This is a genomic window from Ferdinandcohnia sp. QZ13 (genome assembly GCF_031324165.1).
Classification (GTDB): domain Bacteria; phylum Bacillota; class Bacilli; order Bacillales; family Bacillaceae_L; genus Ferdinandcohnia.
In genome coordinates this window covers 402,278-459,948 of record NZ_JAVIVW010000015.1, presented here as the reverse complement: position 1 = coordinate 459,948, position 57,671 = coordinate 402,278, and the positions used below count along the sequence as shown (strand labels likewise).

The window sequence follows — 57,671 nt, the reverse complement described above, 5'->3', positions numbered from 1 at the left end:
AAATGATAATATGATTAAACAAATTAGTGACGCGCTTGAAGCGCGTGAGTTATTAAAAATCAGTGTCCTACAAAACTGTGAGGACGACCGTGATACGGTAGCCGAAGAGCTAAGTAAGGGTGCAAAAGCTGAACTCGTTCAGATCATTGGAAATACAATTGTGCTTTACAAAGAATCAAAAGAAAACAAGAAATTAGAGCTTCCAAAATCAAAATAGGTATTCAAAAAGGAGGATGAAAAGGACTGTGTCGAAAGTTCAAGGAGGTGCTGCTTTGTGTACCGGAGCGTATGCAGTTAATACGTGAGGAACTCCAAAAGCAAGCCAACGCGCTTCCACAGGATGTGGTGGCTTCGACGTTTTACACGGGACATGTCAGTACTTAGTCGAAGTTCTGCTGTTCGATGCGTCATTTTCATCAGACTCGGAGGGAAATAAATGAACCATATTGGAATCATCGGTGGTACATTTGATCCACCTCATATTGGTCATCTATTCATAGCATCGGAGGTATTAACAAGATTAAATCTTTCTGAAGTATGGTTCATGCCTAATCATATCCCTCCACATAAAGAACGTAAAAGTTATGTGACCGATGAGGAGCGGGTTGAAATGCTTTCTCTTGCCATTTCCGATCAGCCAAAATTTAAATTGCAATTGATTGAACTGGAAAGAGAAGGACCCTCTTATACATACGACACCATTAAATTATTACGTGAAAAATATGAAGAAACAAAGTTTTATTTTATCATTGGGGGAGATATGGTCGAATATCTGCCACATTGGCATAAAATTGATGAACTTGTTGATATGGTTACATTTGTTGGAGTCAAAAGACCAGGTTATTCATTTCCGACAGAATATCCCATTACAGAAGTGGATATCCCCCAATTCGATATCTCGTCTTCGATGATTCGAAAAAGGTTATCAGAAAAGGGAAATACAATGTATTTACTTCCTAAAAAAGTACGAAACTATATAGAGGAGAAGCATTTATATGGAACGTGAAAAGGCTTTAGAGATAGTCAAAGAACAGTTAACAGAGCACCGTTATCAGCATACACTTGGTGTGATGGAGACGGCAATCGAACTATCAAAACACTATCATGCAGATGTAAAAAAAGCCGAAATTGCTGCCATTTTTCATGATTATGCAAAGTTTAGACCTAAAGATGAAATGAAACAAATCATCATCAACCAACACATGCCTTCCGATTTATTGATTCATAATACAGAGCTTTGGCATGCACCCGTTGGAGCCTATCTTGTAAAGACCGAAGTAGGAATTGAGGATGAGGAAATTTTAGATGCAATTCGTTTCCATACATCTGGACGTGAAAAAATGACCCTCCTTGAAAAGGTTATTTTTGTAGCCGATTATATAGAGCCAGGAAGACATTTTCCAGGTGTAGAAGAAGGTCGAGAACTTGCAAAACAGGATTTAGACAATGCGCTAATTTATGCATTAAGCAATACAATCATGTTTTTAGCCAAAAAAAATCAAGCAATCTACCCAGATACATTGAGAACATATAATTCATTAATTTTATCCAGCCGAAATTCACAACGTTTATAGATGGATGTTTGCAATCTGAATAACCAATTAAGTTGTGGGTTAAATTATGCTGAATAAAATTAAGCCTCCGGCAGATGCCACGATTTTTCAAAGGAAATTTTCGAGCAAGCTCGAAAAAAATCGGGCGCAAATACGCCAAGGCGCATTTGATTAATTAAGAAAAAGGGGGAATTCTAGGTGAATGAACGAGATATTTTAACATTTGCAGTTCAAGCAGCTGACGATAAACGCGCAGAAAATATCATTGCTTTAAATATGAAGGGGTTATCATTGGTAGCCGATTATTTTCTTATTTGCCACGGAAATTCTGAAAAACAGGTGCAAGCTATTGCTCGTGAGATAAAAGATAAAGCTGATGAAAATGGTATTCATATTAAGCGTCTTGAGGGATTTGATGAAGCAAGATGGGTTCTTGTCGACCTCGGAGATGTCATTGTCCATGTTTTCCATAAAGACGAACGTAGCTATTATAATTTAGAACGTCTTTGGGGAGATGCGCCTACGGAAACAGTTGAAGATGTGCTAAGTTTATGAGTTATGGTGAATTTGCCTATATCTATGATGAACTGATGCGTGATGTAGATTATGAGCAATGGGTTTCATTTGTAAAGGAAAAAGTAACACAACTTCCTAAAAAGAGTGGCCTGCGTGTTCTTGATATTGGCTGTGGAACGGGAGAAATTGCAATTAGACTTGCCCAAGAAGGTTTTGAGGTTGTCGGGGTCGATCTTTCAGAAGATATGCTGACGGTTGCTAATCACAAGGCAATGGAAGCCGGTGTAAAAGTTGAATTTTACCAGCAAAACATGCTGGATATCTCAGGGTTCGAGCCGTTTGATCTGATTGTGATTTTCTGTGATTCCCTAAACTATCTACAGACCGAAATAGAAGTTCAGAAAACTTTTGCAAATACATTTCAGCTTCTAAAAGAAGATGGTTTATTTCTATTCGATGTCCATTCCGTATATAAAATAGATTCCATTTTTATGAACGGACCGTTTGTGAGTGTTGAAGATAAGGTCAGTTTTATTTGGAATTGTTTTAGTGGGGAGAATCCTCATAGTGTCGAGCATGAACTTTCCTTTTTTGTGAAAAATGAACATAATGAAGATTATACAAGGTTTGACGAGTTTCACGAACAGCGTACCTTTCCTATTGAAACATATCGAAATTGGCTAGGACAAACAGGTTTTCGTGTACAAGATATTTGTGCTGATTTTACAGAGAATGTTCAGGAGACCTCAGAACGAATTTTAATAACTGCAAAGAAATAAGGGCCAGAAGATGAAATCTCTGCCCTTTTTTGACTTGAATTTACAGATGTCAAACATAGGAAGCATTAGCTCGAGGTTACAAGCCAAACGCTTTGGAAGGCAAAAAACGCCTTCTGTCAGGGTTTGGCTTGTGCTTTTATAATCGTAGTGGTATATTTAGCGAGATGGAGTCTCGTTAAATTGTCTAGCTACCTCCGAAATATCCTCATCATATTTTCTATGAGTGCTCCTAAACAATTCTTCAAATAATTCACCAATATGTTCTTCCATTGCATTAATTCCTTCTCCAGTAACACCACCTTTGACACATACCTTTGACTGGAGTGTGGGTAATGTGTACATTTCCTTTTCAAGTAGTTTACCCATACCGATAATCATCTCACTTGCTAATTTTGTTGCTTGCTCCTCAGTGATTTTCGTTTCCCTTACTGCCGCATCTACAAACCTTCTCAGCAAATAAGTAAAAAACGCCGGACCGCAACTAACAATATCCGATGCAACTCTTGTGATCTCATGATTTATGTGAACCGGAGTGGAAATTTGTTCGAAAAGGAATTCTAAATACTCCTTAAACCGGCTGCTAATGCTCCTGCCAAAAGTAAATAAGGAAACACCCGTTAGTGCACGGTTGGTAATACTCGGAATGATCCTAGCGACCTGACAGTTCACAAGTGATTCAAGCTGTTCAACAGAAATAGGACTTGTAATTGAAACAATACATTTATTACTTGTTAAGGAAGAAGATAATTGGTGTAAAAGGGGGTGAATCTCTAAAGGCTTCACACAAATAAATATTAAATCAGAGCCTTTTACAACTTCTTCATTTGTAGCTGCTACCGTAATATCTGGTAAGGAGTTCTTAATAGCTATTGCTTTTTCAATTGTACGATTTGTAATGGTTAACCTTGAAGGCGGAACAGCAAGAGATTCTACAAAGGACTCTATTAAAATTTTCCCCATATTTCCTGTACCAATAAACCCAATATTCAAGTTCGTCCCTCCTTTACAGACTATTCTCCTAACACCATATGTGATTCCAACCCAAAATATGAATGCATTTTTCCTATTCTAAAAAGAAGGAAGGTAAATCATGAATTTTAAAAATCAAAAAATAAAATTAATGTTTATGGTTTGTGGAATTTGTCTTGTTATTTTTATTGCGTTCTATCGCATTTTTGGACATGAAACAAAAGCAAAGCCAAGCATTGAAGAAGAGGAGTTATTACTTGAGCCAGTTGTTGAAGATAAAAATGTTGTAGAAGAGAAAGTTACGGTCATTCTAGTAGATATTAAAGGTGCTGTGTTAAATGAGGGAGTTTTTGAGGCGCAAGAGGGAATGAGGATCAAAGATGTTGTTGACATGGCTGGAGGGTTTACGGAAGATGCAAACAAAACGCAAGTAAATTTAGCCGAACGAGTGGAGGATGAAATGGTCATATATGTTCCGCGTATAGGTGAGAACACCGATTTGGAGATAAGCAGTCAATCACAAAAAAATGATGGCAAGGTGTCACTAAATGGAGGAACTCAGGCAGAACTTGAAACATTAACTGGCATCGGGCCATCGAAAGCAGCAGCCATTATAGCATTTCGGGAAGAAAATGGACCATTTAAGCAACTTGAGGATCTACTTCAAGTGAGTGGGATTGGTGAAAAATCCTTTGAGAAGATTAAAGACGAACTTAAATTAAATTGACGACTTATGGGAGATACCGATAAAATAATTGTAAGATTTTGTTGAAGGGATGGGGAAGATTTGAATCGAATTAAATGGGATCAGTATTTTATGGCGCAAAGCCATTTACTTGCTTTAAGAAGTACATGTACACGATTAACGGTTGGAGCAACCATTGTTCGTGATAAGCGAATTATTGCAGGGGGTTATAACGGGTCTGTATCAGGCGGAACGCATTGCATTGATGAGGGCTGCTATGTGGTAGACAATCATTGCATAAGAACTGTACATGCTGAAATGAATGCGTTATTGCAATGTTCAAAGTTTGGAGTTCCAACAGAAAATGCTGAAATCTACGTAACGCATTTTCCTTGTCTCCAATGCACAAAAGCAATTATTCAGGCAGGAATTAAAGTAGTATATTATGCAGAGGATTATAAGAACCATCCATATGCAATTGAACTGTTGGAGAAATCAAATGTACAAGTAAAAAAGGTTCCACTTCAAGAAATGGTGATTGACCTACATTCAAAAGAAAAATTAGAGTTTGTTAATCAATTAATTGAGAAAATAACGGAATCTGGTGCGGATGATAAAGAAATAAGGGCATTGCATGAGCAGGCTGCCACACTTTTTTCAAAGATTGGGTAATGTAATCAGGAACTATGGGGATTATGTACAAGGAAGGCTTGTCTATCTTGCTTTCTTTTCAGTTTTGGGTATACTAGTCCCCTATACTTCTTTTTCTTGGTTTAGTATCCTCCTCACACTCCTCTTATTAGGTTTTATCATTTTCCGCCACCATTTCTCGCTCATTGTCCTCAGTTTGTTCACTTTATTTCTCTTCATGTGCTTGTTCATTCTCATTGACTCTACTAATCAAACAACATTAGCCCCTACTACAAAAACAATCAAAGCAGAAATAGTTGATTCCCCTGATTTCAATGGAGATAAGTTTTCCGTCATTGTAAACACTTCACAGAATGAAAAGCTACTTATGGTTTACTACATCCAAACAGAGGTAGAAAAAATTCAACTTAGCAAATCATTAAAAATGGGGTTAGTATGTCGCTTTAACGGAACTCTCAAAAAACCACAGGTGTCTAGAAATCCATATTCATTTGATTATCAGAAGTATTTATATGCTCAAAAAATCCATTGGATTTTTGAGGCAAACACGCTAACTCCTGAAAAGTGTTTTTTACAGGAAAAATGGTCGTTGGGTCGCTGGCTACTAAAAATCCGTGAAGCTGGAATTCATCAGATCGATTCTCATTTTGATGGGTCGACTGCAGGGATTATCCAAGCTTTAATTTATGGAGAAAGAACGAATATAAAGAATGAAATTGTAAATTCATATCAATCTTTAGGTTTGATCCACCTTTTAGCCATATCAGGGCTTCATGTAAGCCTTATGACAGGGATGTTTTATTTTTTATGTATTCGATTTGGAGTCACACGCGAGTCTACCTCGATTCTCCTCTTATGTTTATTGCCAGCTTATATCATGATTGCTGGAGGTTCCCCTTCTGTTATTCGCTCAGTGCTAATGTGTATGCTTTTATTTGCGTCAATTTTATGGTGGAAAAAGGGTAGTATGCTGGATGTGATTAGTTTTGTGTTCATTTTTATGCTTGCAATTAACCCGTACTTTTTATTTAACATCGGTTTTCAATTATCCTTCATTGTGAGCGCATCCTTGATTCTGTCCTCAAAAGCAATATTTAAACACTATTCCAATACGCTTGCTTCCTTATTCGCTGTCTCCTTCTTATCACAAATAGCCTCGTTGCCCATTTTACTCTATCACTTTTTTGAGTTTTCATTGTTAAGCTTGCCATTAAATATGCTGTATGTACCCTTATATTCAATGATAATTTTGCCTTTCGCATTATTCACAGTGGTTTTACTAGGAGTATTTGAACCAATCGGTGAAATGTTTGCTACTATTCTTACGTGGCTTCTGGAATTATTAAATCAAGTCACTGTTTGGTTCTCGCAATTTTCTTTCTCCGTATTAACATTAGGGAAGCCAGGTCTCATCCTTATGATTTTGTATTGTGGTGCATGTTTTTATTTTTTAATTAGTTGGGAGAAGAAGAAGGTACTACTACAACGGGCACTTCTTGCGCCAATAGGGGTTTTATTGCTCCATGTTATCTCACCATACTTAAATCCATACGGAGAAGTCACCATGATTGATGTCGGGCAAGGAGACAGCATCTATATTGAACTTCCGTTTAGAAAAGGGGTTTATTTAATTGATACTGGAGGAACGATTCCATTCGAACAAGAACAATGGAAAATTAGAAGAAACGAATTTTCAACTGCACAAAACATCATCATTCCTTTTTTAAAATCAGAAGGGATAAGAAGTATAGATAAGCTAATCGTTACACATGGTGACCAAGATCATATTGGGGGTGCGCAAGGTCTTCTGGAAGGTATAAGGATTAAGGAAATCGTTATAGGAAAAAACAAAGACGATGCTATTCAAGAAAAGGAGTTGAAGAAAATAGCTGCGAATAAAGGGATTCCCGTTCATATTGTTGAACGTGGCCAAAGGTGGAACGAAGGCGATAGTACATTTTATATCCTTGCCCCAAAAGGAAATGAATTGAAGGAAAATAACAATTCTGTTGTCATCTATACAAAACTTGGTGGGCTAAACTGGTTATTTACAGGGGATATTGAAAAAGATGTGGAGCTAGACCTCATTAAAACATATAAAAATTTACGGGTAGATGTGCTAAAGGTGGGTCATCACGGAAGCAAAACATCTTCAACGAAGGAGTTTATTCAATTCATAAATCCTAAAATTGCTTTAATCCCAGTCGGAGTAAATAATCGATTTAACCACCCGCATCCGGACGTCATTGATCTTTTGAAAAACGAGAAAATAAAGGTTTATCGAACCGATAAAGATGGTGCAATTGAATTTCGTTATTTTAAAAAATCCGGAACCTTTATGCAAACAATTCCATAAGATGCAGTAGAGAAAGAAACGAAAAAGAGACTGCCAACAAAAAGGGCAGTCTCTATTTGACAGTATGTATTCTGTCGGTATTAAGCTCCGATAACCTTAATTAAAGTTGCGATAATGAAAATTGTAGCGAAGAAGCCAAAGGATACAACGAATGCTACTCCAGCATCTACAACGTCATTTCGTGTGTTTTTAATATTCTTTTCAAATTCGTTCACGCCTAACCCCTCCTAAACAGTTATAGTATAGCCTAACTATCCAAAAAAATCTAGATTTCCTTGAAAAATTGGTTTCGTTTTACAAAAACAAAACTTAAGAAAATGAAAACCCTTTTTCCCCTATTATCCGATACTCTTCCTTTATTAACAACACTTGTCACAAATAGTTCAAAAAAGAACGCGTAACCTAATAATACATAAGCAAACGTCTCTGTAACGATTCTAAAAAAGATTATCATTACTCGACAAGTTTCCCGGGGCTTGTTTGGTAATGTTTCATATAGATTGGGAATTGGCAAAGACCAATTCCCTTTACTTTATTCAGCTGGAGCTGAATAAAGTAAAGACCTCCGGCGGATGCCACAGATTTTTAAAGGAAAGTTTTCGAGCGTGCTCGAAAAAAATCTGGGCGCAAATACGCCAAGCGTATTTGATTTTCATATTGATAATTTTGTGATTTCCCGATACGATTAAATAGATAGTTGAAGGCTTACAGTGGAGAGGAATACGAATGAATTTAGAGCTTTGGAAAAAAATTAAGAAAAAACAATTTTCACCAATTTATCTATTGCATGGATCTGAAAACTTTTTAATCCAGGAGACAAAGGAATTACTTATTAAATATAGTATTGAAGAGGAAGAAAAGGATTTTAATTTATCAGTGTTTGATTTAGAGGAAACACCAGTTGAAATTGCTTTAGCTGATGCGGAAACACTTCCGTTTATGGGAGAGAGACGGCTTGTTATTTTACAAAATCCTTCATTCTTAACGTCCGAGAAAAATAAGGACAAAGTTGAACATAATGTTTCAGTCCTTGAGCATTATTTAAAAAGCCCTGCACCATTTACAATTCTAGTGTTCACGGCACCTTACGAAAAGTTGGATGAACGGAAAAAAATCGTTAAGCTACTAAAAACGAATGCGGAAGTCTTAACTGTTAATACTTTATCTGAAAAGGATTTACATACTTGGATTGCCGATCGCACAAACCAGCATGAGGTCACCATCCGACCTTCAGCGATACAAGAGCTTCTGCAGGTCGCCGGGACGAATCTCATGAACATTACACAGGAAATAGATAAAATGTGTTTATATCTTGGGAAGAATGGTGAGATTACGGAGGAAACGGTTCAATTGCTTGTACCACGTTCCTTGGAGCAAAATATTTTTTCGCTTATTGATAAGGTAGTGAATCGTAAACTTGATGAGGCGCTACGTATCTTTTATGATCTCTTGCAAAATAATGAAGAGCCAATCAAAATTTTATCTTTACTGGCTACGCAATTTAGATTGATTTTTCAGGTGAAGGAGCTTTCTAGACAAGGGTATGGTCAGCAGCAAATTGCAGGGAATTTAAAGGTCCATCCATTTCGTGTCAAGCTTGCGGGTGGACAATCCAATTTATTCACACAAGAAGAGCTTCTTCATATTATGAACCAGCTTGCTGAAGCAGATTATGAAATGAAAAACGGTAAAATGGATAAAAAATTAATATTGGAATTATTTATTATGAAATTGGCCAAATAAAAGGGAAAAGCGCAAGGTGCGCAGCCTTAGGCGACAAGCATAAGACGAGCGCTGACAGAAGGCGCTTTTTGCCTTCCAAATCGATTGGCTTTGACCAGAGAGCCAATGGCGCATGGAGCTAGAAAATCCTAATAAAAAAAACGACTCAATTCGAGTCGTTTATTTATTATGCGTTAACTTCGTTAAGTTTTTTAGCTAGACGAGATTTTTGACGGTCAGCAACATTCTTATGGATAAGACCTTTACGAGCCGCTTTGTCAAGTTTGCTTGAAGCAGTAAGGAATGCTGCTTTTGCATTTTCTGCGTCGTTGTTAGCAACTGAAGCTTCAAAGTTTTTTACAGCAGTACGCATTGCAGACTTAATAGTTGCGTTATGAGCACGGCTTTCATCATTTGTTTTTACACGTTTGATAGCTGATTTAATATTTGGCATACTTTCACCTCCTGCGAATATCAAGATGATCTACACGTTCAACCATTTGCGATACTGGAAATCCTCTTTCCCTCGCTAAATGAACAGAATACAGTCTTTGATACTCTGATGTTACAACAAAAGTTATTCTATCAAATTGACTGTGATAATGCAATACCAATCTAATTTCCACTTGATAAAAATTGCATGAACCTCATTTTTGCGGGTAAAGCTATACATACTATGTAAAAAATGGAGGTAATAGGATTGGGAGAACAACTAGATTTAACAAAATATTCAGTTCGAACTGATTTAGCTATTGAAGCAAGTGCAATGGCTGTTGAGGAACGCAATAAATCTTTAACAGATAATCAACCTGAAGTTTCAGAAATTGAGGGTGTCATTATAAAGGAAAGACAGGAGGATGGCATTACCATTTCAACTGTTGAAATTACCGATGAAGGTGCAAATGCAATAGGAAAGAAAAAAGGAAACTACCTAACATTAGAAGTTCAGGGAATCCGTCAAAAAGATTCAGAGCTCCAACAAAAGGTACAAGCAGTATTTGCAAAAGAGTTTAGTCATTTCCTCTCAAATCTAAATATCGGGAAGGAAGCTAGCTGCCTTGTTGTTGGCTTAGGGAATTGGAATGTTACACCAGATGCACTTGGGCCAATGGCGGTTGAAAATTTAGTTATTACAAGACATCTCTTTCAACTTCAGCCGGAAAATGTTCAGGATGGATTTCGTTCTGTAAGTGCAATTGCCCCTGGAGTGATGGGATTAACTGGAATTGAAACAAGCGACATTATATTTGGTGTGATAGAAAAATCAAAACCTGATTTTGTTATCGCGATAGATGCACTGGCAGCTCGTTCGGTAGAGCGTGTGAACTCAACCATTCAAATATCAGACACAGGGATCCATCCAGGCTCTGGTGTTGGAAATAAACGAAAGGAATTGAGTAAAGAGACTCTTGGTATTCCTGTTATCGCCATTGGAATACCAACTGTAGTGGACGCTGTTTCGATTACAAGTGATGCGATTGACTTTATTTTAAAGCATTTTGGTAGAGAGCTGAAGGAAGGAGATAAGCCTTCACGTGCTCTAATTCCTGCTGGAATGAGCTTTGGTGAAAAAAAGGTATTAACAGATGATGACCTTCCAGGAGAACAAGAACGAAATACATTCTTAGGAATTGTCGGAACTCTACCAGATGATGAAAAAAGAAAACTAATACATGAAGTGTTGGCGCCGCTTGGCCATAATTTGATGGTCACCCCAAAAGAAGTCGATGTCTTTATTGAGGATATGGCAAATGTAATTGCGGGGGGACTAAACACAGCATTACACGGTGAAATCGAACAGGATAACTCAGGGGCTTATACACATTAAAAAAAGATAGTGAAATCTATCAAATAAGTTCTACTAACTCAATTTTGTACATATCAATATGATAGACAAACATTGAGGAGGTAGAATATGAAAAGTTTTCGGACCCAAGGAATGATGATCTCCATTCAAGGAACTAGCATAGTAAAAGGGATTCTATTCCTCATTTTTAGTTTTATTTTATTATTTACAATTACGGGAGCAATTGTCTCTCTTAAACCAGAGTATAGAATCAGTTCTTCTTCTATCAATAATGTAGCAACAAATCTTTCTGGAGAAGCTCTCGTTCACTTATTAGGGTATGAAAATCATTATTTCGTCCAAGGTCTACCTGAATCTACAACGAAGCCAGATTACCTGGGCGCCGTATTTAAAGCAGCCACCAATTTAACTTTGGATGATCCCCGAAGTTTTTTAGGTAGAGAACTTCCGGGGTTCTCTATATTTGATGGCAAGATACTAGTAGCGGGTGAGGGAACGAACTATACCAATATGCCAATAGAATCTCCACCGCCTTTAGATGTTTTATTAGATGAAAGGCAAATAGCCACTCAAAATGTTGAGCAAGCTGAAAAGCCTACTGAACCAGTGCCGCCGCCAACGATGACGACTGGTGATAAAAAAGTAGCCTTTATCTATCACACACACTCTTCGGAAAGCTATTTTCCACATCTAAAAGGAGTCGATACATCTAATGCAGATAATGCCCGACATCCGACAGTAAATGTTACAAAGGTCGGTGAAATGCTGAGTCAAGAGTTAGAGGCAAGAGGAATTGGTACAGATGTTGATCAAACGAATATGGACCAATATATAAAACAAAAGGGGTACAATTGGTACCAATCATATAAAGCATCTGGAGAATTGGTAACAAGCGCAATGGCAAGCAATCAGGATTTAACATATTTAATTGATATACATCGGGACGCACATCGAAAGGATACAACAACTGTCACAATCAATGGAGAATCTTATGCAAAAATAGCCTTTATTGTAGGGACTGAAAATAAAAAACTACAACAAAATATTAAAATTGCTTCAGACTTACATGAAATGTTGAAGAAAAAATACCCTGGTCTAAGCCGCGGGGTTATACAGCAAGGTGGTCCTGGCAATAATGGGGTATATAACCAAGACAAATCAGGAAATGCCATGCTAATTGAATTTGGTGGAGTCGATAATAATTTCGAAGAATTGCGCCGAACTGCGGCAGCCATAGCAGATGTCCTCGCAGAATATTACTGGCAGGCTGAAAAAGTAAATGCAAATGAAACAAATAAAGAATAGGTAAGAGGGAGCAATTCCAATGGTTAAATTCATGATGAAATGTTTCTTGATTGTGACTGTTCTTCTTCTAGGTGTTTTGATCGGCATGCAGCAAGCAAATGAAGGGATGAAGAAAATGAGGGGGTATAATGACCCCTCTCTTCAAGGTGCCTTTCATATTACTGATGATAACGGGGAAGTAGAAGCATCTGTTTTAGGGCGAAAGGTAACCAGTCATGATATAGAACAAAAACAAAAACAATTAGAGGACGTAGAAGCCTTTAACCTTTTTTCAAGCATAGGTGAAAAGTTAGGAAACGGAATAAGTGCTCTTTTTGAAAAAATCATGATTGCCATTGGAAACGGAATCGGAAGTTTACTCGATAAAATTTAGGGGGAGCTTGCTAGGAATATATAAAGCAAGCTCTTTTTTCTATATATGGTCGTTTTTTCTTAATTGAATGTGACAAAAGAGTTCTGTATAATCTAATCTAGTGAATTCTATAAATTTATAGTAAGATAACATATACGATTAAGTTATATTGTTCAGCTCCAGCGCCTAGGCCCTCGAGGTCGCTTCACCCCTCCTGTGGCGGCACAGCCTCCTCGTTAGGGTTCCAGGGCTAGTCGGACTTGCACAGGAAGGGCTGACGTCTACGTTTGCCACAGGACGTGGCAGCACTTAGTAGACGATCGCTAATTAGGCGCTTGAGCTTTTCGTATCAGGAGGATTTTGAATGAACCAAGAAGAGAGACGTAACAGACAATCTAGAATCCGGAATTTTTCAATCATTGCTCACATAGACCACGGTAAATCAACATTGGCTGACCGCATCCTTGAAAAAACAAATGCGTTAACCCATCGTGAAATGAAAGAGCAATTGCTAGACTCCATGGACCTAGAAAGAGAACGTGGTATAACAATTAAACTAAATGCTGTGCAATTAAAATTTAAAGCGAAAGATGGGGAGGAATATATATTCCACCTAATTGATACCCCAGGGCATGTTGACTTTACATACGAAGTTTCTCGTAGTTTAGCGGCATGTGAAGGTGCAGTACTTGTAGTCGACGCTGCACAGGGAATTGAAGCACAAACTTTAGCAAACGTGTACCTAGCTTTAGATAATGACCTGGAAATTTTACCGGTTATTAATAAAATCGACTTGCCAAGTGCGGACCCAGAGCGAGTAAGGCAAGAAATTGAAGATGTAATTGGACTTGATGCCTCAGAAGCAGTTCTTGCATCTGCCAAAGCAGGAATTGGGATAGAAGATATATTGGAACAGGTAGTTGATAAGGTACCTGCACCGCAGGGTGACCCAGAAGCGCCATTACAGGCACTCATTTTTGACTCTGTATATGACCCATACCGTGGCGTAGTTGCTTATATTCGTATCGTCGAAGGTACTGTTAAGCCTGGAGACAAAATTAAAATGATGGCAACGGGTAAGGAATTTGAAGTAATTGAAGTAGGTGTGTTCACACCACGTGCAACTTTACAAGATGAACTAACAGTTGGTGATGTTGGATTTTTAACAGCATCGATCAAGCATGTTGGTGATACACGTGTCGGTGATACCATTACTAATGCTAAAAATGGTGTAACAACACCATTACCAGGTTATCGTCGTCTAAATCCGATGGTTTACTGTGGACTATATCCAATCGATACAGCAAAATATAATGATTTACGTGAAGCGTTGGAAAAACTTGAATTGAATGATGCTGCCCTGCAATTCGAACCGGAAACTTCCCAGGCGCTCGGCTTTGGTTTCCGATGTGGATTTTTAGGCCTATTGCATATGGAAATTATTCAAGAAAGAATCGAAAGAGAATTTAAAATCGATTTAATTACAACGGCACCAAGCGTTATTTATGATGTTTTTCTAACGGATGGAACAGATTTGAAAATTGATAACCCGTCTGATATGCCTGATCCACAAAAAATTGATAGAATTGAAGAGCCTTACGTGAAAGCGACCATGATGGTGCCAAACGATTATGTTGGAGCTGTTATGGAGCTATGCCAAGGTAAACGTGGTATTTTTATCGATATGCAGTACCTTGATGAAAAGCGCGTTAGCATCGTTTATGAAATTCCGCTTGCGGAAATTGTATATGATTTCTTTGACCAATTAAAATCAAGTACAAAGGGCTATGCTTCATTTGACTACGAGTTAATTGGCTATAAGCCATCTAAGCTTGTAAAAATGGATATCCTATTAAATGCTGAAAAAGTAGACGCACTTTCCTTCATCGTTCATAAGGATACAGCATATGAACGTGGAAAAATAATTGTTGAGAAACTAAAGGAACTTATTCCAAGACAGCAATTTGAGGTACCTGTTCAGGCAGCGATTGGGCAAAAGATTATAGCACGTTCAACTATTAAAGCAATTCGTAAAAATGTGTTAGCCAAATGTTATGGTGGGGACATTTCCCGTAAGCGTAAGCTTCTTGAAAAACAAAAAGAAGGTAAGAAACGAATGAAGCAAGTAGGCTCAGTCGAAGTACCTCAAGAAGCATTCATGGCAGTATTAAAAATGGACGACAAATAAATTAAAGATACCGCAGATCTTTCTGCGGTTTTCTCTATTTCGAAAGAAGTGATTTTTTGGTACAAGCAGCATACCTTCACATCCCTTTTTGTGAACAGATTTGTCACTATTGTGACTTCAATAAAGTATTTCTAAAAGGACAACCAGTTGATGAATATCTTCAATACATGGATACTGAACTGAAACATACAATTGGAGCGTTTCCACCTTCATCTCTTAAATCCATATTTGTTGGTGGGGGAACGCCAACCGTTCTTACTGTTAACCAACTAGAACTATTCCTATCTAGTATTAACAATTATTTAACACCTCGAAGCAAGACATTCGAATTTACATTTGAAGCGAATCCGGGTGATCTTACAGAGGATAAATTAAAACTAATGTTAGACTCGGGTGTCAATCGAATTAGTTTTGGTGTTCAAACCTTTGATGATGAGCTCCTTAAAGCAATTGGTAGAACCCATCGCCGTGAAGATGTATTTCATACGATCGAATTGGCAAAACAGGTAGGTTTTAAAAACATAAGCATTGATCTAATGTATGCTCTCCCGCATCAAACAATCGAAAGTTTTCAGGAATCACTCGATATGGCTTTCTCCCTGGATGTAGAGCATGTTTCCGCATACTCACTCATTATTGAACCTAAAACGGTGTTCTATAACTTGATGAGAAAGGGTAAACTCCATTTACCTAGCCAAGAAAACGAGGCAAAAATGTATGAAATTTTAATGGAAGAAATGGAAAAACACGGGTTCCACCAATATGAAATCAGTAATTTTTCAAAAGTAGGTTTCGAAAGTCGCCATAATTTAACCTATTGGAATAATGAAGAATATTATGGGATTGGTGCTGGTGCACATAGCTATGTTTCAGGAAAAAGAATATCAAATGCCGGTCCAATAAAAAAATATATGTCAGCAATTGACGAACATGGTTTTCCTTATGTCGAAACACATTCAGTAACTTTACAAGAAAAAATGGAAGAAGAACTATTTTTAGGTCTGCGCAAAACAAAAGGAGTTTCGATCTCCCATTTTCAAGAAAAGTTTTCTGTAAGTATTTATGATGTTTTTGCAAGCCAAATTAAGGAACAAAAGGAAAAAGCGCTGCTTGAGGAAAAAGATGATTTTATTCGACTAACACATAAAGGGAAATTTCTTGGAAATGAAGTGTTTCAAGCATTTTTGATTTAAAATGAATATGTTTAAATCATTGACAATGACACATGTATTTGGTAATTTAATTATAGAATTAGCACTCGTTAAATCAGAGTGCTAACAGAGGTGATGTTCCTTGCTAACAGATCGTCAACTATTGATTCTTCAAGTAATAATTGATGACTTTATTAGATCTGCACAGCCAGTAGGGTCAAGAACATTGTCGAAAAAGGATGGGATTGTGTTTAGCTCAGCAACTATTCGCAATGAGATGGCAGATCTAGAAGAACTAGGATTTATTGAGAAAACCCACAGCTCATCTGGTAGAGTTCCATCCGAACAAGGTTATCGATACTATGTGGATCATTTGTTATCTCCAAGCCAGTTAACCTTTAAGGAAAAGCAAGAATTAAAGTCAATTTTTGCAGAGAGGATTTATGAGCTCGAAAAAATTGTACAAAAATCTGCACAGATTTTATCGGATCTAACCAACTATACTGCAATCGTATTAGGTCCAGCCTTTAAAGAAAATAAAGTGAAAAGGCTGCAAATTGTTCCGATTAATAATGAAACAGCTGTTGCTATTATCGTTACGGATAATGGATATGTGGAAAATCGAACAATTTCATTTCCTGATTCAATCGACCCAAGCGATATCGAAAAAATGGTCAACATTTTAAACGAGCGACTTATAGGTGTTCCGCTAACCGACCTAAAAAACAAAATTTATAAAGAGGTTGCAACCCTTTTAAAAACCAATATTCGAAACTATGATGCAGTCTTAAATGTTTTGGACAAAACACTTACCCTTAAAACGGAAGAAAAAATGTATATTGGTGGAAAAACAAATATGTTAAGTCAACCCGAGTTCCATGACATTGACAAAGTTCGATCATTATTAACAATGATTGAAAGTGAGCATGAATTTTCGAGGTTGTTACGTTCGGATAAAGCAGGAATAAATATTAAGATTGGTCACGAAAACAACAATATTGCGATGAATGATTGTAGCTTAATAACTGCAACTTATTCCATAGGTAATGAACATCTTGGGTCTATTGCTATTTTAGGACCTACAAGAATGGAGTATTCACGTGTTATCACTTTGTTGCAGCATATAAGTCAAGATTTTTCAAAGGTCCTGACGAAACTGTATCAAATTGAATAGCAGTGGTCATATTTAGTAGGGGGAGATATCTTCCCTCTAATACATATACTAAGCTAAGTATTATACGAAGTGAGATTTCACTTTAAGGGAGGTGAGTGTATTGGCTAACGAGAATGAAGTAGTGAAAGAAGAAATTGAAGTAGAAGAAGCAAACGTAGATAATGATGTGGTAGAAACGATTGAACAGGCTGAAGCAGAGTTAGTAGAAGAACAAGAAAATGATGTGAATGCCGAACTTTCGAAAGCCAATGAAAAAATCGCAGAACTTGAGGCTAAGCTAGAAGAGGCAGAAAATCGCATTTTGCGTCAGGTTGCCGACTTTGAAAACTTTAAGAGACGTGCTCGCTTAGATCAAGAAACAGCTGCTACATATAGAGCTCAAAGTCTTGTAAATGATTTGTTGCCGGCTCTTGATAATTTTGAAAGAGCACTTCAAGTAGAAGCAACAAATGAACAAGCAAAATCCATTATGCAAGGCGTAGAAATGGTATACCGTAGCATTATTGATGCCCTGAAAAAAGAAGGCGTTGAAGCGATTGAAGCAGTTGGAAAACCATTTGACCCAAATGTGCATCAAGCAGTAATGCAGGTGAGTGACCCGGATGCAGAATCAAATGTGGTTCTTGAAGAGTTCCAAAAAGGATATAAACTTAAAGATAGAGTTTTACGTCCTTCAATGGTTAAAGTAAACGAGTAATTTCAAAGTTTTGTACAAATTAAGGAGGAATTTCCATGAGTAAAATCATTGGTATAGATTTAGGTACAACAAACTCATGTGTTGCTGTTATGGAGGGTGGAGAAGCAAAAGTTATTCCAAACCCAGAAGGTAACCGCACAACTCCATCAGTTGTTTCATTTAAAAATGGAGAAAGACAAATTGGAGAGGTAGCAAAGCGTCAAGCAATTACAAACCCAAACACAATCATGTCTATCAAACGCCACATGGGAACAGATTATAAGGTTGAAATCGAAGGAAAGCCGTATACTCCTCAAGAAGTATCTGCTATTCTTCTACAATACTTCAAATCCTATGCGGAAGAATATCTTGGCGAAAAAGTAACGAAAGCTGTTATCACTGTTCCAGCATACTTTAATGATGCTGAACGTCAAGCAACAAAAGATGCTGGCCGAATTGCTGGTCTTGAAGTTGAACGTATTATCAACGAACCAACTGCAGCTGCTCTTGCATATGGTTTGGATAAAACGGATGAAGATCAAACAATCCTTGTATATGACCTTGGTGGAGGAACATTCGACGTTTCCATTCTAGAACTTGGCGACGGAGTATTCGAAGTTAAGTCAACTGCTGGTGATAACCGTCTTGGTGGGGATGACTTTGACCAAGTAATTATCGATTACTTAGTAGACCAATTCAAAAAAGAAAATGGCATTGATCTATCTAAAGATAAAATGGCATTACAACGATTAAAAGATGCTGCTGAAAAAGCGAAGAAAGATTTATCAGGTGTTACTTCAACACAAATTTCACTTCCATTTATCACAGCAGGAGAAGCAGGACCACTTCACTTAGAAGTAAACTTAACTCGTGCAAAATTTGAAGAGCTTTCAGCAGAACTTGTTGAGCGTACAATGGGACCAACTCGTCGTGCCCTTCAAGATGCTGGCCTTTCAGCAAGTGAAATCGATAAGGTAATCCTTGTTGGTGGATCAACTCGTATCCCAGCTGTTCAAGAAGCAATCAAGAAAGAAACAGGTAAGGAACCACACAAAGGGGTAAACCCTGACGAAGTTGTTGCACTAGGTGCAGCTATTCAAGGTGGAGTATTGACTGGTGATGTTAAAGACGTAGTTCTTCTAGACGTAACACCATTATCACTTGGAATCGAAACAATGGGTGGCGTATTTACTCGATTAATCGACCGTAATACAACGATTCCAACAAGTAAGTCTCAAGTATTCTCTACTGCTGCGGATAATCAAACAGCTGTTGATATCCACGTACTTCAAGGGGAACGTCAAATGGCAGCTGACAACAAAACATTAGGTCGCTTCCAATTAACGGATATTCCACCAGCTCCACGTGGAGTACCACAAATCGAAGTTACATTCGATATCGATAAAAATGGTATTGTAAATGTTCGTGCAAAAGATCTTGGTACTAACAAAGAACAAGCTATTACAATTCAATCATCTTCAGGCTTATCTGACGAAGAAGTTGATCGCATGGTTCGCGAGGCTGAAGAAAATGCAGAAGCCGACAAGAAGCGTAAAGAAGAAGTTGAACTTCGTAATGAAGCAGATCAATTAGTGTTCACAACTGAAAAAACACTAAAAGATTTAGAAGGTAAAGTAGATGCTGCTGAAGTTGAAAAAGCAAATGAAGCTAAAGAGGCATTAAAACAAGCGATCGAGAAGAATGATCTTGAAGAAATCAAAGCGAAGAAAGATGCTCTACAAGAAATCGTTCAACAGCTTTCTGTGAAACTATATGAGCAAGCTCAGCAACAAGCACAGGGCGCTCAAGGTGCACAAGGAACAGATGGCGCAAACCAAGGTAAAGACGATAATGTAGTAGACGCTGAATACGAAGAAGTAAACGACGATAAATAGAAAGGCGTAAGTGCCTTGCACAGAAATGAGAAAACTGGAGACTCCGACAAAGAGGCGTAGTTTGCCTCTGTAGGAGGAGTTGAAGTTTCTCGAGTTTCTAGGCACTGGAGCCAGACACCAATAAAAGAAATAAATGTGTGGAAAAGTCGAAGTCAGGCCTGTCTTGGCTTTGGCTTTTTTACTTTATTCAGCAGAAGTCCACTACTTCTATTTGTGGAGAAGAATGTTTTAAGAGTTATTAACTCAGCCGGGGTTCAAACCTCGGCTGAATAAAGGTAAAGCCTCCGGCGTAGACATGCGATTTTCAAAGGTAACTTTTTTAGCATAAGATCAAAGACTAAGTTCGCCACTTCCTGTGGCAACTTCTTTGTGACCCACCTCGTGTGGGCCTAAAAAATCTGAGCGCAAATACGCCAAGGCGCATTTGATTTGATAACATGTATTATTGCCATTTTATAAAAGGAAATGATACAATATTCTTTATGTGAATGATGCGGGAGTGGATTTAATGAGTAAAAGAGATTATTATGAGGTACTCGGGGTTTCGAAAAGTGCAGGCAAAGATGAAATAAAAAAGGCATATCGAAAATTATCTAAAAAATATCACCCCGATATCAATAAAGAAGCAGATGCTGCTGATAAGTTTAAAGAAATTACAGAAGCTTATGATACGTTAACAGATGATAACAAACGTGCCCATTATGACCAATTCGGACATACAGATCCAAACCAAGGCTTTGGTGGTTTTGGAGGCGGTGCTGATTTTGGCGGTGGTTTTGGTTTCGAAGACATCTTCAGTTCTATTTTTGGTGGTGGAACAAGAAGAAGAGACCCAAATGCACCTCGCCAAGGAGCAGATTTACAATACACGATGACATTACAGTTTGAAGAGGCTGTTTTTGGTAAAGTAACAGACATTGAAATCCCAAGAGAAGAAGAATGTTCAACGTGTCATGGTTCAGGTGCAAAACCTGGAACAAAACCAGAAACTTGTTCACACTGTGGCGGTTCAGGTCAAATCAATGTTGAACAGAACACCGCATTTGGGCGAATTGTAAATAGACGTGTCTGCCATCATTGTAGTGGAACAGGTAAATTTATTAAGGATAAATGTTCAACTTGTAGTGGCTCTGGAAAAGTCAAAAAACGCAAAAAAATCCATGTTAAGATTCCAGCAGGCATTGATGATGGTCAACAACTTCGTGTTGCTGGTCAGGGTGAGCCAGGTGTAAATGGTGGACCTCCAGGGGATTTATATGTTGTGTTCCATGTGCGTTCACATGAATTTTTCGAGCGTGATGGTGACGATATTTACTGTGAAATGCCTTTAACCTTTGCACAAGCTGCATTAGGTGATGAAATTGAAGTACCTACTTTGCACGGAAAGGTAAAATTAAAAATACCTGCGGGTACTCAAACTGGAACGAACTTCCGTCTGCGCGGCAAGGGTGTACCGAATGTACGAGGGTATGGTCAAGGGGACCAACATATTCGCGTTCGTGTCATTACCCCAACAAAGCTTACAGAAAAGCAAAAACAATTGCTTCGTGAGTTTACAGAAATAAGCGGTAATGAAGCTCCGGATGAACAGCATGATAATTTTTTTTCGAAAGTAAAACGAGCATTTAAAGGCGAGTAGGTCGAAATGAGGAAGCGCCTTGCCCAGAAACGGGTAATCTGGCCGACTTAAACCGCCAAATTCTATGGTGATGTCGGCATTAGCACATCCTGTGCGTTGATACTCCTATAAAGAATCGTTTTTTGATTCTATAGGAAGAATTGAAGATTCTCGAGTTTCTAGGCACTGCAACTGGACATATAGAAATAGGATTGGAGTTGGTAGAATTGAAATGGTCTGAAATTAGCATTCACACAACACAGGAGGCGGTTGAGCCGATATCAAATATTCTTCATGAAGCAGGTGCCAGTGGAGTTGTGATTGAAGATCCATTTGACCTAACAAAGGAACGTGAAAATGTGTTTGGTGAGATCTACCAACTTAATCCAGATGATTATCCTGAAGAAGGTGTTATCGTCAAAGCGTACCTTCCTATCAATAGCTTCTTAGGTGAAACAGTGGAAGAAATTAAAGAAGCCATTAACAATCTTTTGCTTTTTGATATTGATTTGGGTCATAATAAAATCACTATTAGTGAAGTTCATGAGGAAGAATGGGCTACAGCATGGAAAAAATATTATCACCCTGTAAAAATCTCGGAGAAATTCACGATTGTACCTACATGGGAAATGTATGAGCCTGTTCATAGCGATGAATTAATTATCGAGCTAGACCCTGGAATGGCTTTTGGAACAGGTACACATCCTACAACTGTTATGAGTATTCAAGCCCTAGAACGTACTGTGAAAAAAGGAGATACCATTGTCGATGTTGGGACTGGTTCAGGTGTTTTAAGCATTGCTGCTGCCATGCTTGGTGCAGGATCAATCAGGGCGCTAGATTTAGATACGGTAGCCGTTGAGAGTGCAAAACTCAACATAAAATTAAACAAAGTACATGAAGTAGTTACGGTATCACAAAACAATCTGCTTGATGATATAGAAGGACCAGTGGATCTCATTGTGGCAAATATTCTTGCTGAAATCATTGTTCGTTTTACTGACGACGCAGCAAAAATCCTAAAGCCAAATGGTGCTTTCATTGTATCTGGAATTATTAATACGAAAAAACAAGAAGTGAAGGATCGTCTTTTAGCATCTGGATTCATTATTGAGGAAGTTCTTGTAATGGAAGACTGGGTATCCATGATCGCTAGAAAGAAAAGTGAATAAAGGATTCTTGCAGGTGGTGGGAAAACGATGCAACGATATTTTGTCGATCAAATGAGTGAAACGCAGGCTGAAATTTTGGGTGAGGATGTTCACCATATAACGCGAGTCATGAGAATGTCAGTTGGAGACACCATTTTTTGTTGCTATAATGGAAGAGTAGCACTTTGTGCAATTACTGAAATTACCAATGATATGGTTTTAGCCAATGTTGTAGAATGGGTAGAGAACTCGAATGAGCTCCCCATTAAGGTTTGTATTGCAAGCGGTTTGCCGAAGGGGGACAAGCTTGAATATGTAATCCAAAAAGGGACGGAGCTTGGAGCATCTGAGTTTGTCCCTTTTGTTGCGGCTCGTTCAATTGTTAAATGGGATGAAAAGAAGGGACAAAAAAAGGTAGAACGCTGGGAGAAAATTGCAAAGGAAGCAGCAGAGCAATCACATCGTGCAATGGTTCCTAACGTGAGTAAACCTTTGTCCTATAAAGAATTATTGTCTTTTAGCAAGTCCTATACTTATAAAGTAGTAGCTTATGAAGAGGATGCAAAGCGCGGTGAAAACTCAAATCTAGCACGAGTGTTATCACAATTAAATCATGGTGAATCCCTTTTAGTTGTGATTGGACCCGAAGGTGGTCTGACTGAAAAAGAGGTAGATGCATTATTAGAAAATGATTTTATTTCCTGTAGCTTTGGTCCTCGGATTTTACGAACTGAGACAGCACCATTATACGTTTTATCAGCTGTATCATATTATTTTGAATTAGCGAGGTGACAATAATGTCATTAGTTGCATTCCATACATTAGGATGTAAAGTAAATCATTATGAAACAGAAGCCATTTGGCAACTTTTTAAAGAAAACGGCTATGAGCGTACTGAGTTTGAAAGTACTGCTGATGTGTATGTGATTAATACTTGTACTGTTACAAATACAGGAGATAAAAAGAGTAGACAGGTTATACGTAGAGCAATACGTAAAAATCCTGATGCTGTTATTTGTGTTACAGGCTGTTATGCGCAAACATCACCAGCAGAAATCATGGCAATCCCTGGCGTTGATATTGTTGTAGGCACACAGGATCGAAAGAAAATGCTTGAGTATATTGAGCAGTACAAGCAAGAGCGTACTCCGATAAATGGAGTAGGTAATATCATGAAAACACGTGTATATGAAGAACTTGATGTACCTTCTTTTACAGACCGTACCCGTGCTTCATTGAAAATCCAAGAAGGCTGTAACAATTTCTGTACCTTCTGTATTATTCCATGGGCTCGTGGTCTAATGCGTTCTCGTGATCCAGAGGAAGTAATTAAACAAGCACAACAGCTTGTAAATGCAGGGTATAAAGAGATTGTCTTAACTGGAATCCATACTGGTGGATATGGCGAGGATATGAAGGATTATAATCTAGCTGCTCTTTTACGTGACCTAGAATCTAAAGTGATTGGTCTTAAGAGAATTCGAATTTCCTCCATCGAGGCTAGCCAAATTACTGATGAAATTATAGAGGTACTTGATCAATCAACAAAAGTAGTAAGACATCTACACGTCCCATTGCAATCTGGTTCAAATACTGTGTTAAAACGTATGAGACGTAAATATACAATGGAATTCTTTGCAGAGCGTTTAACAAAACTTCGTCAGGCATTACCAGGCTTAGCGTTAACATCTGATGTTATTGTTGGATTCCCTGGTGAAACGGAAGAAGAGTTTATGGAAACTTATAATTTTGTTAAGGAACACAAATTCTCAGAATTACACGTTTTCCCATACTCTAAACGTACAGGTACTCCAGCGGCGAGAATGGAAGACCAAATTGATGAGGAAGTAAAAAATGAGCGTGTACACCGTCTTATTTCACTATCCGACCAATTGGCCAAGGAATATGCATCTAATTACGAAGGGGAAGTTTTAGAAGTTATTCCGGAGGAACTAGACAAGGACGATCCAACAAGTGGTTTATATGTTGGTTTTACGGACAATTATCTAAAAGTGAAATTCGATGCAACTGAAGATATGATTGGTAAAATCGTGAAAGTAAAAATTACGAAGGCTGGTTACCCATATAATGAGGGGCAATTTGTAAAAGTTGAAGACGATCTTCCAATTAAATCAGAAGAAGCAAGAACGACAGCGTAATAAAAATAGGATGAAAAGAAGTAATCATTTGATTAGCTTCTTTTTTTTATCGCATAATAAAACTGTTTAGGTGCTAGTCACCCACTAAAACAAATGTTATGATGTTAGAGGTACGTACAACTAAAAAAGTAAAAGGAGACATACATAATGACGAACATTGCTAAACTGATTGATCATACAGCATTAAAAGCCGATACAACGAAAGCTCAAATTGAAAAACTTTGTGCAGAGGCAAAGGAATATGGGTTCATGTCTGTTTGTGTAAACCCAACATGGGTTGAAACAGCGGCTAACCTGTTAAAAGATTCCGAAGTGAAGGTTTGTACGGTTATCGGATTTCCATTAGGCGCTAGTACACCAGAAACAAAAGCATTTGAAACAAAGGATGCTATTGAAAAAGGTGCAACAGAAGTGGATATGGTTATCAATATCGGTGCCCTTAAGGATAAAAATGACGAATTAGTTGAAAAAGACATCCGAGCAGTTGTGGAAGCGGCAAAAGGCAAAGCACTTACAAAAGTTATCATTGAAACATGTTTGCTAACAGATGAGGAGAAAGTAAGGGCGTGTGAGCTTGCCGTTAAAGCCGGTGCTGATTTTGTGAAAACATCAACAGGTTTTTCGACCGGTGGAGCAACAGTGGAAGACATTCGTTTAATGCGTAAAACTGTCGGACCAGAAATCGGAGTTAAAGCATCTGGCGGAGTTCGTGACGCTAAAGGCACTCAAGATATGATTGATGCAGGAGCTACAAGAATTGGTGCAAGTTCAGGCGTAGCAATTGTTAATGGACTAACAGGATCTTCTGATTATTAATACAGTTAAAGCTGGCTTAAAAGGCCAGCTTTTCTTTTATACAGCTCGGTGTATCTTCATAATAAATTTCGTCAAGACCCCGGCAAAAGGTAAAAACAGTAGGGAGGTAAGAACATTAAAAATTAAGCTAACATGGGCAATTTGAACATCAGGGTGCGATGTGAGCAGCATTGCAACTTGACCAAGTACATTTATGAATGGAAAAAATAAAATGACACCGAGCACATTGACCCAAATATGGGCATAGGCCGCTAACTTTGCTTCATGCCTACTCCCAAGACTCGCAATATAAGCTGTAATACATGTTCCAATATTCGCTCCAAGTAAAACGGCAATCCCCGCATTTAAAGTAAGTAACTGCTCGTTCATAAAACCCATAATGATTCCAGTTGTCGCGGTACTAGATTGGATGATAGACGTTAATATAGTCCCTACACCAACCCCAAAAATACTGCTTTCATTTGTATGTTGAAAAAAAGTATGGATAGACGGGAATTGTGAGATGGGCCTCGCAAGCTGCTCAAATCCATTCATCGCCACAAACATGCATCCTAACCCGAATAAAAAAGCACCAAAGCTAAATACCTGTTGATTACTGATAAGTAAACATAAAAAGCCTAAAATTAAAATTGGAACAATCCATTCAAAAATATCAAAGGTTATCATTTCCGCGGTAAAGGTTGTTCCGATATTGGTCCCAAGAATGATTCCAATGGATTGTCTAAAAGTTAAATAACCTGTAGCAATTAACCCTACTACAAGCACCATAACAGCAGAACTACTGTGGATAATGGCTGTAATAATCATCCCAGTTAATAATCCCTTTATTGGATTATCAGTAAAACGAATCAGCCAAACTTTTAGCTTATCTCCGGTTAGATTATAAAGGCCTGTCCTCATCACGGTCATACCGAATAGAAAGATCGCAATAAATACAGCAAATAACGATATAAGTTCAATCATGCATTTCTCACCCCTATCACATTGTATGGACAAGGATATGTGAAAATGACAACTTCAATTTTTTTAACTTAGCACGATCAGAATAAATGAAAATGTTAATTAGTTAACAAAAAAGAGGATTTAACAGGAATAACAGCAAAAAAAATTATTAAAACTAGTAGTGAAGACATGATTTCTAGTGATACGATTGTGAATTACAGTTGACCAAAAATCGTGCATATATTATAATTGCAAAGTACATGTTTATTTTTTCGACGATTTTTTTCGATCGACACTTAGAGAATGAAATAGAACATGTGTCTTAATTAGAGTTAGTGGTTGTTTTCGGAGGGAGGGAATTAGAATGTCAAAAACGGTCGTTCGTAAAAACGAATCGCTTGAAGATGCTCTTCGCCGCTTCAAAAGAACTGTATCTAAATCAGGTACGATTCAAGAAGCTAGAAAGCGCGAATTCTATGAGAAGCCTAGCGTAAAGCGTAAGAAGAAATCTGAAGCTGCTAGAAAGCGCAAATACTAAAAGAGGGTGTAGTTTTATGAGTCTTCTCGAGCGTTTAAATAATGATATGAAAACAGCGATGAAGAATAAAGAAAAAGATAGGCTATCTGTTATTCGAATGGTAAAGGCTGCTCTTCAAAATGAAGGCATTAAGCTGGGTACCAGTGAACTATCAGAGGAAGCAGAGTTAACAGTTCTTACTCGTGAACTAAAACAACGAAAAGATTCCCTCCGCGAATTTAGTAACGCTGGTCGTGAAGATCTTGTTAATAAAATTCAGACTGAAATTGAGATATTAGAGGTATACCTTCCAGAACAATTATCTGAAGAGGATCTTGTTGAGATTGTCAAAGAAACAGTACAAGAGGTCAATGCTTCTTCAAAGGCTGACATGGGCAAAGTGATGGCTGCTATCATGCCAAAGGTAAAAGGCAAGGCTGACGGTGGTCTCGTCAACAAACTTGTTCAACAGCAATTATCTTAACAAAAGCACCTTACATCGCGTAAGGTGTTTTTTCTTTGGCTCTATAATATTTGTTGGGGTTTAGAAAAAATTTGTGTGCATAAAAAAACACGCAAACTCTTCATTCTTTTATACTTGAATTGACTAGAAACAAGTGTAAAGAATGGAGTTGCGTGCAATATGGATTTTACCATGATTATTCCTGGATTAAAAGGGTCTATCCTAACCAATGTTGAAGAAGTCGGTGAAGTAGTGCGACTGTATGTTGAAATGGAACGAAAAGTAAACCGGTGCCCCAAATGTAATCAAAGAACGAATAAGGTTCATGACTATCGTGTACAAAAAATTCAACACTTAAAGTGGTTTGAAAGAAAAACTCAAATCTTTTATAAGCGTAGACGTTATGTCTGTGAGTGTGGAAAACGTTTTTCGGAGAAAAACCCTTTTGTCATGCGTTATCAGCGTACTTCAATAGAGTGGAATCAAGCAATATCGATAAAAGCGATTAAAGGAAAAACGTTCAAGGAAACGGCCGAGATCTATGGATGTTCTCCTTCAACCATCATACGTAGATTCGATCAAATATCCCGAAGCGAAATTCGTCCTGTGGAAGAGCTACCAAATGTTATAGCCATTGATGAATACAAAGGTGATACCCGGGAAGGGAAATATCAGTTAATCATTGCGGATGGGATTACAAAAGAACCGATTGATATTTTACCAAATCGCTATAAACGTACGATTAAGGACTACTTGAGAAAGCATGGATCTGGGGTTCAAATAGTCATAATGGATATGAATCATTCCTTTAAAGCAGCCGTTCAAGAGGCATTGGGTAAACCCGTTATTGTAGCTGATAGGTTTCATTTTTGTCGTTACATTTATTGGGGGCTTGATGGAGTAAGACGCCGAATACAAAATGAGTTTCATGGATACGACCGAAAAAAGTGTAAACGTATGAAACATGTATTTCATAAAGATAGCCAGCGCTTAACTAGGGATGAACGTTGGCATTTAGAGCGATACTTGGAAATGTCTAATGAACTCAGAAGAGCATATGAAATCAAAGAGGCTTATCGTTCTTGGTTTTTACGGGCCAAAGTAAATGGAAAAAGCCAGATTAGTTTGGTTAAAAAAGAATTAGAAGAATTATATAAGTTTATTGAGGATTCAAAGATACCTGAGATGATTAAAGCCATAAAGACCATACAAAATTGGCAAGTTGAAGTATTAAATAGCTTTGCCTATGAATATTCAAATGGATTTCTAGAGGGAATTAATAATTCCACCAAAGTTTTAAAGCGAAATGCTTATGGATTTAGAGTGTTTGAACGCTTTAGGGCTAAAATTTTATTAACACACAAGTATAAAAGAATAGGGGTACATATTGGTTAACCAAGTTGGGGGCATTCTCCTCAATAAAAAATGATGAATGGTACCATCCATCATTTTTTATTGAGGCCACCAAGCGAAGCGCGGTAGCCTAAAACCCCAACATTTGACTTAGAACCTTTTCTTTACGAGGAAATGATAAGCACAATGGTAAAGTGTACCCCATAACCGTCTCCTCACTAAATACATACACGCATATAGGTAACTATTACCAACAAAAAGTTTACATAAAAACATGAAATATATGAAACCTGGTGCACATGTCAAACGTATTACATACTATCATGACGAAAAATGAATAGAGAGGGGGGAATGCCTTGAAAAAGTGGAGAGTCCTTTTATATCTTTCCATTATTCTCTTGCCGTTCATTCTCACACTAATGCCAATTAAGAGCTCCAGTGCTGCAGACCAAGTGGTGTACATCATACCATTAGAAGAAACAGTCGAAAAAGGATTAAGTGCTTTTATCGACCGATCTATTACAGACGCTGAGAATAAAGGAGCAGACGTTATCATTTTTGAAATCAATACCCCTGGTGGGGCAGTTGATGCAGCAACAAAAATCGGTAAACGAATCCAAGAATCAACTATTCCTACAGTAGCATATGTCAATAACGATGCTATCTCAGCGGGTGCTTTTATTGCGTTAAATGCTGATAAAATCTATATGTCTGATAATGGTAGAATGGGAGCAGCTGGGATTATTGACCAAGCAGGGAATACGGCAGATGAAAAAGCTGTTTCCTACTGGTTGTCAGCCATGAAAGGTGCTGCTGAAAACAATGGTCGTGATCCAATATATGCTTTAGCGATGGCAGACAAAGAGATTGATCTCCCAGAGCTAGGTGCAGAAAAAGGGAAATTCCTTACCTTAACAGCCAAACAGGCACTTCAAGTAGGTTATGCTGAAGGGGTTGTAAAGGATAGAGCGGATTTATTAAAGACACTAGGCTTCGAAAAAGCTGCTGTTGAACAAGCTGAACTTAGCCTTGCTGAAAAAATCGCACGCTTTATTACAAATCCAATTGTTGTTTCGATTCTTTTAACGATTGGAAGTTTAGGATTAGTTGTTGAACTATACTCTCCTGGTTTTGGTATTCCTGGTATAATGGGGATATCAGCGCTGTTACTCTTTTTCTATGGGCATTTAGTAGCAGGACTAGCAGGTCTGGAGTCCATTATTCTTTTTGTAGTAGGAATTGTTTTAATTTTACTGGAGTTTGTTTTACCTGGGGGGATAATAGGCTTGATTGGATTAGGAGCAATTTTAACGAGCTTTTTCTTAGCAGGGAGCAGTATGATGGTAATTAGCATTTCACTATTAGTAGCCTTAGTAGCTACAATTGTAGTATCGATTATTTTAGTGAAAATATTTGGGAAGAAACTTCATGTATTTAAAAAGATTATCCTTTTTGATTCTACCAATTCTGAGAGTGGGTATGTTTCAAATAAAAACCGTGATGATTTAATTGGAAAACAAGGTATTGCCTTAACAACATTGAGACCTTCTGGTACTGCCATCATCAATGATGAAAGACTAGATGTTGTCACACAGGGTAACTACATTGAAAGAAATACCAGAGTAGAAGTTATTAAAACAGAAGGTTCTCGAATCGTTGTTCGGGAAGTTCCTGATATTAATAAATAAAAACAAGTAGGAGGAAAAAGAATGCCAACAGGTATGATCACCATTTTAATCTTAGTTGCACTTGCTATTATCTTACTAGCTGTACTATTTACATTTGTGCCAGTTGCACTATGGATTTCAGCACTGGCTGCTGGTGTCCGTGTAAGTATCTTTACACTAATCGGGATGAGGTTACGTCGGGTTATCCCGAACCGTGTCATTATTCCGTTAATTAAGGCTCAAAAAGCAGGATTACAACTTCATACAAACCAGCTGGAAAGTCATTATTTAGCAGGTGGTAATGTTGACCGAGTTGTAAATGCGTTAATCGCAGCACAACGTGCAAACATTGATTTAACATTTGAAAGAGCAGCTGCAATCGACTTAGCAGGGCGTGACGTGTTAGAAGCTGTGCAAATGAGTGTTAACCCTAAGGTTATCGAAACGCCGTTTATTTCAGGTGTTGCGATGGATGGAATTGAAGTAAAAGCAAAAACGCGTATCACCGTTCGTGCCAATATTGATCGTTTAGTCGGGGGTGCAGGGGAAGAAACTGTTATTGCCCGTGTAGGTGAGGGTATTGTAAGTACAATCGGTTCTCAAACGGACCATAAAAAGGTTCTTGAAAATCCTGATATGATATCTCAAACCGTTTTAGCAAAAGGGCTAGATGCAGGTACTGCATTTGAAATCCTATCTATTGATATTGCAGATATTGATATCGGTAGAAATATAGGTGCCGTGCTTCAAACAGACCAAGCTGAAGCTGACAAGAAAATTGCCCAAGCGAAGGCTGAAGAACGCCGTGCAATGGCGGTTGCTAGTGAACAAGAAATGCGCGCTCGTGTAGAAGAAATGAAAGCGAAGGTTGTGGAAGCCGAGGCTGAAGTACCTTTAGCAATGGCAGAAGCATTACGTTCTGGTAACCTTGGTGTACTTGATTATACAAATCTAAAAAATATCATGGCTGACACTGATATGAGAAATTCTATTGGTAAAAGCACACTTACCGATGATGAAGATCAAAAATAATAATCATGCATAAACCTCAAAACTTGAAAGGAGGTTTACACGTTGGATTCACCTATAAAAGCCTTTATTGACTTTATTATGTCAAATCCCTTGATTTTGATTGTCATATTTGGATTTTTTATTAATGCGTTTAAACGTTTTGCGAGTGGTAATAAAGAGCCTACGACTCAAATACCACTGCCGAAGCAGTTTAATCCATTTGACCAAGAACCAAAACCTGAAAAAGAAGATTATCAGGCTGAGACAAAGTATGATTATATAGAACCTGCTCCTGAGATGGTTTCTGATTCACATGTTCCAAATACGTTTTATGAACGTTTTCAAGAGCTCCAAGAAAAGGGAACTTACAAAGAAACATCACAGGACGAAGAACGAATTCAAACGGTTATTAAACCATTAGCAGCTACTTCAGAACATAAGTCTGTCAGAAGCTTTTCGAAAAATAAGGTCGTTGAAGGGATTATTTGGTCCGAAATTCTTGGCCCTCCAAGAGCAAAAAGACCGTACCAAACCCGTCGTTAATATTTGTTTACGGAGATAGTACTCCTAGATAAAATATGTTCTATGAACCCCCTTTTACTCATAAACATGAGTTGAAAGGGGGTTCTTTGTTATGCCTAAAAACCTAGGACAGCGCATGAAAAGATGGATCACAAACAAGATGGAACTTCCTGCTGACGTCATGATGGATCTTCCAAGAATAACTATGATTGGCCAATTACATATTTACATAGAAAATCATCGTGGATTATTAACCTTTTCAGATAAAGAAGTACGGTTATTACTGAAACAGGGACAACTTCTAATTAGAGGTAAAGCATTTGTCATTAAAACCATTTTACCTGAGGAGATAATGCTCGAGGGAAAGATTGAACATGTCCAATATATCGAGAAATGAAACATGAAACACTAGGGGGATAAGCATGAAAAACCATTGGATGCACTTTTTTAGTGGGAGTGTTAAGGCTGTTATTACAGGAAAAGGGACAGAACGTTTTGTAAATGAATGTGTAAGACAAGGGATTGTAGTATGGGAAGTGAAGAAGCCGGGTACCCATAGCCTGAGCTTCTCTATGTATTTAAAAGATATAAAAAAAATAAGAAGAGTTGTTCGTAAAAATGATTGTAAACTACGATTCATTGGAAAAAAAGGCTTACCATTTCTCGTTCAAAAAGCTCTATACAATAGTGGATTTTTAATTGGAGCAATTTCCTTTTTCATCATTGTGACAATTTTATCAAATATGGTTTGGGGTATAGAGGTGAAAGGGGCTAAACCTGAAACCGAGCACCGCATTATTCAAGAATTAAAAAAACTTGGAGTGGAAAGAGGTAAACTGCAATTTTTCATTGAAGATAATGAATCGTTGCAACGTCATTTAGAAGATGCCATTAATGATATTACTTGGATAGGTGTGGAATTAAATGGGACGACCTATCATTTTGAGGTTGTTGAAAAAAATCAGCCAGAACCTCCAGAACAGTATAGTCCAAGGAATCTTGTGGCCAATAAAAAAGCGATTATTAAGAAACTGATTGTGGAAGAAGGTAGGCCTGTTGTAGCTGAAAATGATTTTGTTAAAAAAGGGGATCTGCTAGTTAGTGGTAAAATTGGGAAAGAAGGCGAAGAAGTATATGTACCTGCACGCGGAAAAATTTTTGGTGAAACTTGGTACAAGTCTGAGGTTACGGTAGATATTACAACGAAACTTGATGTACTAACTGGGCATAATAAAATAAAACATTATATCTCTTTAGGAAATTTACGTATTCCGATTTGGGGATTTGGAAAGATTGAATATAAGGAATTTCAATCAGAGTTGGATGAAAGGCATATCAAATTCTTTAATTGGGAACTTCCAGTTGCATATGAAAAAGAGACAATTAGAGAAAGTGAAAAAATCACTAGAACATACACAGACAATGAGGCTATTGAGGTCGCAAAGGATATCGGGAGAAACACATTAGAGCAGCAATTAGACAGTGATGCTGAAATTAAAGAAGAAAAAGTTTTGCGTCAAACCATTAACAATGGTAAAGTAAAATTGGAAATAAAATATAATGTAATTGAGAATATCGTCACTACGATACCATTAGTTCAAGGAGACTAAAGGATGTCAGAAGATTTAGTAATGAGTAAACATCAACTAGAAAATCCAAACGAGGCCATTGTTTTATTTGGAAACAATGATCTCCATCTTAAAAGAATTGAAGAAGAATTAAATGTTTCAATCATCACAAGAGGTGAGACGCTTCATGTCTCAGGCGACCCAACAAATGTCCAGCTTGTTGAGGAAATTATTGAAAAGCTTCTTGGAGTGATTCGAAAAGGCATACGTGTAAGTGAACGGGATGTTATTTACTGTATTCAAATGGCAAAAAGCGGGAAATTAGATTCGTTTGAAGAATTATATGATGAAGAGATTACAAAAACGGCAAAAGGAAAATCCATTCGTGTGAAAACACACGGACAACGTCAATACGTGGCTGCCATTAAGCAGCATGATTTAGTATTTGGCATTGGTCCTGCAGGTACTGGTAAGACTTATTTGGCAGTTGTTATGGCTGTTAACGCCCTGAAAAATGGGCAGGTTAAACGAATTATTTTAACCCGTCCAGCCGTTGAAGCCGGTGAAAGCCTAGGATTTTTACCCGGAGACTTAAAAGAAAAGGTTGATCCATATTTACGACCTCTATATGATGGACTACACGATGTGCTTGGTGCTGAGCATACCGAACGTTTAATGGAACGAGGAATAATTGAAATTGCCCCATTAGCCTATATGAGAGGGCGTACACTTGACGATGCTTTCGTCATCTTGGATGAAGCGCAAAATACCACATTGGCCCAAATGAAGATGTTTTTGACGCGTTTAGGTTTTGGCTCTAAAATGGTCATAACAGGCGATATTTCGCAAATCGACTTACCTAAAGGAGTCAAATCAGGCTTACATGAAGTAATGAATATCCTGAAGGATGTATATGGTTCTGCCTTTATCTTTTTGGAACAGTCTGATGTTGTACGTCACCCTCTTGTAGCACGTATTATTGAAGCGTATGAAAAAGCTGAGGCTGATCAGAAGTAAAAGACCCACATGGAATGGGTCTTTTTTATCATTAAAGGAACTGGTAAAATAAGCCTTAGAAAAGGAGGTTCAAGAAATGGGGAAAACAGCAAAATTAAAAAATAGATTGAGCGCTATTAAAAACATTCAATACCTACATATTTTGATTTATATCCTCCTTGCAGGAATCATGTTTTTGGTTATGTATAGTAATGTTAAACCGGAAGTTTTACATTTAGAGATTCTACATCCATCTGAACAGACAATTCGTTCTCCATTAACAATTGAAGATAAAATTGCCACAAAGGCAAAACAGGATGCAGCAGTAAAGGAAGTAGAGGATGTTTTCACACTCAAATCCGAATACGCAGATAATCAAGTGGATCTGGCCATTTCCATTTTTGACTCCATTGAAGAAACGAATAATGAAGCATCAGATGTGTTTAATTCTAAATTGAAAGAATGGGAAAGTCTCACAGAAGAAGATCGAGGGGAAGAACCTAAACCATTGACAGCTTCAGAAAAGTTACAGATGTTAAAAACAAAGCTGCCACAGGATTTAACAAATCGAATCCCGGACGATGTTTTTACCGCTTTATTAACGGCTTCTCCTGAGCAATTATCCCGTGCAAAAGATGCGGTTATTACAGCTGTTAATAATGTAATGAACACTCGTATTCCTTCATCCGAAGTGGAAAATGCAAAAAATAAAGTGGTGGAGGAATTACGTTATTCTAGTGTCGATGCTGCGCTACGAGAGCCGATGCGTGAAATGGCTCGTTTTGCAGTCGTTCAAAACGTTTATTATGATGTAGAGGCTACAGAAGAAAAACGCCAACAAGCAATAGAAGCAGTAGAGCCAGTAAAAATTCTTCAAGGTCAAATTATCGTAGAGGAAGGACAATTAATTACCAGGGATATTTATCGACAACTAGAGCTTTTAGGTATGACGAACACGAATAACCCAATTCAGCCATTTATTGGATTGGCATTAATTATTGTATTAGTTATTGGTGTACTCGTCTATCATTTTTATAATGAAATACCGACTGATCGCCATCGTAATATTTATTTATTAATCTTTGCGATTGTCTTTACTATAACCATTCTATTAATGAAGGGCATAAGTATATTCCAACAAATTGATTACTCTGATATAGGTTATATTGTTCCAGTGGCTATGGGGGCAATGTTAATAAAATTATTGATTAATGAAAAAGTCGCGATCCTTTCAAGCATGATTTTTGCCGTTTGTGGAAGTATTATCTTTAACCAGGGTGTGACAGGTACACTTAATTTCACAGCCGGGATTTACTTTTTATTTGGGTGCTTAGCTGGCGTGTTGTTTTTAAGTAAGCATAATCGTAGAGGGAAGATACTCCAAGCAGGGCTATTTGTTGCTTTGATTAATATTATTGTCATCTTTTCGATCATGCTTTTACAAAATGGTAGTTATTCAAGCTTGGATTATGGTTCATCCATCATTATGGCAGTTTTATCTGGTATTATAGCTGCTGTTTTAACAATAGGGCTACTGCCGTTCTTTGAAGCTGGATTTAACATTCTTTCAACAATGAAATTAATCGAATTATCTAACCCAAATCATCCGTTATTACGAAAAATTTTAACGGAAGCACCAGGTACTTATCATCATAGTGTCATGGTGGCTAATTTGTCAGAGTCTGCTTGTGAAGCAATTGGAGCGAACGGTTTATTAGCAAGAGTTGCATCGTATTATCATGATATTGGAAAAACAAAACGACCACATTTTTTTATTGAAAATCAGATGAATATTGAAAACCCACATGATAAAATTGCACCTCAGCTTAGTAAAACAATTATTACAGCACATGCCACAGATGGCGCAGAGACATTAAGAAAATTTAAAATGCCGAAAGAAATTGTCGATATAGCTGAGCAACATCATGGGACAACATTGCTAAAATATTTTTATCATAAAGCTAAGCAACAAAGTGATCGAGAAATTCTTGAATCTGATTTTAGATATGAGGGACCTAAAGCACAAACAAAAGAGGCTTCCGTTATTGGAATTGCAGATAGTGTTGAAGCAGCGGTACGTTCACTATCAAATCCAACTCCACAAAAAATTGAGTCGTTGGTAAATAATATTATTGCCGATCGATTACAGGACGGGCAATTTGATGAATGTGACATCACGCTTAAAGAGCTTGATATCGTTGCGAAAACATTATGTGAATCACTCAAGGGAATCTTCCACTCAAGGATAGAATACCCTGCGGAGGCTACAAAACAGAAGGTGAAAGAAGCATGAGATTAGAAATTGATTTTAATGATGAAATTGGAGAAGTAAAAGAAGAAGAATGTAAATTAGTGAGAGAACTACTTTTTTTAACTGCTGAAAAAGAAGGCGTAAAAGAAGGAACAGAGGTTTCGATTACATTTGTTGACAATGATAGGATTCAAGAAATTAATCGGGAATACCGTGACAAAGATCAGCCTACAGATGTTATATCCTTTGCCATGGAAGAGATGGGTGAAGGAGAAATTGCGATTATCGGTGAAGACATACCTAAGCTTTTAGGAGATATCATCATTTCAATCCCAAGGGCAAGGGAGCAGGCCGAGGATTATGGGCATTCTTTTGCGAGGGAATTAGGTTTCCTTGCCGTCCATGGTTTCTTGCATTTACTTGGCTATGACCATATGACAAAAGAGGATGAGAGTAAAATGTTTTCAAGACAAAAGGAAATCCTAGAGGCGTATGGACTTGAACGGTAAAAGTAGATGGACTCGCTTTATCAAAAGCTTTTCGTTTGCTTTTCAAGGCTTGCGTGAAGCATTTTTTTCGGAACGCAATTTACAAATACATTTATTGTGTTCAATCATTGTCGTGATTTGTGGCTTTCTTTTCCAAATCACAAGGGTGGAATGGATGGTTATTCTTCTTTTAATTGGTGGAATGTTTTCAATTGAATTGATGAATACAGCAGTTGAAAAAGTGGTGGATTTAGTTACAATTGAATTCCACCCCTTGGCCAAGAAGGCAAAAGATATTGCAGCTGGATCTGTTCTCATTTATGCGATCATTTCTGTTATTATTGGATTAATCATATTCCTACCTTATGTAAAAAGATTAATTTAAAGAAAATTCTTACAATTATGTAACAAATAATTTAAACCCATGCATAAATCAAGATTTTTATGTAAAATAAAAATACACTTCCGTACCAAGATACGTAGAAAGGAAGATAGAAGTGAAGACAGAAGAACTAATCAACGAAGCAAAAAAAGCAAGAGAACTAGCATATGTTCCATATTCCAAGTTTAAGGTGGGGGCTGCCCTACTAACGAAGGATGGCAAAGTGTACCATGGCTGTAATATTGAAAATGCTGCATATAGTGTAACCAATTGTGCAGAGCGAACAGCCCTATTTAAGGCAGTGTCTGAAGGTGATAAGAAGTTTGCAGCAATAGCTGTAGTTGCAGATACAGACCGACCAGTGCCTCCATGTGGCGCCTGTCGTCAAGTTATTTCAGAGCTATGTCAGCCTGATACAAAGGTATATTTATCGAATCTAAAAGGTGATATACAAGAGATTACAATTAATGAATTACTACCAGGAGCTTTTACACCGGAGGATTTAAATGGAAAATAAGAATGGCTATAAATCAGGTTTTGTTTCGATAATTGGAAGGCCAAATGTTGGAAAGTCCACTTTTTTAAATCACGTTATCGGACAAAAAATTGCTATCATGAGTGATAAACCTCAAACAACACGTAACAAGGTGCAAGGGGTTTATACAGAAGAAGACTCTCAAATTATTTTTATTGACACGCCCGGTATCCATAAACCGAAGCATAAATTGGGCGATTTTATGATGAAGGTAGCCCAGAATACACTTAAGGAAGTCGATCTAGTCTTATTTATGATAAATGCAGAAGAGGGCTATGGTCGAGGTGATGAGTTCATCATTGAACGTCTAAAAAATATTCAGACACCAGTTTTTCTTGTTGTTAATAAGATAGACCAAATACACCCTGATCAATTATTAGAATTAATCGAGCAGTATAAGGGGCTCTATCCATTTAAAGAAATTGTTCCGATCTCAGCACTACAGGGTACGAATACCCCGAGACTAGTTGAACAAATTAAAAATTATTTACCAGAGGGACCCCAATACTATCCTGCTGATCAGGTAACAGACCATCCGGAACGATTTATTATTACTGAATTAATACGCGAAAAAGTGCTACACCTTACACGAGAGGAAGTACCACATTCAATTGCCGTTGTCATGGATTCACTCGAAAGAAGAGAAGGTGGCAATACCGTCTATGTTGGTGCTACTATCATTGTCGAACGCAATTCGCAAAAAGGAATTGTGATTGGAAAACAAGGTAGTATGCTAAAAGAGGTTGGAAAGCGAGCAAGGGCAGATATTGAAGCATTGCTTGGGTCGAAGGTGTTTTTAGAGCTTTGGGTAAAGGTTCAAAAGGACTGGCGTAACAAAATGTCCCAACTACGCGATTATGGGTTTAGAGAAGATGAATATTAAAGCATAAACGTTACAGTATTTGCATTTCTGAAAAAAATACACGGATTAGCAAAATTTATGTAACATGTTTTTTAGGATATTCGGTCAAGATATTCTTACAAGTAATTGTTCAAGAGGACTGCGTCGTAGATAAACTATTTACAACGTACGTTTGAACATCTACTAAAAGTGAATGAAATTGGAGCAGTCTTTGCTAGTCTTAATAACTGAAAGGTGGGGTTACTATGTTAGATTTTACCTGGAAGGTGTTTAGTCAAACAGGTAATGTTGATACGTATCTTCTTTTTAAGGAATTGGAACAAGAGAAGACTGAGAGACCCGAAGCACAAAATGAGGAGCTAGCAGAAATAGATTTTCCAATTACTTGACCATCCTATAAAGCGTCTTTGACTTATTAAAGGGCGCGCTATTATAGTAACAATGGTAATTGGTTGCCTTGTTGCCAATGGATGGTGACAGAAGTGCTACAAAAATGTGAAGGTATAATCATAAGAACAAATGATTATGGTGAAACAAATAAAATTGTAACTTTGTATACCCGTGAATGGGGGAAAATTGGGGTAATGGCAAGAGGCGCAAAAAAACCGAGTAGTCGCCTAGCTGCTATTACCCAGGTTTTTACATATGGGCAGTTTTTAATTCAAAAAACGTCAGGTTTAGGTGTTTTACAGCAAGGTGAAACCATAGCAACGTTTCGTTCTGTTAAGGAAGATATTTTCTTAACCGCATATGCATCTTATGTAGTTGAATTAACCGATAAGTGTACAGAAGATAAGAAATCAAACCCTTTTCTTTTTGAAATGCTATATCAAACCATTAATTACTTAAATGAAGGATACGACCCTGATATTCTTCTGTATATTTATGAGCTTAAAATGCTGCCTTTACTTGGTTTGTATCCTCGACTTAACGAATGTACAATATGTAAAAGTACGGAAGGCGAATTTGCTTTTTCAATTAAAGAAGGTGGACTTCTTTGTCATCGTTGCTATGAAAAAGAACCATATCATCTAAAAGTATCACAAGCAACCATTCGCTTACTTCGTTTATTTTATTATTTTGATTTAAATCGGTTAGGGAGTATAGCCGTAAAGGATGTGACGAAGAAAGAAATAAAAAGAGTTATTGACATGTATTACGATGAATATTCAGGCTTGTATCTAAAATCAAAACGATTCTTAGATCAACTTGAAAATTTTCGACTTCCGTAAAGTAGCCTACTTGACATGGCTGTCAATTTGGAATATAGTTCAATTAAAAATATCGCACGTTGAAGGAAAGTAGTACTTATTACAGTGTATGTTCAAAAAGGAAGATAAAAAGGACCAAGAAGTTCGAGGCGGCGCGGCTTTGAGTAGCGGAACGTATGATGTTAATACGTGAGCAACGGAAAAGCAAGCCAACGAAGAAATTCGATGTGTCATTTTTACCGGACTTTTTGAACAACCTCTAAGTTCATAAAAGCGAACCTAGGACGGTGGAAGCTAGGGTATGAACAAATAAGGAAGGCGTTCCAGAGTGTATCGTTGAAAGAGGCAATAACTTTTTTATGTTGTTGCAAATAGGGTGGAACCGCGGGTAAACTCTCGTCCCTATGTCTACAATTAGGCATAGAGGAGGGGAGTTTTTTATTTTTAAATAAGTTTTCTAAATCCAGCTGCAGCGCCTAGAAACTCGAGAAACTTCAACTCCTCCTTCAGAGGCAAAAATCGCCTCATTGTTGGAGGAGTCTCCGACGCACAGGATGTGCTAGTGCCGACTTCGCCACAGGACGTGGCGTATTAGTCGGCCAGTTTTCTCGTTTCTGAGAAAGGCGCTTCCGCTTTATAATTCCGGAGGTGCAAGTATGAACATACAAGAAATGATATTAACGTTACAAAAGCATTGGTCAGATCAAGGCTGTATTCTCATGCAAGCCTATGACGTAGAAAAGGGTGCAGGAACAATGAGCCCCTATACATTCCTAAGAAGTCTAGGTCCAGAGCCATGGAATGTTGCATATGTTGAACCGTCAAGACGTCCAGTCGATGGTCGTTACGGTGAAAACCCAAACCGACTGTACCAACACCATCAATTCCAAGTCATCATGAAGCCATCACCTGATAATATTCAGGAGCTTTACCTTGACTCCTTACGTAAATTAGGAATTGACCCATTAGAGCATGACATCCGCTTTGTTGAAGACAATTGGGAGGCACCAACACTTGGGGCTGCAGGACTTGGTTGGGAAGTGTGGCTTGATGGAATGGAAGTAACTCAATTTACTTATTTCCAACAAGTTGGAGGTATTGAGTGTAAACCCGTTTCAGTCGAAATCACTTATGGAATTGAACGTTTAGCCTCTTATATTCAAGATAAAGAAAATGTTTTTGATCTTGAATGGACGAAGGGATTTACGGTTCGTGATATTTTCCATCAGCCTGAATACGAACATTCAAAATATACATTTGAAACATCTGATATAGAAATGCTATTTAACTTATTTAGCATTTATGAAAAAGAAGCACATCGTCAAATGGACGAAGGCCTCGTTCATCCTGCATATGATTATGTACTAAAATGTTCACATACCTTCAACCAGCTAGATGCTAGGGGAGCAATCTCTGTTACGGAAAGAACAGGGTATATTGGAAGAGTGCGTAATTTGGCTCGTAAAGTTGCAAAAACGTTTTATGAAGAGCGGGAAAAACTAGGCTTCCCAATGCTGAAGGCAAAAGGAGACGATCGTCATGAGTAATCGAGATTTATTGATTGAAATAGGCTTAGAGGAGATGCCAGCACGGTTTGTAACAGATGCCATGAATCAGCTTTCTGACAAGATGACAAACTGGTTGCTTGAACATAATATATCATTTGAACAGGTTGAGCGTTTTTCTTCACCTAGAAGACTAGCAGTTCTTGTTCATGATGTTGCTGAAAAACAAAAGGATGTTGAACTCGAAGCGAAAGGTCCTGCGAAAAAAATTGCCCTAGACCAGGATGGTAATTGGACAAAAGCTGCGATGGGCTTTACTAGAGGACAAGGTGCGTCAGTTGAAGATATCTTTTTTAAAGAAATAAATGGTGTGGAATACGCACATATCAATAAGTTTATTAAAGGGAAAAATACAGTAGATATCTTAGGTGAGCTTGAAGATGTCATTACACATCTATCTTTCCCTAAAAATATGCGATGGGGAAATCAAGAGCTTCGTTATGTTCGTCCAATAAAATGGATTGTTGCTTTATTCGGTGATGAGATTATTCCTATTACTATCACACATGTTACGGCCAGCAATAAGACGTGGGGACACCGTTTCTTAGGTCACGAGGTTGAAATTACATCCCCAAGGGACTATGAAAGACTACTCATGTCTCAATATGTCATTGCTGACTATCTTGAGCGTAAGGAAGCTATTACAAACCAAATAAAAATTTTAGAAGAAGACAACAATTGGGAAGTTCCAATTGATGCGGATCTGCTTGAAGAAGTAACAAATCTTGTAGAATATCCAACTGCTTTTTACGGAAAATTTGAAGGTGAATTTTTAAATTTACCAGAAGAAGTGTTAGTTACTAGCATGAGAGAACATCAACGCTATTTCCCAGTAAAAGATAAAAATGGTGCGCTTCTTCCTTACTTTGTAGCGGTTCGAAATGGTGACCACAAGCATCTTGAAACAGTCGTAAGGGGTAATGAAAAGGTACTTCGTGCCCGTTTATCTGATGCAGATTTCTTTTATAAAGAAGATCAAAAATTAAAAATCGATGATTTAATTCAGAAGCTCGATAAAATCATTTATCATGAAGAAATCGGCTCAATTGGTGACAAAGTTAGACGAATTCAGCAAATCACCAAGCATTTATCAGTGCTTCTTGATTTAGATAGTGAAACGCAAAATAAGGCAAACCGCGCTGCTGAGATTTGTAAATTTGACCTTGTCACAAATATGGTATATGAATTTCCTGAGCTTCAAGGAGTCATGGGTGAACGATATGCACGATTAAGTGGGGAAGCGAAGGAAGTTGCTGTAGCCATTAATGAGCATTATATGCCACGACACGCTGATGACGCTAGTCCTGCGACGACCGTAGGTGCATTAATCAGCCTTGCTGATAAGCTCGATACAATTATTGGGTGTTTCTCAATTGGCATCATTCCAACTGGTTCACAGGACCCATATGCATTACGTCGTATGGCATCAGGAGTTGTTCAAATATTACTTGATAAAGGCTGGAATATTAGCCTCGAAGAGTTATTCGAGTATGTATTAAGTCTATTTGTTGAAGCGAATGTGGCAAAGCTTGAAAAACAAGAAATTGAAAAAGAACTTGTCCATTTCTTTAAATTACGTATCAAACATGAATTAAACAATCGTAACATACGCTACGACATTATTGATGCAGTTCTTGGTACAAAGATTGGTAATGTTGGACTACTGATTCAAAAAGCCGAAATTCTCGAAAAAAATAAAGACCATCAAGACTTTAAAGCGACAATTGAATCATTAGGTCGAGTACTTAATATCGCGAAAAAAGGTGAAGAGGCTGAAATTAATCCTAGCCTTTTCGAATCAAATGAAGAAAAACAACTCTTTGAAAAGTTTACAGAGGTTAAACCAAAAGTAATCGATAGTCTTTATACAAAGAATGTAGCAGAAGCTTTCCACCTTTTGGCTTCGTTGAGAGAGTTAATTGATCAATATTTTGAACATACAATGGTTATGGCAGATGATGAAACAGTAAGGAAAAATCGTCTAGCACAAATGGTGCAATTAGCGAACATCATTTATTTAATCGGAGATATGAATGCAATAATTGTAAAGTAAGAACTATTAGCTAGGAGCATGTTGCTCCTAGTCTTTTTTCATACCCTATACGTTATTACACAATTAGTATATAATAATTCTAATTAGTATAACCTTTTTGAATTTGTTTACATAAAGCAATAGATTTTACGATTGGTGGTGAGTACAATAGAACTGAGCAAGAGGCAAGAACAAATTGTACAAATTGTAAAAGACAATGGACCGATAACAGGAGAAGCAATTGCGGACCGGTTAAGTTTGACGAGGGCAACACTTCGTCCGGATCTCGCTATTTTAACAATGGCTGGTTATCTTGAAGCAAGACCTCGTGTCGGTTATTTTTATACAGGAAAAACAGGACAGCAGCTGCTAGCCGATAAGATCAAAAAAATAAAAGTGATGGATTATCAATCCATACCTGTTGTTGTAAATGAGAGTTTATCTGTATATGATGCAATTGTAACGATGTTTTTAGAAGATGTCGGAACATTATTCGTGGTAGATAAATCCTCCCTACTTGTAGGTGTCTTATCGAGAAAGGATTTATTGCGGGCAAGTCTTGGTAACCAGGACTTGAAATCAATTCCTGTCACAATTATTATGACACGTATGCCGAATATTACAATGTGTGAAAAAGATGATCTTTTACTTGATGTGGCTCATAAATTAATTGAAAAGCAAATTGATGCATTACCTGTTGTTAAGCACTCTGAACGTGGTATTGAGGTTATTGGAAGAATCACAAAGACAAATATGACGAAAGCCTTAGTGGCCCTCGCTGGGGATGAAATCCTCTAATTTTTGGTAAGGAGATGGGGTAACGAATGAGAAATCGTGTAGTATATGTAGTATCCGATTCGGTTGGGGAAACAGCAGAACTAGTTGTTAAAGCAGCAGTTAGTCAATTTAATGGCTCACATACAGATATTAAACGAATTCCTTATGTAGAAGATACAGCTACATTGTCAGAGGTAGTAGCCCTAGCAAAACTTAATAATGCAATCATTGCTTTTACACTAGTAGTCCCTGAACTTAGAGACTTCCTTGTGAAGGAAGCCGAGAGAGAAGGCGTCATCGTAAATGATATTATTGGACCGCTAATTGACAAAATGTCCGGCCTTTATGAAAGTAATCCAAGATATGAAGCGGGGCTTGTAAGAAAGCTAGACGAAGATTATTTCAAAAAGATCGAGGCAATCGAATTTGCGGTAAAATACGATGATGGTCGAGACCCAAGGGGAATCCTACGTGCAGATATCGTCTTAATCGGTGTATCAAGAACTTCTAAGACACCTTTATCTCAATATCTTGCACATAAGCGTTATAAGGTAGCAAACGTTCCGATTGTTCCCGAGGTTGATCCACCGGAAGAACTGTTTAAAGTGTCACAGAATAAATGCTTTGGATTAAAAATCAGTCCTGAAAAACTAAATCATATTAGGCGCGAACGATTAAAATCATTAGGTTTAGATGACCAAGCAATTTATGCAAATATTAATCGCATTAAAGAAGAACTCGATCACTTTGAATCAATCATTACTAAAATCGGTTGTGATGTTATCGATGTCTCAAATAAAGCAGTTGAAGAAACCGCAAATATTATTTTAAATAAAATCAATAAACGAAGAACCAATTAAAAATTTTTAATTGAAGCAAAAACATATCTTAAAAAGATATGTTTTTTTATGGCGCTTGAAAGAATTTTATATTATAATAAAAAATTGTGATAAAAATACATATTTTTAGGTTTAGAGTTCGATTGGATAGAATAAACTATGTATTGAAGGTTGTCAAGGGTAAGATAAGGAAATAGGTGAATTAATTTTCGACATTATTTTCTCATTTCAAATTTTTCTTTCCGAAAATGCTTTAAAATATCCGTTCTTTTTACTCACCTAAAGATTAGACAATCACAGAATTGAAACATCCTATTAAATCTTTTTTTGGAAAAGAAGGATTCTCTGGAGTGATGTAGAATAGAGAAATATGACGAAAAAAAGAATAAAATATTTGTTGATGCGGATGCATGCCCAGTAAAAGAAGAAATAGTTAGTATAGCGGGTACATATAATATCAATGTTGTATTTGTAGCTTCATATGCGCATGTTATGTCAAATCCCATAGGTGGAAAATGGGTGTATGTAGATGCGGACAAAGAGGCTGCAGATCTCTATATTATGAATCATGCAATAAAAAAAGATATCGTCATTACCCAGGATACTGGCTTAGCAAGTATTTTAGTTAATAGAGGTGTAACTGTACTATCGCCCCGTGGCAAAGAATTTAAGGAAGAGGATATGGAACAAATTCTCCATTTTCGTTTTTTATCTGCAAAGGAAAGGCGGAGTGGCTCCTACTCGAAAGGACCTAAACCCTTTACAGATGAAGACAAACAACATTTTACTAAAATATTTAAAAAAAGTTTGTCGAATATTGCAGGATTTTAACTCTCAATATAGAATATTTTAGTACTTGGGGATGTTAAACATGGGGTATCGAATTCCCGAAGAAACAATCGAAAAAATTCGGTTATCTGTTGACATTGTTGATGTTATTAGTGAATATGTTCAATTGAAGAAGCAAGGTAGAAATTATTTTGGCTTATGTCCATTTCACGGCGAAAATACCCCTTCATTTTCTGTATCACCTGATAAACAAATCTTTCATTGTTTTGGGTGTGGAGCAGGTGGAAATGTATTTTCTTTTTTAATGGACTTAGAAGGGTATTCCTTCTCAGAGGCTGCAGTTAACTTAGCTAAAAAAGTGAACATAGACTTATCAGATTACGAACACCATACAGCTGTTTCTGATAAAAATAACGATGTATCAAAGATGCAAGAAGCACACGAATTATTAAAGAAATTCTATCATCACCTTTTACTTAATACAAAAGAAGGTCAACCAGCGCTCGACTATTTAACAAATAGGGGCTTTACAAGAGAAATCATCGATAAGTTTGAAATTGGATATGCACTTGATTCCTGGAACTTTGCTACGAAATTTCTCCAAAAAAGAGGTTTTAAGCCTGAGTTGATGGAACGGGCCGGATTACTTGTAAAAAAGGAGGATACCGGGACATTCTTTGATAGATTTCGAAACAGAATCATGTTCCCGATTTGGGACCATCAAGGTAAAACAATTGCTTTTTCTGGTAGGGTGCTTGATAAGGGGCAGGAACCAAAATATTTAAATAGTCCTGAAACGATTATTTTTAATAAGAGTAAAACCCTTTACAATTTCCATCAAGCAAGACTTGATATTCGAAAACAACAGCAAGTAGTCCTTTTTGAGGGATTTGCAGACGTGATTGCGGCTGATCGAGCAGATGTTCCAAACTCAATTGGTACAATGGGTACATCCTTAACGGATGAGCATGTAAAGATAATTAGAAGGAATGTGGAATCTGTTGTCATCTGTTATGACTCTGACAATGCTGGGCTAGATGCCGCTTTACGAGCTTCATCCTTGCTTCTCGAGGCGGGCTGTTATGTAAGAGTTGCGACGATGCCAAATGGTATGGACCCTGATGACTACATTAACAAATATGGCGCGGAGAAGTTTAAAAATGATGTAATAGGGGCAAGTCTTACAATAATGGCATTTAAAATGCAGTACTTAAGAAGAGGAAAAAATCTTCAGGATGAAGGAGAACGCATCCGTTATATAGAAGATGTACTTAAGGAAATTTCCTCTTTAGATAAGGCTGTTGAAAGAGATCATTATTTGCGCCAGCTTTCTAATGAATTTTCAATTTCGCTTGAAGCACTTAAGCAACAACAGCTACAGTATTATAAATCTGAACGGAAAAAGAGGGATAATTTCTCTTCGAATAGAAATAATACGAAAGCGAAACCTACCGTATCAAAACATTTATTTAAAGCCTATCATAATGCAGAACGTTTTTTGCTTGCGTATATGCTGCGGGATCGGGATATCGCTGATAAAGTACAAGATCAGCTTCAGGCCGAATTTAATATTGAAGAGCATCGAGCAATTTTAACGTATTTATATGCATATTATGAAGAAGGTCATGAACCAGATATCAGCACATTTTTAACGAGAATACATGATGATAATCTTAAACGGATTGTAACTGATATTGCAATGATGTCAGTTGAAGAAGAAGTATCTGATTCTGTGTTATCTGATTATATGAAACAGGTGTTGAATCACAAAAAAATGTCAATGATAAAAGAAAAAGAAACTGCACAACTTGAGGCTGAACGTAGTAAGGATTATTTGAAGGCTGCTACGATTGCAAATGAGATTATTCAATTGAAAAAAGCACTACATTAAAATAGGTTTTCTAACCTCTATGTCATACTAGTTTTGGAAGGAGGGGAACAAATGGCTGAAAAGTCTAAAGAAGTTGATACAGAATTAACACTAGAGCAAGTAAAAGAAAGATTAACAGCACTTGGTAAAAAACGCGGAGTATTATCCTATGAGGAAATCGCTGAGCGTATGTCTGGTTTTGAAGTTGAATCAGATCACCTTGATGAATACTATGAGTTCCTTGGAGAGCAGGGGATTGAACTAATAGGTGAAGGTGAAGGACATGATGCCGATGCTGCTGATGATGATGATCCTAATATTCAGGAATTATCTAAGGAAGAAGAGTTTGATCTAAACGACCTAAGTGTTCCTCCAGGAGTTAAGATTAATGACCCAGTACGTATGTACTTAAAAGAAATTGGTCGTGTAGACCTACTCTCAGCAGATGATGAAATTCAACTCGCTGAAAGAATTGAACAAGGCGATGAAGAGGCAAAGCGCAGACTTGCTGAAGCCAATTTACGACTTGTTGTAAGTATTGCAAAGCGTTACGTTGGTCGTGGGATGCTGTTCCTAGATTTAATCCAGGAAGGGAATATGGGACTTATAAAAGCAGTCGAAAAGTTTGATTATCGCAAAGGCTTCAAGTTCAGTACGTATGCTACTTGGTGGATTCGTCAAGCGATTACACGTGCGATTGCAGACCAAGCGAGAACCATCCGTATCCCTGTTCACATGGTCGAAACAATCAATAAATTAATCCGTGTACAACGTCAATTACTCCAAGATCTTGGCCGTGAACCAACTCCTGAGGAGATTGCCGAGGATATGGATTTAACACCTGAAAAGGTTAGAGAAATTTTAAAGATTGCTCAAGAGCCTGTATCATTAGAAACACCAATTGGTGAAGAAGATGACTCACATCTAGGTGATTTTATCGAAGATCAAGATGCAACATCTCCATCAGAGCATGCTGCATATGAGCTTTTAAAAGAACAGCTAGAAGATGTCCTAGATACCTTAACAGACAGAGAAGAGAATGTATTACGTCTACGTTTCGGTTTAGACGATGGACGTACCCGTACTCTTGAAGAAGTTGGTAAGGTATTTGGTGTTACTCGTGAACGTATTCGCCAAATTGAAGCAAAAGCGCTGCGTAAACTTCGTCACCCAAGCCGTAGCAAGAGGCTGAAAGATTTCTTAGAATAAACATTTTCATTTACATTTCGTAGTTTACTTCATACAATTGAAGTAAACTATTTTTTTTGCTCACACGATGTGGGTCACAAAGACGCTGCCATAAGAAGTGGCGTTATTAGTATTTGAACTTAACTTTAAAAAAGGTGAACGCTTTCATGAACGAAGATCGGAAAAAAATTGTCATTAACGAAATCCTATATTGGCGTGAAAATAAATTACTGCCAGAGGCATATTGTAATTTCCTTCTCTCACTATATACAGAAGGAGAAGGGGTTGAACCAACGAAAACAACATCTCAATCTAAGAAAAAAACAATCATGTGGATACTTGGAATTGGTTTACTTTTACCAGTTGTGTTTCTTGTCACTTATTTTACTGAACTATCGCCCATATTGCAAATGCTAATAAACTTTATTTTTATAATTATCTGTACCTTAGGCTTGGTTTTAAATCGAAATAATCCTTTTTTCGTACATTTTGGATCCATCATCCTTGCGCTTATTATTCTTCTACTCACAGTAAACGGAAGTGATCTATTATTTAAAGGACATGGATATTATTTGTTCGGAATCATATTATTGAATTGTGTTTGTTGGATCGTAGTTGGCGTATTCTCAAAGAAAAAATATTTTTTAATTGCCGGCATTCTAGGAAGCATTACTTCGGGTATTCTTTTATTTAATTTTTAAATTGTTTAAAAATTCATAATCACCCCTTATAATAGAGATTGAAAACGTATACAACGGGAGGGGTACTATGAATTTCGATTTAACGACAGAGCAAAAAATGATTCAAAAAACGATTAGAGAATTTTCTGAAGCAGAAGTTGCTCCGGACGCTGAACAACGAGATAAAGACAAACGTTTCCCAATTGAAGTTTTTCACAAGCTTAGTAAATTAGGGATGATGGGTCTACCGTTTCCTGAAGAATATGGTGGTGCGGACTCAGATACCATTAGCTTTGCAATTGTAGTCGAAGAACTTAGCCGAGCCTGTGGGTCTACCGGAATTACATACTCAGCTCATATTTCACTTGGTGGTGCACCCCTTCATTTATTTGGAACGAAAGAACAAAAACAAAAATACTTAACACCCATCTGTACAGGTGAGTCTCTTGGTGCTTTCGGACTTACTGAACCAAATGCTGGATCAGATGCTGGCGGAACGCAAACAGAGGCAGTAACTAAGAATAATGAGTTTATTATCAATGGAAATAAATGCTTTATTACCAATGCAAGCTTTGCCAAGCATCTCGCTCTAACCGCGATAACAGGTCGAAATGGTGGAGAAAAGGAGATCAGCGCGATCATTGTTCCAACTGATGCAAAAGGATTTAAGGTGATCGACAATTATGAGAAAATGGGACTTCATGCTTCGAACACGACAGAAATAATTCTTGAGGACGTTCGCGTACCTGAGGAAAATTTACTTGGCAAACGTGGAGAAGGTTTCAGACAGTTTTTAATCACGCTAGATGGTGGCAGAATTGGGATTGGGGCAATGGCAGTTGGAATTGCACAAGCAGCCTATGAGAAGGCGTTGTCGTATGCTAAAGAGCGAAAGCAATTTGGGAGATCGATTTCGAGCTTTCAAGCGATACAATTTAAATTAGCAGACATGGCGATGAAAATTGAGTTGGCTCGAAATATGGTGTTCAAAGCCGCATGGTTGAAAGACCAAAACCGTCATTTTTCGAAAGAAGCTTCAATGGCTAAACTATATGCGTCTGAAATTTGCATGGAGGTTACAAACCAGGCTGTTCAGATTCACGGTGGATACGGATATATGAGAGAGTATCATGTTGAAAGATTTATGCGGGATGCAAAACTTTTAGAAATTGGAGAAGGAACTTCTGAGATTCAACGAATGGTGATTGCCAGAGCAATTGGATGTTAAAAATACTTTGTAATTGGACACTCCTCTCTCTATAAAGAGAGGGGTTTCTATTTGTGTTTGTGACGAATTTGTGACATATTTGTGTAAAATAATTTTACAATAATATGTTACTAGGGTTCTTTGTACAATTAGGACTTTCACTTCTATCGTTTTTCAAGTAAAATAGAGAGTGTTTGTATAGAATATATATAATAACTTCTTAAATGATGTACATAAGTAAGGGAGGTCAGAAAATGAAAAAGAATCCATTAATACCATTTGCTTTAATCGCAGTATTCGGTATTGGACTTATGTTCCTATTAGGTTTTGTTGGACTTGGTAACATGGACGAAATGGCAAACAAAGGTGAAGAGGCACCAGAAACAGCTGCAGCTTCCCCAGAAGAGGTTGTCAAAAGTACATGTGCAGCATGCCATGGACAGGATTTAGCAGGCCAAGGTACAGCTCCTGCATTGAAAGGTACTTCTTTATCAGCTGAAGAGATTCAAGATGTTATCACTAATGGTAGAGGTGCAATGCCAGGCGGCTTAGTTAAGGACCCTGCGCAAGTACAAGAAATAGCAAATTGGTTAGTTGAACAAAAATAAATAATAGATTAAAACCCTTTGCATATTATGTAAGGGGTTTTTTTCTGCACTTACCACACCAGATGGAAGTTTCCTCGCACTTCTTGTATAATTAAAACTAATTTCAAAAAATATGGGTTTTAAAAGGATTGTGAAAAGGACCAGAATCTCAAGGGGCGCAGCTTTGAGTACCGGAGCGAGGCAACTGCTTGAGTAAACACTCTTGCAGCCTTGCGCTGAGGAATTGACTTCGTGAATAAGCTAGTAGACGATAGCGCATAACCTAGTTATTCACAATGTGCTTGGAGAAGTGTTCGAAGAAATTGGATGTGTCATTTTCGCCCGACTTTTTAAACAACCTTAAAAAATGTGGTGTTATTATGAATGAAGAGAAACTATCGAAGCGACTTGAAGTAGTTGCATCTTACATACCAAAAGGGGCTATTTTAGGAGATATCGGCTCTGACCATGCCTATTTACCGTGCTATGCCTTTTTAAATGGCATGATTACAAAAGGAATCGCTGGAGAAGTTGCAGAAGGTCCCCTGCAATCAGCAAAAAAACAAATCTCCAAAAATCATCTTAATGGTGCATTAGAAGCACGAAAAGGAGATGGTCTAGAAGTCATCCAACCAAATGAAGTAACATGTATCACCATTGCTGGAATGGGCGGTTCGCTGATTCGTTCTATCCTTGACAAAGGTAAAAGCAAACTACTAGGTGTGGAAAGACTAATCCTCCAACCAAATATCGGAGCGTCTACCATTAGAGAATGGTTGATCGAAAACAATTGGGAACTAATTGCTGAGGAAATTTTAGAAGAAGATAAAAAGATTTATGAGGTGTTAGTCGCCGAAAAAGGTATTCCACAAAAACCCTACCAAAACATAGAACAAGAATTATTGCTTGGACCATTTTTATTAAAAGAAAAAAATTCAATCTTCATAAAAAAGTGGACACATGAACTAAAACATTGGGAGAGAATCTTGAACCAACTCCAAGAAGCAGGGGAAACTCCTGAAAATCGTTTACGCAAAGAAGAGCTTGAGAAAAAAATCGAGATTGTAAAGGGGGCATTAACATGAGCAAAATACCTAATGGATTTGAAGTCATTCAAGTATTTGAACAATTTTCTCCAAAATATTTAGCGGTTGAAGGTGACAGGGATAAAATTGGTCTTCAAATTGGAACATTAAATAAGCCTGTAAAAAAAATGATGGTCGTTCTTGATTTATTAGAGGAAGTTGTAGATGAAGCCATTTCAAGTGAAGTCGATTTGATTATCGCTCATCATCCCCCAATTTTCCGTCCGTTAAGAGCTGTTCAAACAGATACACCAGCGGGGAGAATCATTGAAAAATGTATTTTACATAATATTGCGGTCTATGCAGCACATACCAATCTAGATGTGGCAGTAGGTGGGGTCAATGATTTATTAGCAAATGCATTAGAGCTTACAGATATTGAATTGCTCGCTCCTACCTATGAGGAAAGACTAAAAAAATTAGCTGTATATGTTCCTAAAGAAGCTGCAGATGAAGTTCGGACAGCATTGGGCACGGCAGGTGCAGGTTTTATCGGGGAGTACAGTCATTGTACTTTTAATACCCAGGGGACGGGTACCTTTTTGCCGCATGAAGGAACAAACCCACATATCGGGGTAGTTGGTCAATTAGAAAAAGTAGATGAAATCAAAATCGAAACAGTTTTCCCAAGTAGTCTTCAAAAAAAGGTTGTTACAGCTATGCTTAAGGCACATCCATATGAAGAGGTTGCCTATGATATATATCCACTTGAAAACGAAGGAAATGTACTTGGACTAGGTCGAGTTGGGTATCTTCAACATGAAATGACACTTCAGCAATTTGCAGAGCATGTGAAGGATAAATTAGAGGTAGATGGAATACGTGTTGTGGGTTCACTAGCAGATAAGGTAAAAAAGGTTGCTGTACTCGGTGGTGATGGCAATAAATATGTTTCACATGCTAAAAGAGCTGGGGCAGATGTGTATGTAACCGGCGATATGTATTACCATGTTGCTCATGATGCTATGATGATGGGGCTTAATATAGTAGACCCTGGTCATAATGTGGAAAAGGTAATGAAAAAAGGGGTAGCAACTGTCCTAACTGAGCGTTTTAAAGAAAAGAAATTCGAGGTTACAGTTATCGTATCAGAGTTAAATACTGATCCATTCAAATTTTTATAAGCAAAAAAGGTACTCCCTATCTGAACTGCCCCCTGTCAAGTAGACAGTGGAAATAATAAAAAATGACCTAAGCGGCTTTAGCTCTATATTCCATAGGGCTAAGGCCGTTTAGCCGTTTTTGATATCTATTGTGATTATAGAAATATATATACTCGTCTATCGCTTTAGATAGTTCTTCAAATGTAGCGTACTTATGCAAATAAAACTTCTCGCATTTGAGTGTTCCCCAAAAGGATTCCATTGGTCCATTATCTATACATCGTCCTACTCTAGACATACTTTGTGTCATTTCTGCCTTGTCTATTATCCGTTTGAAGCCATGAGATGTGTATTGAAAACCACGGTCACTATGAATAAGAGGATGGGCTCCATCCAACAACTTGGTAGCTTGGTCAAGAGTATTGAACACAAGTTTATTGTTATTTGAATGTCCTAATACATAACTTACAATCGATCCATCATATAGATCACGAATAGCGCTTAAATAGGCCTTCTTTGATGTTCCATATTTAAATTCCGTGACATCAGTTACCCATTTTTCATTTGGTTTTTCAGCCGCGAACTCCCGATTTAACACATTCTCCGCAATATGTTGTTGAGGGGTAGAGTGCTTATAACGTTTCTTCTTTTGACGGATGACAGACTGTATATCAGCAACTTTCATCAGTCTATAAAAACGTTTGTGGTTGAAGTTTTGCCCAAGTTTTCGATTAATGGTCATCATCATTCTACGATATCCATAGATGCCTTCTACTTCTTCATGAAGAGCTTTCATCTCTTTAATAATTTCTGCATTCTGAAGTTCCCGATCAGAAGGAGTACGCTTTAGCCACTTATAGTAAGCAGCCCGTGTAATACCAGCGACATCACAAAGTAACAAGATGCTTAGATTTTCTTTCTTATGAAGTTCCTGAATCGCGATATACTTGTCCTCAAATCGAACTTGGCTTACTTTCGCCTCCTTTCGATCTCCTCTAACTTTTTTAAAAATAAATTCTCTGCACGTAAACGTTCATTTTCTCTTTCTAACTTTTTCATCTGAAGCTTTATTTTCTCTTCTGAAGTTAATTCAGCTTCTTCTTTTTTCCTCCCACGCTTATCTTTCAGCGCTTCATCTCCGCCATCCTCATACTTTTTAACCCATTGATATACCTGCTGGTATGAGACATTATAGACATCGGCTGCCCTCTGATAATCTTTTCGATTTTTAATGCAGTAGTTCGCTATTTCAATTCTCTCTTCTACTGTTGTTTTTCTACCTTTGGTCATAGACTGGTTTCTCCCCTTCGAAGTTTCCTTTAATTCTCTATGACCATTATAAAGCTTAATCCATCCTTGCAGTACAGAGTGACTAGATATTTCGTACTTATGAGTTAACTCAATAAGAGAATAGTTTCCAGACAAGGCATCTCTTACGGCAGCTAACTTTAATCCCTTTGAATATCGCTTCCAACCATTGGATCTTTCAAGCCCGTCTAAACCAAATTGTTCGTACTTTTCTCTCCAAGTATAAAGAGTTCGCTTAGAGATTTGATGTCTCTGGAGAAACTCCCCTAAGTTTAATTCTCCCTTTTCATAAGCCTTTAAAATTTTATATTTTTCTTCCTTAGAAAACTTACTTTTAGCCATACAAAAATACTCCCCCAAAGGAAACAGATTTTTTTATTTCATCTGTCTACCTTTAGGGGAGCATATCAATCAGGGGTACCTTTGTTTCATTTATTTTTTAGGGACTTTAACTTTTGGCAACACCTTATAAAGAGGTACTTTACGAACGCGTTCCCAGGTTTCTTCGTTTTCTGGGTCATACTGTTCTAAGAAATTAATGACTTCTTTTGTAATCGGTGTTGGAGTGGAAGCACCTGCTGTTACAGCTACCTTCTCTACTCCTTGAAGCCATTCAAGTTGGATGTCGCTTACATCTGCTACACGATATGCTGTAGTGCCTGCAATTTCCTCAGAAACCTGTGCAAGGCGGTTCGAGTTATTACTCATTGGATCTCCAACTACGATCGTTAAATCAGCTTCTTTTGCTTGTTCCGAAACTGCTTCTTGACGAACTTGTGTGGCTAGACAAATTTCATTATGGACTTCAGTATGTGGGAATTTTTCCTTAACCTTTTCCATAACATGCTGAACATCCCATTGGCTCATGGTTGTTTGGTTGGTTACAACAAGCTTTTCACTATTTAGTTCAAGGTTTTCAACATCTTCAACCGTTTGAACAAGATGAACGAAGCCAGGTGCTTCACCAATTGCTCCTTCTGGCTCCGGATGGCCTTTTTTACCAATATAAATAATGTGGTAGCCTTCTGCTGATTTTTCCTTGATTAAATCATGTGTTCTAGTTACGTCAGGGCATGTCGCATCAAGAGTCACAAGACCTTTTTCCTTTGCTAAGCGTTTCACCTCGGGTGATACACCGTGCGCTGTGAAAATAACGGTACCTTCTTTAACCTGATTTAATATATCTAAACGATTAGGTCCATCTAGTGTAATAATACCTTCTTCCTCGAAGGCATCTGTTACGTGTTTATTGTGAACAATCATTCCTAATATATAAATGGGTCTAGGTAATGTTTTATCTAAAGCGGCATTTTTCGCAATTACCATCGCATCCACTACACCATAGCAATAACCGCGCGGTGCAACTTTGATTACTTCCATGCACTTCTCCTCCTCAGTCAATAAATCGGATAGTTTTATACCAATCAAAAGCGCCTTGGCGTATTTACGTTGGTACTCTCGTAATCTCGTATTTATTATATCTGAGTATGAAGGATAATACAAAGTCTTTTAAATGTAAAGCTTTGGTACTGATTCTCCAGAACCCTTTGCTTTCGGCTTTTCTTTTTCTTTGTCATTTTCAGTATTCTCATCGTCTGAGGTCACGTCTGAAAGCGAAATGGTTTCATTTTCTTCTTTCTCTTCTTTCGCTTCTTCCTCTTCACTTCCTGCATTTTTAAGGGCACTGTACATTTTAATCATGGCCGGAATATTTTTCATTAATGGACCATATTGCTGAACCATTGGAACGACCGATTCAGCCATTTTCAAAGTCTTTTGGACATTACCTAACATTGAACTAAGGTTTGAAGGGTTTGCTAAACTTTGAAGGGTGCCGGGATTCATTGCTTGTGTAGGATTAAAGAGGCCAGACATACCTCCTAGTCCACGTGTTGGATTTGACTGCCCCATACCAGGAATTAGCCTTCTTAAAAGTCCACCTAATCCGCCTCCTCCTTGTCCTTGCATACCACGCATGCCTTGCATACCTTGCATGCCCTGCATTCCACCGAATATTCCTGGTGGTCGGAAACCGGATTGCTGTGGAAACATGGATGGTGGCCTCATCGGTCTCATTTGACTCATTTGACCCATTTGATTTCTTGGAAAAAACATTTACTTATCCTCCTTTCACATTGCAGCGACTAAGAACAGCGTATAGTGATAATACCTTGTTTTTAGGATATGCGAAAAGGTAAATGAATGTTTAAGCAAATCCGCAATTAGGCTTGATTGGTGTTTTTTAATGGTTTCCTTTATAATAAATTGTTAGGTTATAATGATTACTTTATAATGAACTAAAACCTTACATAAAAATTCATATTTATATAAATGAGGGATCGTAATGACA

The 57,671-nt window shown here is 37.6% G+C and carries 58 protein-coding genes (2 of these 58 running past the window's edge); 51 read left to right on the top strand and 7 right to left on the bottom strand.

What is annotated here, in order from left to right; genetic code table 11:
* The 5 genes from yhbY to RGU12_RS16005 form a co-directional block, all read left to right on the top strand.
* A protein-coding gene (yhbY, locus tag RGU12_RS16025) for a ribosome assembly RNA-binding protein YhbY (RefSeq protein ID WP_116351553.1) crosses the window boundary here: on the top strand, window positions 1-217 show its 3' portion. 83 nt of this gene lie to the left of the window's left edge; the window shows 217 of its 300 coding nt (coding positions 84-300); its start codon lies off the left edge, out of view; its stop codon occupies window positions 215-217.
* A gap of 219 nt (window positions 218-436) precedes the next feature.
* Window positions 437-1,006: a nicotinate-nucleotide adenylyltransferase gene (locus RGU12_RS16020; protein ID WP_309536959.1), complete on the top strand. Its 570-nt coding sequence runs from the start codon at window positions 437-439 to the stop codon at window positions 1,004-1,006.
* Entirely contained in the window at window positions 996-1,574 is a 579-nt protein-coding gene (yqeK, locus tag RGU12_RS16015; protein WP_309536958.1) for a bis(5'-nucleosyl)-tetraphosphatase (symmetrical) YqeK, read from the top strand. Before RGU12_RS16020 ends, yqeK begins: the two co-directional genes overlap by 11 nt.
* Window positions 1,575-1,751: 177 nt before the next feature.
* The gene (gene rsfS, locus RGU12_RS16010; RefSeq protein WP_309536957.1) at window positions 1,752-2,108 is read left to right on the top strand and encodes a ribosome silencing factor; all 357 of its coding nucleotides are present in this window, start codon (window positions 1,752-1,754) and stop codon (window positions 2,106-2,108) included.
* Window positions 2,105-2,848 carry a class I SAM-dependent DNA methyltransferase gene (locus RGU12_RS16005; protein WP_309536956.1) on the top strand — a complete coding sequence of 248 codons (744 nt, stop codon included), beginning with the start codon at window positions 2,105-2,107 and terminating at the stop codon, window positions 2,846-2,848. Before rsfS ends, RGU12_RS16005 begins: the two co-directional genes overlap by 4 nt.
* Window positions 2,849-3,004: 156 nt before the next feature.
* On the opposite strand, the gene comER is transcribed toward RGU12_RS16005, so the two are convergent.
* Window positions 3,005-3,838, bottom strand: coding sequence for a late competence protein ComER (gene comER, locus RGU12_RS16000; RefSeq protein ID WP_309536955.1), 834 nt, complete (start codon window positions 3,836-3,838; stop codon window positions 3,005-3,007).
* Between the two features lie 100 nt (window positions 3,839-3,938).
* Between comER and RGU12_RS15995 the strand changes: the two genes are divergently transcribed.
* From RGU12_RS15995 to RGU12_RS15985, 3 genes are read left to right on the top strand one after another with little or no spacing between them, the layout of a single operon-like run.
* Window positions 3,939-4,544 carry a helix-hairpin-helix domain-containing protein gene (locus RGU12_RS15995; RefSeq protein WP_309536954.1) on the top strand — a complete coding sequence of 202 codons (606 nt, stop codon included), beginning with the start codon at window positions 3,939-3,941 and terminating at the stop codon, window positions 4,542-4,544.
* A gap of 60 nt (window positions 4,545-4,604) precedes the next feature.
* On the top strand, window positions 4,605-5,174 hold the full coding sequence (locus RGU12_RS15990) for a ComE operon protein 2 (RefSeq protein WP_309536953.1): 570 nt from the start codon (window positions 4,605-4,607) through the stop codon (window positions 5,172-5,174).
* The gene (locus tag RGU12_RS15985) at window positions 5,137-7,509 is read left to right on the top strand and encodes a DNA internalization-related competence protein ComEC/Rec2 (protein ID WP_309536952.1); all 2,373 of its coding nucleotides are present in this window, start codon (window positions 5,137-5,139) and stop codon (window positions 7,507-7,509) included. The genes RGU12_RS15990 and RGU12_RS15985 overlap by 38 nt, the downstream gene beginning before the upstream one ends.
* Before the next feature lie 80 nt (window positions 7,510-7,589).
* On the opposite strand, the gene RGU12_RS15980 is transcribed toward RGU12_RS15985, so the two are convergent.
* Window positions 7,590-7,724, bottom strand: a complete 135-nt coding sequence (locus RGU12_RS15980) for a YqzM family protein (protein WP_116351544.1) — start codon at window positions 7,722-7,724, stop codon at window positions 7,590-7,592.
* Between the two features lie 511 nt (window positions 7,725-8,235).
* Between RGU12_RS15980 and holA the strand changes: the two genes are divergently transcribed.
* Complete coding sequence (gene holA, locus RGU12_RS15975) at window positions 8,236-9,252, top strand: DNA polymerase III subunit delta (RefSeq protein ID WP_309536951.1); 1,017 nt, start codon at window positions 8,236-8,238, stop codon at window positions 9,250-9,252.
* Window positions 9,253-9,418: 166 nt separating this feature from the next.
* Here the strand turns inward: holA and rpsT are convergent, their stop codons facing one another.
* Window positions 9,419-9,685, bottom strand: coding sequence for a 30S ribosomal protein S20 (rpsT, locus tag RGU12_RS15970; RefSeq protein ID WP_309536950.1), 267 nt, complete (start codon window positions 9,683-9,685; stop codon window positions 9,419-9,421).
* Between the two features lie 246 nt (window positions 9,686-9,931).
* On the opposite strand from rpsT, the gene gpr reads away from it, so the two are divergent.
* The 13 genes from gpr (at window position 9,932) to deoC (ending at window position 25,523) form a co-directional block, all read left to right on the top strand.
* A complete protein-coding gene (gene gpr / locus RGU12_RS15965; protein ID WP_309536949.1) occupies window positions 9,932-11,059 on the top strand; it encodes a GPR endopeptidase in 1,128 nt (375 codons plus the stop codon).
* 87 nt (window positions 11,060-11,146) lie between these two features.
* A complete protein-coding gene (gene spoIIP / locus RGU12_RS15960; RefSeq protein ID WP_309536948.1) occupies window positions 11,147-12,343 on the top strand; it encodes a stage II sporulation protein P in 1,197 nt (398 codons plus the stop codon).
* Window positions 12,344-12,362: 19 nt separating this feature from the next.
* Entirely contained in the window at window positions 12,363-12,716 is a 354-nt protein-coding gene (locus RGU12_RS15955) for a YqxA family protein (protein WP_309536947.1), read from the top strand.
* Window positions 12,717-13,059: 343 nt separating this feature from the next.
* Window positions 13,060-14,883 (top strand): translation elongation factor 4, encoded by a 1,824-nt coding sequence (lepA, locus tag RGU12_RS15950; RefSeq protein WP_309536946.1) that lies wholly within the window; start codon window positions 13,060-13,062, stop codon window positions 14,881-14,883.
* A 56-nt stretch (window positions 14,884-14,939) separates the two neighbouring features.
* Complete coding sequence (hemW, locus tag RGU12_RS15945) at window positions 14,940-16,076, top strand: radical SAM family heme chaperone HemW (protein ID WP_309536945.1); 1,137 nt, start codon at window positions 14,940-14,942, stop codon at window positions 16,074-16,076.
* 100 nt (window positions 16,077-16,176) lie between these two features.
* A complete protein-coding gene (gene hrcA / locus RGU12_RS15940; RefSeq protein ID WP_309536944.1) occupies window positions 16,177-17,208 on the top strand; it encodes a heat-inducible transcriptional repressor HrcA in 1,032 nt (343 codons plus the stop codon).
* Between the two features lie 100 nt (window positions 17,209-17,308).
* Complete coding sequence (gene grpE, locus RGU12_RS15935) at window positions 17,309-17,905, top strand: nucleotide exchange factor GrpE (protein ID WP_396232372.1); 597 nt, start codon at window positions 17,309-17,311, stop codon at window positions 17,903-17,905.
* A gap of 35 nt (window positions 17,906-17,940) precedes the next feature.
* On the top strand, window positions 17,941-19,779 hold the full coding sequence (dnaK, locus tag RGU12_RS15930) for a molecular chaperone DnaK (protein ID WP_309536943.1): 1,839 nt from the start codon (window positions 17,941-17,943) through the stop codon (window positions 19,777-19,779).
* Between the two features lie 508 nt (window positions 19,780-20,287).
* Window positions 20,288-21,418 (top strand): molecular chaperone DnaJ, encoded by a 1,131-nt coding sequence (dnaJ, locus tag RGU12_RS15925; RefSeq protein ID WP_309536942.1) that lies wholly within the window; start codon window positions 20,288-20,290, stop codon window positions 21,416-21,418.
* A gap of 206 nt (window positions 21,419-21,624) precedes the next feature.
* Entirely contained in the window at window positions 21,625-22,569 is a 945-nt protein-coding gene (gene prmA / locus RGU12_RS15920; RefSeq protein ID WP_309536941.1) for a 50S ribosomal protein L11 methyltransferase, read from the top strand.
* A gap of 27 nt (window positions 22,570-22,596) precedes the next feature.
* Window positions 22,597-23,340 carry a 16S rRNA (uracil(1498)-N(3))-methyltransferase gene (locus RGU12_RS15915; RefSeq protein WP_309536940.1) on the top strand — a complete coding sequence of 248 codons (744 nt, stop codon included), beginning with the start codon at window positions 22,597-22,599 and terminating at the stop codon, window positions 23,338-23,340.
* A 5-nt stretch (window positions 23,341-23,345) separates the two neighbouring features.
* Window positions 23,346-24,707, top strand: a complete 1,362-nt coding sequence (gene mtaB, locus RGU12_RS15910) for a tRNA (N(6)-L-threonylcarbamoyladenosine(37)-C(2))-methylthiotransferase MtaB (protein ID WP_309536939.1) — start codon at window positions 23,346-23,348, stop codon at window positions 24,705-24,707.
* A gap of 147 nt (window positions 24,708-24,854) precedes the next feature.
* Window positions 24,855-25,523 carry a deoxyribose-phosphate aldolase gene (gene deoC, locus RGU12_RS15905; RefSeq protein WP_309536938.1) on the top strand — a complete coding sequence of 223 codons (669 nt, stop codon included), beginning with the start codon at window positions 24,855-24,857 and terminating at the stop codon, window positions 25,521-25,523.
* Between the two features lie 36 nt (window positions 25,524-25,559).
* Here the strand turns inward: deoC and RGU12_RS15900 are convergent, their stop codons facing one another.
* Entirely contained in the window at window positions 25,560-26,486 is a 927-nt protein-coding gene (locus tag RGU12_RS15900; RefSeq protein WP_309536937.1) for a Na/Pi symporter, read from the bottom strand.
* 343 nt (window positions 26,487-26,829) lie between these two features.
* Here RGU12_RS15900 and rpsU point away from each other — a divergent pair, with 343 nt between their 5' ends.
* The 28 genes from rpsU (at window position 26,830) to RGU12_RS15760 (ending at window position 54,034) form a co-directional block, all read left to right on the top strand.
* The gene (gene rpsU / locus RGU12_RS15895) at window positions 26,830-27,003 is read left to right on the top strand and encodes a 30S ribosomal protein S21 (RefSeq protein WP_010678174.1); all 174 of its coding nucleotides are present in this window, start codon (window positions 26,830-26,832) and stop codon (window positions 27,001-27,003) included.
* 16 nt (window positions 27,004-27,019) lie between these two features.
* Window positions 27,020-27,466, top strand: coding sequence for a GatB/YqeY domain-containing protein (locus tag RGU12_RS15890; protein WP_309536936.1), 447 nt, complete (start codon window positions 27,020-27,022; stop codon window positions 27,464-27,466).
* A 159-nt stretch (window positions 27,467-27,625) separates the two neighbouring features.
* Complete coding sequence (locus RGU12_RS15885) at window positions 27,626-28,840, top strand: ISL3 family transposase (RefSeq protein ID WP_309534391.1); 1,215 nt, start codon at window positions 27,626-27,628, stop codon at window positions 28,838-28,840.
* Between the two features lie 314 nt (window positions 28,841-29,154).
* Window positions 29,155-30,486 (top strand): NfeD family protein, encoded by a 1,332-nt coding sequence (locus RGU12_RS15880; RefSeq protein WP_309536935.1) that lies wholly within the window; start codon window positions 29,155-29,157, stop codon window positions 30,484-30,486.
* A 21-nt stretch (window positions 30,487-30,507) separates the two neighbouring features.
* A complete protein-coding gene (gene floA, locus RGU12_RS15875; RefSeq protein ID WP_116351524.1) occupies window positions 30,508-31,497 on the top strand; it encodes a flotillin-like protein FloA in 990 nt (329 codons plus the stop codon).
* Window positions 31,498-31,539: 42 nt separating this feature from the next.
* Window positions 31,540-32,019: a YqfB family membrane protein gene (locus RGU12_RS15870; RefSeq protein ID WP_309536934.1), complete on the top strand. Its 480-nt coding sequence runs from the start codon at window positions 31,540-31,542 to the stop codon at window positions 32,017-32,019.
* Between the two features lie 91 nt (window positions 32,020-32,110).
* Window positions 32,111-32,395: a sporulation protein YqfC gene (gene yqfC / locus RGU12_RS15865; protein ID WP_116351522.1), complete on the top strand. Its 285-nt coding sequence runs from the start codon at window positions 32,111-32,113 to the stop codon at window positions 32,393-32,395.
* Between the two features lie 25 nt (window positions 32,396-32,420).
* The gene (gene yqfD / locus RGU12_RS15860; protein WP_309536933.1) at window positions 32,421-33,608 is read left to right on the top strand and encodes a sporulation protein YqfD; all 1,188 of its coding nucleotides are present in this window, start codon (window positions 32,421-32,423) and stop codon (window positions 33,606-33,608) included.
* A 3-nt stretch (window positions 33,609-33,611) separates the two neighbouring features.
* On the top strand, window positions 33,612-34,583 hold the full coding sequence (locus RGU12_RS15855; RefSeq protein WP_309536932.1) for a PhoH family protein: 972 nt from the start codon (window positions 33,612-33,614) through the stop codon (window positions 34,581-34,583).
* 76 nt (window positions 34,584-34,659) lie between these two features.
* Window positions 34,660-36,855: an HD family phosphohydrolase gene (locus RGU12_RS15850; protein ID WP_309536931.1), complete on the top strand. Its 2,196-nt coding sequence runs from the start codon at window positions 34,660-34,662 to the stop codon at window positions 36,853-36,855.
* Window positions 36,852-37,322, top strand: coding sequence for an rRNA maturation RNase YbeY (gene ybeY, locus RGU12_RS15845; RefSeq protein WP_309536930.1), 471 nt, complete (start codon window positions 36,852-36,854; stop codon window positions 37,320-37,322). Before RGU12_RS15850 ends, ybeY begins: the two co-directional genes overlap by 4 nt.
* Window positions 37,306-37,686, top strand: a complete 381-nt coding sequence (locus RGU12_RS15840) for a diacylglycerol kinase family protein (RefSeq protein ID WP_309536929.1) — start codon at window positions 37,306-37,308, stop codon at window positions 37,684-37,686. Before ybeY ends, RGU12_RS15840 begins: the two co-directional genes overlap by 17 nt.
* A gap of 112 nt (window positions 37,687-37,798) precedes the next feature.
* On the top strand, window positions 37,799-38,200 hold the full coding sequence (locus RGU12_RS15835; RefSeq protein WP_309536928.1) for a cytidine deaminase: 402 nt from the start codon (window positions 37,799-37,801) through the stop codon (window positions 38,198-38,200).
* Complete coding sequence (era, locus tag RGU12_RS15830) at window positions 38,190-39,101, top strand: GTPase Era (protein WP_116351515.1); 912 nt, start codon at window positions 38,190-38,192, stop codon at window positions 39,099-39,101. Before RGU12_RS15835 ends, era begins: the two co-directional genes overlap by 11 nt.
* A 224-nt stretch (window positions 39,102-39,325) precedes the next feature.
* Window positions 39,326-39,469 carry a YqzL family protein gene (locus RGU12_RS15825; RefSeq protein WP_116351514.1) on the top strand — a complete coding sequence of 48 codons (144 nt, stop codon included), beginning with the start codon at window positions 39,326-39,328 and terminating at the stop codon, window positions 39,467-39,469.
* 93 nt (window positions 39,470-39,562) lie between these two features.
* Complete coding sequence (recO, locus tag RGU12_RS15820; protein ID WP_309536927.1) at window positions 39,563-40,312, top strand: DNA repair protein RecO; 750 nt, start codon at window positions 39,563-39,565, stop codon at window positions 40,310-40,312.
* 635 nt (window positions 40,313-40,947) lie between these two features.
* On the top strand, window positions 40,948-41,838 hold the full coding sequence (gene glyQ / locus RGU12_RS15815) for a glycine--tRNA ligase subunit alpha (RefSeq protein ID WP_309536926.1): 891 nt from the start codon (window positions 40,948-40,950) through the stop codon (window positions 41,836-41,838).
* Window positions 41,831-43,909: a glycine--tRNA ligase subunit beta gene (gene glyS / locus RGU12_RS15810; RefSeq protein ID WP_309536925.1), complete on the top strand. Its 2,079-nt coding sequence runs from the start codon at window positions 41,831-41,833 to the stop codon at window positions 43,907-43,909. Before glyQ ends, glyS begins: the two co-directional genes overlap by 8 nt.
* A gap of 135 nt (window positions 43,910-44,044) precedes the next feature.
* On the top strand, window positions 44,045-44,686 hold the full coding sequence (ccpN, locus tag RGU12_RS15805; protein ID WP_116351510.1) for a transcriptional regulator CcpN: 642 nt from the start codon (window positions 44,045-44,047) through the stop codon (window positions 44,684-44,686).
* A gap of 26 nt (window positions 44,687-44,712) precedes the next feature.
* Entirely contained in the window at window positions 44,713-45,525 is an 813-nt protein-coding gene (locus RGU12_RS15800; RefSeq protein ID WP_309536924.1) for a pyruvate, water dikinase regulatory protein, read from the top strand.
* 339 nt (window positions 45,526-45,864) lie between these two features.
* Complete coding sequence (locus RGU12_RS15795) at window positions 45,865-46,335, top strand: YaiI/YqxD family protein (RefSeq protein ID WP_309538268.1); 471 nt, start codon at window positions 45,865-45,867, stop codon at window positions 46,333-46,335.
* A 40-nt stretch (window positions 46,336-46,375) separates the two neighbouring features.
* On the top strand, window positions 46,376-48,184 hold the full coding sequence (gene dnaG / locus RGU12_RS15790) for a DNA primase (RefSeq protein WP_309536923.1): 1,809 nt from the start codon (window positions 46,376-46,378) through the stop codon (window positions 48,182-48,184).
* Between the two features lie 51 nt (window positions 48,185-48,235).
* Window positions 48,236-49,372, top strand: a complete 1,137-nt coding sequence (rpoD, locus tag RGU12_RS15785; protein ID WP_309536922.1) for an RNA polymerase sigma factor RpoD — start codon at window positions 48,236-48,238, stop codon at window positions 49,370-49,372.
* Window positions 49,373-49,518: 146 nt separating this feature from the next.
* Complete coding sequence (locus RGU12_RS15780) at window positions 49,519-50,052, top strand: hypothetical protein (RefSeq protein ID WP_309536921.1); 534 nt, start codon at window positions 49,519-49,521, stop codon at window positions 50,050-50,052.
* 67 nt (window positions 50,053-50,119) lie between these two features.
* Window positions 50,120-51,259 carry an acyl-CoA dehydrogenase family protein gene (locus tag RGU12_RS15775; protein ID WP_309536920.1) on the top strand — a complete coding sequence of 380 codons (1,140 nt, stop codon included), beginning with the start codon at window positions 50,120-50,122 and terminating at the stop codon, window positions 51,257-51,259.
* A 233-nt stretch (window positions 51,260-51,492) separates the two neighbouring features.
* Window positions 51,493-51,846: a cytochrome c550 gene (cccA, locus tag RGU12_RS15770; protein WP_116351503.1), complete on the top strand. Its 354-nt coding sequence runs from the start codon at window positions 51,493-51,495 to the stop codon at window positions 51,844-51,846.
* A gap of 359 nt (window positions 51,847-52,205) precedes the next feature.
* Entirely contained in the window at window positions 52,206-52,910 is a 705-nt protein-coding gene (locus RGU12_RS15765) for a tRNA (adenine(22)-N(1))-methyltransferase (RefSeq protein ID WP_309536919.1), read from the top strand.
* Window positions 52,907-54,034, top strand: a complete 1,128-nt coding sequence (locus tag RGU12_RS15760; protein WP_309536918.1) for a Nif3-like dinuclear metal center hexameric protein — start codon at window positions 52,907-52,909, stop codon at window positions 54,032-54,034. The genes RGU12_RS15765 and RGU12_RS15760 overlap by 4 nt, the downstream gene beginning before the upstream one ends.
* 67 nt (window positions 54,035-54,101) lie before the next feature.
* Here the strand turns inward: RGU12_RS15760 and RGU12_RS15755 are convergent.
* The 3 genes from RGU12_RS15755 to vrrA form a co-directional block, all read right to left on the bottom strand.
* A protein-coding gene (locus RGU12_RS15755) for an IS3 family transposase (protein WP_309536917.1) occupies window positions 54,102-55,663 on the bottom strand; the annotation gives its coding sequence in 2 pieces (ribosomal slippage) (window positions 54,102-55,021 and window positions 55,021-55,663; 1,563 coding nt in all).
* A gap of 90 nt (window positions 55,664-55,753) precedes the next feature.
* On the bottom strand, window positions 55,754-56,701 hold the full coding sequence (locus RGU12_RS15750) for a 4-hydroxy-3-methylbut-2-enyl diphosphate reductase (protein ID WP_116351500.1): 948 nt from the start codon (window positions 56,699-56,701) through the stop codon (window positions 55,754-55,756).
* A 129-nt stretch (window positions 56,702-56,830) separates the two neighbouring features.
* The gene (vrrA, locus tag RGU12_RS15745; RefSeq protein ID WP_309536916.1) at window positions 56,831-57,436 is read right to left on the bottom strand and encodes a VrrA/YqfQ family protein; all 606 of its coding nucleotides are present in this window, start codon (window positions 57,434-57,436) and stop codon (window positions 56,831-56,833) included.
* A gap of 229 nt (window positions 57,437-57,665) precedes the next feature.
* Here vrrA and RGU12_RS15740 point away from each other — a divergent pair, with 229 nt between their 5' ends.
* Window positions 57,666-57,671: the 5' end (the start) of a DEAD/DEAH box helicase gene (locus tag RGU12_RS15740; RefSeq protein ID WP_309536915.1), read on the top strand. It continues 1,302 nt past the right edge of the window; only the first 6 of its 1,308 coding nucleotides appear in the window; its start codon is at window positions 57,666-57,668; its stop codon lies beyond the right edge, outside the window.

Excerpts from the sequence above, each read along its gene's own strand:
- mtaB (WP_309536939.1), top strand. The coding sequence starts at position 23,346 with ATGTCATTAGTTGCATTCCATACATTAGGATGTAAAGTAAATCATTAT.
- holA (WP_309536951.1), top strand. The coding sequence starts at position 8,236 with ATGAATTTAGAGCTTTGGAAAAAAATTAAGAAAAAACAATTTTCACCA.
- spoIIP (WP_309536948.1), top strand. The coding sequence starts at position 11,147 with ATGAAAAGTTTTCGGACCCAAGGAATGATGATCTCCATTCAAGGAACT.
- yqfC (WP_116351522.1), top strand. The coding sequence starts at position 32,111 with ATGCCTAAAAACCTAGGACAGCGCATGAAAAGATGGATCACAAACAAG.
- RGU12_RS15800 (WP_309536924.1), top strand. The coding sequence starts at position 44,713 with ATGAGAAATCGTGTAGTATATGTAGTATCCGATTCGGTTGGGGAAACA.
- dnaJ (WP_309536942.1), top strand. The coding sequence starts at position 20,288 with ATGAGTAAAAGAGATTATTATGAGGTACTCGGGGTTTCGAAAAGTGCA.
- RGU12_RS15985 (WP_309536952.1), top strand. The coding sequence starts at position 5,137 with ATGAGCAGGCTGCCACACTTTTTTCAAAGATTGGGTAATGTAATCAGG.
- RGU12_RS15850 (WP_309536931.1), top strand. The coding sequence starts at position 34,660 with ATGGGGAAAACAGCAAAATTAAAAAATAGATTGAGCGCTATTAAAAAC.
- dnaG (WP_309536923.1), top strand. The coding sequence starts at position 46,376 with ATGGGGTATCGAATTCCCGAAGAAACAATCGAAAAAATTCGGTTATCT.
- rpsT (WP_309536950.1), bottom strand. The coding sequence starts at position 9,685 with ATGCCAAATATTAAATCAGCTATCAAACGTGTAAAAACAAATGATGAA.
- rpsU (WP_010678174.1), top strand. The coding sequence starts at position 26,830 with ATGTCAAAAACGGTCGTTCGTAAAAACGAATCGCTTGAAGATGCTCTT.
- ybeY (WP_309536930.1), top strand. The coding sequence starts at position 36,852 with ATGAGATTAGAAATTGATTTTAATGATGAAATTGGAGAAGTAAAAGAA.
- yqeK (WP_309536958.1), top strand. The coding sequence starts at position 996 with ATGGAACGTGAAAAGGCTTTAGAGATAGTCAAAGAACAGTTAACAGAG.
- cccA (WP_116351503.1), top strand. The coding sequence starts at position 51,493 with ATGAAAAAGAATCCATTAATACCATTTGCTTTAATCGCAGTATTCGGT.
- glyQ (WP_309536926.1), top strand. The coding sequence starts at position 40,948 with ATGAACATACAAGAAATGATATTAACGTTACAAAAGCATTGGTCAGAT.
- RGU12_RS16005 (WP_309536956.1), top strand. The coding sequence starts at position 2,105 with ATGAGTTATGGTGAATTTGCCTATATCTATGATGAACTGATGCGTGAT.
- deoC (WP_309536938.1), top strand. The coding sequence starts at position 24,855 with ATGACGAACATTGCTAAACTGATTGATCATACAGCATTAAAAGCCGAT.
- lepA (WP_309536946.1), top strand. The coding sequence starts at position 13,060 with ATGAACCAAGAAGAGAGACGTAACAGACAATCTAGAATCCGGAATTTT.
- vrrA (WP_309536916.1), bottom strand. The coding sequence starts at position 57,436 with ATGTTTTTTCCAAGAAATCAAATGGGTCAAATGAGTCAAATGAGACCG.
- rpoD (WP_309536922.1), top strand. The coding sequence starts at position 48,236 with ATGGCTGAAAAGTCTAAAGAAGTTGATACAGAATTAACACTAGAGCAA.
- RGU12_RS15885 (WP_309534391.1), top strand. The coding sequence starts at position 27,626 with ATGGATTTTACCATGATTATTCCTGGATTAAAAGGGTCTATCCTAACC.
- dnaK (WP_309536943.1), top strand. The coding sequence starts at position 17,941 with ATGAGTAAAATCATTGGTATAGATTTAGGTACAACAAACTCATGTGTT.
- RGU12_RS15840 (WP_309536929.1), top strand. The coding sequence starts at position 37,306 with ATGGACTTGAACGGTAAAAGTAGATGGACTCGCTTTATCAAAAGCTTT.
- RGU12_RS15825 (WP_116351514.1), top strand. The coding sequence starts at position 39,326 with ATGTTAGATTTTACCTGGAAGGTGTTTAGTCAAACAGGTAATGTTGAT.
- RGU12_RS15995 (WP_309536954.1), top strand. The coding sequence starts at position 3,939 with ATGAATTTTAAAAATCAAAAAATAAAATTAATGTTTATGGTTTGTGGA.
- RGU12_RS15750 (WP_116351500.1), bottom strand. The coding sequence starts at position 56,701 with ATGGAAGTAATCAAAGTTGCACCGCGCGGTTATTGCTATGGTGTAGTG.
- glyS (WP_309536925.1), top strand. The coding sequence starts at position 41,831 with ATGAGTAATCGAGATTTATTGATTGAAATAGGCTTAGAGGAGATGCCA.
- RGU12_RS15955 (WP_309536947.1), top strand. The coding sequence starts at position 12,363 with ATGGTTAAATTCATGATGAAATGTTTCTTGATTGTGACTGTTCTTCTT.
- floA (WP_116351524.1), top strand. The coding sequence starts at position 30,508 with ATGCCAACAGGTATGATCACCATTTTAATCTTAGTTGCACTTGCTATT.
- RGU12_RS15855 (WP_309536932.1), top strand. The coding sequence starts at position 33,612 with ATGTCAGAAGATTTAGTAATGAGTAAACATCAACTAGAAAATCCAAAC.
- yqfD (WP_309536933.1), top strand. The coding sequence starts at position 32,421 with ATGAAAAACCATTGGATGCACTTTTTTAGTGGGAGTGTTAAGGCTGTT.
- RGU12_RS15900 (WP_309536937.1), bottom strand. The coding sequence starts at position 26,486 with ATGATTGAACTTATATCGTTATTTGCTGTATTTATTGCGATCTTTCTA.
- RGU12_RS16020 (WP_309536959.1), top strand. The coding sequence starts at position 437 with ATGAACCATATTGGAATCATCGGTGGTACATTTGATCCACCTCATATT.
- RGU12_RS15775 (WP_309536920.1), top strand. The coding sequence starts at position 50,120 with ATGAATTTCGATTTAACGACAGAGCAAAAAATGATTCAAAAAACGATT.
- RGU12_RS15765 (WP_309536919.1), top strand. The coding sequence starts at position 52,206 with ATGAATGAAGAGAAACTATCGAAGCGACTTGAAGTAGTTGCATCTTAC.
- RGU12_RS15760 (WP_309536918.1), top strand. The coding sequence starts at position 52,907 with ATGAGCAAAATACCTAATGGATTTGAAGTCATTCAAGTATTTGAACAA.
- RGU12_RS15780 (WP_309536921.1), top strand. The coding sequence starts at position 49,519 with ATGAACGAAGATCGGAAAAAAATTGTCATTAACGAAATCCTATATTGG.
- RGU12_RS15890 (WP_309536936.1), top strand. The coding sequence starts at position 27,020 with ATGAGTCTTCTCGAGCGTTTAAATAATGATATGAAAACAGCGATGAAG.
- era (WP_116351515.1), top strand. The coding sequence starts at position 38,190 with ATGGAAAATAAGAATGGCTATAAATCAGGTTTTGTTTCGATAATTGGA.
- RGU12_RS15915 (WP_309536940.1), top strand. The coding sequence starts at position 22,597 with ATGCAACGATATTTTGTCGATCAAATGAGTGAAACGCAGGCTGAAATT.